At 74.3% G+C, this 49,425-nt stretch carries 38 protein-coding genes; 21 read left to right on the forward strand and 17 right to left on the reverse strand.

Annotation, left to right across the window (positions count from 1 at the left end):
• Positions 1–91: 91 nt before the first annotated feature.
• Positions 92–2,233 carry a right-handed parallel beta-helix repeat-containing protein gene (locus tag ACFVXK_RS13720; RefSeq protein WP_389611699.1) on the reverse strand — a complete coding sequence of 714 codons (2,142 nt, stop codon included), beginning with the start codon at positions 2,231–2,233 and terminating at the stop codon, positions 92–94.
• Positions 2,234–2,487: 254 nt separating this feature from the next.
• On the opposite strand from ACFVXK_RS13720, the gene hmgA reads away from it, so the two are divergent.
• On the forward strand, positions 2,488–3,801 hold the full coding sequence (gene hmgA / locus ACFVXK_RS13725; protein ID WP_389611700.1) for a homogentisate 1,2-dioxygenase: 1,314 nt from the start codon (positions 2,488–2,490) through the stop codon (positions 3,799–3,801).
• 70 nt (positions 3,802–3,871) lie between these two features.
• Positions 3,872–4,621, forward strand: a complete 750-nt coding sequence (locus tag ACFVXK_RS13730) for a GntR family transcriptional regulator (RefSeq protein ID WP_389611701.1) — start codon at positions 3,872–3,874, stop codon at positions 4,619–4,621.
• A gap of 33 nt (positions 4,622–4,654) precedes the next feature.
• Here the strand turns inward: ACFVXK_RS13730 and ACFVXK_RS13735 are convergent, their stop codons facing one another.
• Positions 4,655–4,825, reverse strand: a complete 171-nt coding sequence (locus ACFVXK_RS13735; RefSeq protein WP_389611702.1) for a hypothetical protein — start codon at positions 4,823–4,825, stop codon at positions 4,655–4,657.
• A 150-nt stretch (positions 4,826–4,975) separates the two neighbouring features.
• Here ACFVXK_RS13735 and ACFVXK_RS13740 point away from each other — a divergent pair, with 150 nt between their 5' ends.
• Positions 4,976–6,097: a type ISP restriction/modification enzyme gene (locus tag ACFVXK_RS13740; RefSeq protein ID WP_389611729.1), complete on the forward strand. Its 1,122-nt coding sequence runs from the start codon at positions 4,976–4,978 to the stop codon at positions 6,095–6,097.
• A gap of 69 nt (positions 6,098–6,166) precedes the next feature.
• Positions 6,167–7,366 (forward strand): CaiB/BaiF CoA transferase family protein, encoded by a 1,200-nt coding sequence (locus ACFVXK_RS13745; protein ID WP_389611703.1) that lies wholly within the window; start codon positions 6,167–6,169, stop codon positions 7,364–7,366.
• A gap of 143 nt (positions 7,367–7,509) precedes the next feature.
• Here ACFVXK_RS13745 and ACFVXK_RS13750 read toward each other — a convergent pair whose 3' ends face one another.
• On the reverse strand, positions 7,510–7,779 hold the full coding sequence (locus ACFVXK_RS13750; RefSeq protein ID WP_358895053.1) for a hypothetical protein: 270 nt from the start codon (positions 7,777–7,779) through the stop codon (positions 7,510–7,512).
• Between the two features lie 271 nt (positions 7,780–8,050).
• Between ACFVXK_RS13750 and ACFVXK_RS13755 the strand changes: the two genes are divergently transcribed.
• Positions 8,051–9,706, forward strand: a complete 1,656-nt coding sequence (locus tag ACFVXK_RS13755) for a serine/threonine-protein kinase (RefSeq protein ID WP_389611705.1) — start codon at positions 8,051–8,053, stop codon at positions 9,704–9,706.
• Here ACFVXK_RS13755 and ACFVXK_RS13760 read toward each other — a convergent pair.
• Complete coding sequence (locus ACFVXK_RS13760; protein ID WP_389611731.1) at positions 9,676–10,476, reverse strand: SGNH/GDSL hydrolase family protein; 801 nt, start codon at positions 10,474–10,476, stop codon at positions 9,676–9,678. The two genes, ACFVXK_RS13755 and ACFVXK_RS13760, sit on opposite strands and share 31 nt — an antisense overlap.
• A gap of 206 nt (positions 10,477–10,682) precedes the next feature.
• Between ACFVXK_RS13760 and ACFVXK_RS13765 the strand changes: the two genes are divergently transcribed.
• Positions 10,683–11,777: a DUF5925 domain-containing protein gene (locus tag ACFVXK_RS13765; RefSeq protein ID WP_389611706.1), complete on the forward strand. Its 1,095-nt coding sequence runs from the start codon at positions 10,683–10,685 to the stop codon at positions 11,775–11,777.
• Positions 11,778–11,794: 17 nt separating this feature from the next.
• Here the strand turns inward: ACFVXK_RS13765 and ACFVXK_RS13770 are convergent, their stop codons facing one another.
• Positions 11,795–12,184: a GntR family transcriptional regulator gene (locus tag ACFVXK_RS13770; RefSeq protein ID WP_389611707.1), complete on the reverse strand. Its 390-nt coding sequence runs from the start codon at positions 12,182–12,184 to the stop codon at positions 11,795–11,797.
• 55 nt (positions 12,185–12,239) lie between these two features.
• Here ACFVXK_RS13770 and ACFVXK_RS13775 point away from each other — a divergent pair, with 55 nt between their 5' ends.
• From ACFVXK_RS13775 to ACFVXK_RS13785, 3 genes are all read left to right on the forward strand, one after another.
• Positions 12,240–13,196 carry a GNAT family N-acetyltransferase gene (locus ACFVXK_RS13775; RefSeq protein ID WP_389611708.1) on the forward strand — a complete coding sequence of 319 codons (957 nt, stop codon included), beginning with the start codon at positions 12,240–12,242 and terminating at the stop codon, positions 13,194–13,196.
• A complete protein-coding gene (locus tag ACFVXK_RS13780) occupies positions 13,193–13,675 on the forward strand; it encodes a DUF402 domain-containing protein (RefSeq protein ID WP_389611709.1) in 483 nt (160 codons plus the stop codon). Before ACFVXK_RS13775 ends, ACFVXK_RS13780 begins: the two co-directional genes overlap by 4 nt.
• A 223-nt stretch (positions 13,676–13,898) precedes the next feature.
• Entirely contained in the window at positions 13,899–14,936 is a 1,038-nt protein-coding gene (locus tag ACFVXK_RS13785; protein ID WP_389611710.1) for a lytic polysaccharide monooxygenase, read from the forward strand.
• Positions 14,937–14,946: 10 nt separating this feature from the next.
• On the opposite strand, the gene ACFVXK_RS13790 is transcribed toward ACFVXK_RS13785, so the two are convergent.
• On the reverse strand, positions 14,947–15,807 hold the full coding sequence (locus tag ACFVXK_RS13790; protein WP_389611711.1) for an esterase/lipase family protein: 861 nt from the start codon (positions 15,805–15,807) through the stop codon (positions 14,947–14,949).
• A 211-nt stretch (positions 15,808–16,018) separates the two neighbouring features.
• Here ACFVXK_RS13790 and ACFVXK_RS13795 point away from each other — a divergent pair, with 211 nt between their 5' ends.
• Positions 16,019–17,134 (forward strand): hypothetical protein, encoded by a 1,116-nt coding sequence (locus ACFVXK_RS13795; RefSeq protein WP_389611712.1) that lies wholly within the window; start codon positions 16,019–16,021, stop codon positions 17,132–17,134.
• Positions 17,135–17,247: 113 nt separating this feature from the next.
• On the opposite strand, the gene ACFVXK_RS13800 is transcribed toward ACFVXK_RS13795, so the two are convergent.
• Positions 17,248–18,264, reverse strand: coding sequence for a hypothetical protein (locus ACFVXK_RS13800; protein WP_389611713.1), 1,017 nt, complete (start codon positions 18,262–18,264; stop codon positions 17,248–17,250).
• Complete coding sequence (locus tag ACFVXK_RS13805) at positions 18,261–21,893, reverse strand: DNA polymerase III subunit alpha (protein ID WP_389611714.1); 3,633 nt, start codon at positions 21,891–21,893, stop codon at positions 18,261–18,263. The genes ACFVXK_RS13800 and ACFVXK_RS13805 overlap by 4 nt, the downstream gene beginning before the upstream one ends.
• A gap of 146 nt (positions 21,894–22,039) precedes the next feature.
• On the opposite strand from ACFVXK_RS13805, the gene ACFVXK_RS13810 reads away from it, so the two are divergent.
• Positions 22,040–23,167, forward strand: a complete 1,128-nt coding sequence (locus ACFVXK_RS13810; protein WP_389611715.1) for a DUF3533 domain-containing protein — start codon at positions 22,040–22,042, stop codon at positions 23,165–23,167.
• A 71-nt stretch (positions 23,168–23,238) separates the two neighbouring features.
• Here ACFVXK_RS13810 and adhE read toward each other — a convergent pair whose 3' ends face one another.
• On the reverse strand, positions 23,239–25,845 hold the full coding sequence (gene adhE, locus ACFVXK_RS13815) for a bifunctional acetaldehyde-CoA/alcohol dehydrogenase (protein ID WP_389611716.1): 2,607 nt from the start codon (positions 25,843–25,845) through the stop codon (positions 23,239–23,241).
• A gap of 214 nt (positions 25,846–26,059) precedes the next feature.
• Between adhE and ACFVXK_RS13820 the strand changes: the two genes are divergently transcribed.
• Positions 26,060–26,962, forward strand: a complete 903-nt coding sequence (locus ACFVXK_RS13820) for an alpha/beta fold hydrolase (protein WP_389611717.1) — start codon at positions 26,060–26,062, stop codon at positions 26,960–26,962.
• Positions 26,963–26,975: 13 nt separating this feature from the next.
• Here ACFVXK_RS13820 and ACFVXK_RS13825 read toward each other — a convergent pair whose 3' ends face one another.
• Positions 26,976–27,539 (reverse strand): NADPH-dependent FMN reductase, encoded by a 564-nt coding sequence (locus tag ACFVXK_RS13825; RefSeq protein WP_389611718.1) that lies wholly within the window; start codon positions 27,537–27,539, stop codon positions 26,976–26,978.
• 243 nt (positions 27,540–27,782) lie between these two features.
• Here ACFVXK_RS13825 and fxsA point away from each other — a divergent pair, with 243 nt between their 5' ends.
• The 6 genes from fxsA to ACFVXK_RS13855 all read left to right on the forward strand — a co-directional run bounded on the left by fxsA (position 27,783) and on the right by ACFVXK_RS13855 (position 37,502).
• Positions 27,783–27,947, forward strand: a complete 165-nt coding sequence (fxsA, locus tag ACFVXK_RS13830) for an FxSxx-COOH cyclophane-containing RiPP peptide (RefSeq protein ID WP_389611719.1) — start codon at positions 27,783–27,785, stop codon at positions 27,945–27,947.
• A gap of 29 nt (positions 27,948–27,976) precedes the next feature.
• Entirely contained in the window at positions 27,977–30,235 is a 2,259-nt protein-coding gene (fxsBH, locus tag ACFVXK_RS13835) for a radical SAM/SPASM protein FxsBH, inactivated beta-hydroxylase extension form (protein WP_389611720.1), read from the forward strand.
• Between the two features lie 101 nt (positions 30,236–30,336).
• Complete coding sequence (locus tag ACFVXK_RS13840; protein WP_389611732.1) at positions 30,337–31,113, forward strand: aminoglycoside N(3)-acetyltransferase; 777 nt, start codon at positions 30,337–30,339, stop codon at positions 31,111–31,113.
• 43 nt (positions 31,114–31,156) lie between these two features.
• Complete coding sequence (locus ACFVXK_RS13845; protein WP_389611733.1) at positions 31,157–32,563, forward strand: TIR-like protein FxsC; 1,407 nt, start codon at positions 31,157–31,159, stop codon at positions 32,561–32,563.
• Positions 32,547–36,530, forward strand: coding sequence for an FxSxx-COOH system tetratricopeptide repeat protein (fxsT, locus tag ACFVXK_RS13850; RefSeq protein ID WP_389611721.1), 3,984 nt, complete (start codon positions 32,547–32,549; stop codon positions 36,528–36,530). The genes ACFVXK_RS13845 and fxsT overlap by 17 nt, the downstream gene beginning before the upstream one ends.
• Before the next feature lie 72 nt (positions 36,531–36,602).
• On the forward strand, positions 36,603–37,502 hold the full coding sequence (locus ACFVXK_RS13855; RefSeq protein WP_389611734.1) for a DUF4231 domain-containing protein: 900 nt from the start codon (positions 36,603–36,605) through the stop codon (positions 37,500–37,502).
• Between the two features lie 21 nt (positions 37,503–37,523).
• Here ACFVXK_RS13855 and ACFVXK_RS13860 read toward each other — a convergent pair whose 3' ends face one another.
• The 4 genes from ACFVXK_RS13860 to ACFVXK_RS13875 all read right to left on the reverse strand — a co-directional run bounded on the left by ACFVXK_RS13860 (position 37,524) and on the right by ACFVXK_RS13875 (position 41,454).
• Positions 37,524–38,003 carry a hypothetical protein gene (locus ACFVXK_RS13860; protein WP_389611722.1) on the reverse strand — a complete coding sequence of 160 codons (480 nt, stop codon included), beginning with the start codon at positions 38,001–38,003 and terminating at the stop codon, positions 37,524–37,526.
• A gap of 93 nt (positions 38,004–38,096) precedes the next feature.
• Positions 38,097–38,981: a S1 family peptidase gene (locus ACFVXK_RS13865; protein ID WP_389611723.1), complete on the reverse strand. Its 885-nt coding sequence runs from the start codon at positions 38,979–38,981 to the stop codon at positions 38,097–38,099.
• Between the two features lie 162 nt (positions 38,982–39,143).
• A complete protein-coding gene (locus tag ACFVXK_RS13870; protein WP_389611724.1) occupies positions 39,144–39,965 on the reverse strand; it encodes a DUF1684 domain-containing protein in 822 nt (273 codons plus the stop codon).
• A gap of 112 nt (positions 39,966–40,077) precedes the next feature.
• Positions 40,078–41,454 (reverse strand): DUF5685 family protein, encoded by a 1,377-nt coding sequence (locus ACFVXK_RS13875; RefSeq protein ID WP_389611725.1) that lies wholly within the window; start codon positions 41,452–41,454, stop codon positions 40,078–40,080.
• A gap of 285 nt (positions 41,455–41,739) precedes the next feature.
• On the opposite strand from ACFVXK_RS13875, the gene ACFVXK_RS13880 reads away from it, so the two are divergent.
• Positions 41,740–42,198, forward strand: a complete 459-nt coding sequence (locus ACFVXK_RS13880; protein WP_385523443.1) for a cell division protein SepF — start codon at positions 41,740–41,742, stop codon at positions 42,196–42,198.
• Positions 42,199–42,221: 23 nt separating this feature from the next.
• Here the strand turns inward: ACFVXK_RS13880 and ACFVXK_RS13885 are convergent, their stop codons facing one another.
• Positions 42,222–43,415, reverse strand: coding sequence for an acyl-CoA dehydrogenase family protein (locus tag ACFVXK_RS13885; protein ID WP_358895076.1), 1,194 nt, complete (start codon positions 43,413–43,415; stop codon positions 42,222–42,224).
• A 184-nt stretch (positions 43,416–43,599) separates the two neighbouring features.
• Complete coding sequence (locus ACFVXK_RS13890) at positions 43,600–45,342, reverse strand: MFS transporter (RefSeq protein ID WP_389611726.1); 1,743 nt, start codon at positions 45,340–45,342, stop codon at positions 43,600–43,602.
• A 295-nt stretch (positions 45,343–45,637) separates the two neighbouring features.
• Here ACFVXK_RS13890 and ACFVXK_RS13895 point away from each other — a divergent pair, with 295 nt between their 5' ends.
• Positions 45,638–46,774 carry a hypothetical protein gene (locus tag ACFVXK_RS13895; RefSeq protein WP_389611735.1) on the forward strand — a complete coding sequence of 379 codons (1,137 nt, stop codon included), beginning with the start codon at positions 45,638–45,640 and terminating at the stop codon, positions 46,772–46,774.
• A gap of 266 nt (positions 46,775–47,040) precedes the next feature.
• Positions 47,041–48,081 carry a phosphatase PAP2 family protein gene (locus ACFVXK_RS13900; protein WP_389611727.1) on the forward strand — a complete coding sequence of 347 codons (1,041 nt, stop codon included), beginning with the start codon at positions 47,041–47,043 and terminating at the stop codon, positions 48,079–48,081.
• 137 nt (positions 48,082–48,218) lie between these two features.
• Here the strand turns inward: ACFVXK_RS13900 and ACFVXK_RS13905 are convergent, their stop codons facing one another.
• Positions 48,219–49,268: a helix-turn-helix transcriptional regulator gene (locus ACFVXK_RS13905; RefSeq protein WP_389611728.1), complete on the reverse strand. Its 1,050-nt coding sequence runs from the start codon at positions 49,266–49,268 to the stop codon at positions 48,219–48,221.
• Positions 49,269–49,425 lie beyond the last annotated feature (157 nt).

Consider the following 49,425-nt stretch of genomic DNA (forward strand, 5'->3'; position numbering starts at 1 on the left):
GAGCTGGCCCGTCGCGGCGGGGGGGGGGTGAGCCGCCGGGACGGGGCCCGCCGCCGGTCGGCCGGGCGGGCCGGGGTCCGCGCGGTGGGGGTCATGCGGCGGTCCCGTCGGGGGACGGGGCCGGGTTCGAGGGTGCGGGCGTGGCGTCCGGGGACGTGGGGACGGGGGTGCGGTCGCCGGACGTGGGTTCGGGCGGGCTGCCGGGGTGGGTGGGGGCGGGCGGGCCGGGGCGGGCGGAGGCCACGACCGCCCACAGCACCCACACCACCGCGACCAGGCTCCGGATCCAGGCGGGGCTCAGCGGGATCCAGGGGATCATCAGCACGGCCTTGTCGAAGGCGTCGAGCAGGGTCAGGGCGCCCAGGAGCAGGGTGAGGCGGGCCAGCCAGGGCCGTTCACGGCGCAGGGCCAGACCGGCGCCGGTCCAGCACAGGCCGAGCAGGAGCAGGGCGAGGGCGGGGACGGGGGTGTGGGTCAGGGGCGTCGTGGAGCCGGCGACGTCCAGGGCCAGGCCGGCCAGGCCCAGCAGGGCGGCGGCCGTGCCCAGCCGGGAGCGCCGCAGGCGGCGGCCCCACAGGACTCCGCCGACCAGCAGCAGGACCGCCGCCACCGCGAGGGCGATCTGGGTCTCGACGCGCTCCAGGCCCCGGGCCCCGTACCAGTCGCAGCCGGCCGGGAGCCTGCGGGCCTGGACGTTGTAGTCGGCGCAGACCAGCAGCTGGGTCAGCTTGACCGGTTCGCCCACGAGCCGTGCCGAGGCGCCGCTGACCTGGCCGCGCGCGGCGCCGCACTGCGGGAGCGTGCCGGGGGTGGAGCCGTCGGGGCCGTCCTGCCAGCAGTTCCCGCGGCCCTGGCCGTCCCACCACACATCGCTGCCGTTGGGGCGGGAGGCGCCGGACCTGTCCTTGCCGAGGACGTTGCCCGCGTAACGGTTGTGGTGGGAGGTGTCGGTCTGCTTGGACCACTTCTCCTCGCCGCGGATGAAGGCCGGCACCGCGCTGAGGAAGAAGCCGGCGCGCCGGTGCCCGTAGACCCAGTTGTTCTCGTAGACGTTCCAGTTGCCGCCCGCGGTGATGATGCCGGTTCCCGGCGGCATGGAGATCTGCGGGCAGACCACCCCCTGCTCGTAGCCGCGCGCGACGGGCGGCTTGGCGCAGGTGCCGTCGGCGACGTAGTGGTAGTAGTCGGCGTTGTTGTCGTGGATCAGGTTCCGCTCGAAGCGGGCGTGGTTCTGCGGGAGGCCGGGGTGGCCGGGGAAGGCGCTGTCCATCGAGGCGCCGCCCATGTTCTGGTCGAACTCGTTGTCGTGGACGTGGACGGAGTCCCCAGCGGTGCCGGAGTAGCCGACCATGTTGTGGTGGCTGCGGCAGCCGGTGATCTCGATGGAGTAGCGGGGCACGTCGTAGCCGCGGCCGTCGTTGATGTTCGAGGCGCTGCCGGGGTAGATGCCGGAGTCGCCGTTGCCGTAGGACTCGCAGTTCTTGTAGAGCCCGTGGTCGCTGGCGAAGGTCAGGAAGCCGTACTCGTCGTTCCAGCGGGTCAGTACGTCGTCGATGACGAAGCCGTCGGCCGCGAGCACGTACAGGGAGTTGAAGGTGGTGCGCTGCGCGGTGAAGTTGCGGAAGTAGACGCCGTCGGACCCGTCGGCGCGGATGGCGTTCAGCTTCTGGTACTTGGCGTCGATGACGACGTCCGTGCGGGCAGCTCCGGTCCCCTCGATCTGCAGGTCCTTCTTGCCGAGGATCGCGACGAGGTTCTGGTTGTGGCGGCACCGCACCTGCTGCTCGTAGGACAGGATCTGGTAGCCGAGCGCCGAATCGGGGGCCTTGAGGTGTGCGCACTCCCCCTCGGGCAGGGGCAGCGAGGGCTCCTCCTCGTAGAGGCCGGGGAGGATCGCGATGTTCATGCCCGGCCGGTCGACGGCGTCCACGGCTTCCTGGAGGTGGCGGTACCCACCCGCCTGGCAGCGCTCGTAGAGGGTGAGGTTGCGCTGTCTGAGCTGCTCGGGGAAGCCCGCGGTCCGGCGTTCGAAGTCGGCCCGGTCGGTCTTGCAGACCAGCAGGTCGGGCTCGGCCGCGCGGTAGAGCGGGACCGAGCCGGAGCCGTCGGGGAGGGTGACGGGGCGCTCCTCGTGCGCGCGGGCTTCGGGCGCGGCGGCGAGGAGGGACAGGAGCGCGAGGAGGGCGGCGAGGAGCGCCGCCGGCACGGCAGGGAACCTGCGGGTCCACGACATGCGCGAGAGAGTAGAGCATTGTTCATCTTTTTGGATCCCCCCGCGCACGAACCCGGGCCCGGCCCGGATCCCGGCCCCGGAGCCCGGCTGGATCCCCGCCCGGATCCCGGCCCCGGAGCCCGCCCGGAGCCCGGCCCGGAGCCCGGCCCGCGAGCGCCCCCGGCGGCCCTGGCCGGAAAGACGGCGTTGACGTGCGCGGCACGGAATCCTACTGTCGACCATAGGATTCCTTCGACGGAGCGGGAGCAGCCCCCATGAGCGAGCAGGCCAGGAAGACGGCGCAGGCGCTGGAGTACCTCACCGGCTTCGGCAACGAGCACAGCTCGGAGGCCGTGCCCGGCGCCCTCCCGCTCGGCCGCAACTCCCCCCAGCGCGCCCCCCTCGGCCTCTACGCCGAGCAGCTCAGCGGCAGCGCCTTCACCGAGCCCCGCCGCCACAACCGCCGCTCCTGGCTCTACCGCATCCGCCCCTCCGCCGCCCACCCGGCCTTCACCCGCACCGACAACGGCGGCCTGCGCACCGGCCCCTTCACCGAGACCGTCCCGGACCCCAACCGGCTGCGCTGGAACCCGCTGCCCGACCCGGCCCCCGGCACCGACTTCCTGGCCGGCCTGTGGACCCTCGGCGGCAACGGCGACGCCACCCAGCGCACCGGCATGGCCGTCCACCTCTACTCCGCCAACGCCGACATGACCGACCGGGTGTTCAGCGACTCCGACGGCGAGCTGCTGATCGTCCCCGAGCGCGGCGGCCTGCTGCTGCGCACCGAGCTCGGCCTGCTGTCCGCCGGCCCCGGCGAGGTGGCGCTGATCCCGCGCGGCGTCCGCTTCCGCGTCGAGCTGCTGGACGGCGACGCGCGCGGCTACGTCTGCGAGAACTACGGCCAGCCCTTCGAGCTGCCGGACCTGGGCCCGATCGGCGCCAACGGCCTGGCCGCCGCCCGTGACTTCCGCGCGCCGGTCGCCGCGTACGAGGACAGCGAGCGCCCGACCGAGGTGGTCAACAAGTTCTGCGGCAACCTCTGGACCGCGACCTACGACCACTCCCCGCTCGACGTGGTCGCCTGGCACGGCACGCACGTCCCGTACGTCTACGACCTGCGGAAGTTCAACGTCATCGGCACCATCAGCTACGACCACCCCGACCCGTCCATCTTCACGGTCCTGACCTCGCCCTCCGACACCCCGGGCCTGGCGGGCGTGGACTTCGTCGTCTTCGCCCCGCGCTGGCTGGTCGGCGAGGACACCTTCCGCCCGCCGTACTTCCACCGCAACGTGATGAGCGAGTACATGGGCCTGATCGAGGGGGCCTACGACGCCAAGGCCGAGGGCTTCGTCCCCGGCGGCGGTTCGCTGCACAACATGATGTCCGCGCACGGACCCGACCGGGAGACCTTCGACAAGGCCAGCGCCGCCGAGCTGAAGCCGCAGAAGATCGACGACGGCCTGGCCTTCATGTTCGAGACCCGCTGGCCGATCACCGCCACCGCCCAGGCGGCCGGCGCCGACCACCTCCAGCGCGGATACGACGACGTCTGGGAGGGTCTCGAGCGGCACTTCCGCGCCTAGTATTCCCCTGCCCCCGCACCGCTCAGCCTGCCGCCCCGACCGGGACGCCAGCCCGTACGGAGAACCACCCGTGACCGCCTTCGCCCCCGACTCCCTGGTACTGAACCGGAAGCTTCCCCTCTGGTACCAGGTGTCCCAGTCGCTCCGCGCCTCGATACTCGGCCGCACCCCGGACGCCTCGCTGCGCCTGCCGACCGAGGAGCAGCTCGCCGAGCACTACGGGGTGAGCGTGCTGACGATGCGCCAGGCACTCAAGGAGCTCGAGGGCGAGGGACTCATCAGCCGGCACCGGCGGCGCGGCACGTTCATCGAGCCGGGCGCCCGCCGCAGCGCCCCGGTGCGGCTGCTGGGCTCGGTCGACGCGATCGTGGCCCAGCAGTCGGGCGAGGCGACGACGGTCCTCGGGCACGAGCGGACGCCGGTGTCCGGGGAGCTGCTGGAGCACTTCCCGGACCTGCCGGAGGTGGTCACCTACCGACGCCTGCGGCGCGACGGCCAGAGCGGGGAGCCGACGAACTGGGCGGAGAACGCGGTGCGCCCCGAGCTCGCCGAGGCGGTGGACCTCGCCGACCTGGAGCGCTGGCCGATGACCAAGGTGCTGCGTGACGTGGTCGGCGTGCGGATCAGCCGGATCACGGACACCGTCGAGGCGCGGCTGGCCGACCCGGAGACGGCCGAGCTGCTCCGGGTGCCGCTGCTGAGCCCGATCCTGCACTACACGGGCGTGACGTACGGGGAGGACGGGCGGGTCGTCGACGTGGCCCGGATCCGCTACCGGGGCGACCGGTTCTCCTTCACGGTCACCGTCGACGCACCCTGAGCGGACGGCCGCGCCGGCCGCGCCGGCCGCGGCCTACTTCTGCTGCTCGTTCTCCTCGGTCGCGCGCTCGCCCTCGGCCTGCGAGGGGGTGGTGCGCACCGTCCGGGCGTGGTGGCTCTGCTGGAACTGCTTCTCGTCCATGTCCTCGTCGAGCCGCTCGCCCTCGGCCTGCGAGGGGGTCGAATACTCGTCGTACTGACTCATGGCCGACTCCTCGGTCGGTACGGATGCGTACGTACGTGACGGACGCCTACATAGGGAGCGTAACGCTTCGGCCGGGACACGGCCCGGCCCCGGCCGCCCGTCGCTACCATCTGCCGGGTGAGCGAAGACGTACCCCTGCTGGACGATCTGATGCCCTGGTCCGTGAGCGGCCTGCGCCTGGGCCGCGCCTGGGTCGCGGCCCCCGATCCGGCCACGCTGCGCGCCCGCTGGACGGCCCTGACCGGGGCCGAAGGGCCGGAGCGCGAGCGGCTGTTCCGCCCGAGCCGGGCCCGTACGCCCTCCGCCGGTGCGGCCGCCCTGCCGGGGCAGCGCTCGGCCACCTCCCGCTTCGCCGACGACCCCGGCCCCTTCCCGGACCCCGTACGGGTGCTCCGCGCGCCCTTCGACGAGCAGTGGCTGCTGCCCGACCAGCGGCTGATCGACGCGGCCCGCCCCGAGCTGTGGCGGGTCCTGGACGGACAGCAGCTGTTCCTGCTGGAGCACCCGGGCCTGCTGGTCACCGCCCACCTCCCGGCCGGCCGGCTCGGCCGGATCCGCCCGCTGCACCGGCGCCCGGGTGGCGCCGAGGCGAACCTCGCGCCGGGCCTGGCGTCCCTGCTGGGCGGGCGCTACGGCGGCTGGGTCACCCCGGAGGACGTGCTCTGCTGGATCCTCGCCGCCGGCCGCCCCGGGCCCCACGGGTACGAGGTCCCGCTCACCGCCGACCCCGAGCGCTGGCGGGCCGGGCTGGACCTGGGCCACCGGCTGCTCACCGTCCAGCTGCGCGGGGCGCGCGGCGGGGAGCCGCCGCGGCTGCCCGGCGGACGGCGGCCGTACGTCCGGGCGGCGGTGACGGCCTGGCCGCGGGAGCTCGGGTACGACCCGGAGACCGAGACGCTGTCCATCGGGGACGGCGCCGTCTCCCCCGTCCCGGCCGGGGCGTGGGAGTACGAGGCGCAGGGCGTGCGGGTGCTGGACTCCTGGTTCGCCGCCCGCGGCGCGCACCGGGAGCCGGAGGCTCGGGGCCTGGAGGGGTTCGGCCCGGCCGAGTGGCCGCAGGCGTGGACCTCGGAGCTGCTCGCGCTGGTGACCACCCTGGCCCTGCTGGCCGATCTGGCACCGGAGCGGGCGGCGTTCACCCCCGGGCCGCGGCTCCCGCGGGCCGAGCTGGCGGCCGCCGGAGTGCTGCCGCCGCCCCGCTGGTCGCGCCGCCCGGCGTCGGTCCTGGACCACCAGGAGGAGGGCCCGGGGGGCCAGTTCGCCCTGCTGTGAGCCCCTGATCGCCCCGGCCGCCGCGGCGAGGGGGTGACAGACCCCGCTCCCACGCGGTAGGCAGGGCCCATGGCAGCCACCGAACCCCTCCCCCTGGCCGGTCTCACCGTCGTCGCCGTCGAGCAGGCCGTCTCCGCCCCCTTCGCCACCCGGCAGCTCGCCGATCTCGGCGCCCGGGTGATCAAGGTGGAGCGTCCCGACGGCGGTGACTTCGCCCGGGCCTACGACACCGCCGCCCGGGGGCTGGCCTCGCATTTCGTCTGGGCCAACCGGGGCAAGGAGTCCCTCGCGCTGGACCTGAAGGACCCGCGCGGGCTGGAGGTGCTGCACGCCCTGCTCGGCGGGGCCGACGTGTTCGTGCAGAACCTCGCGCAGGGCGCGGCCGCCCGGCTCGGGCTGGACGCGGCCGCGCTGTGCGCCCGCTACCCGCGGCTGGTGGCCGTGGACGTCTCCGGCTACGGCGTCGGGGGCCCGTACGCCCACAAGCGGGCCTACGACATGCTCGTGCAGTGCGAGGCGGGGCTGGTGTCGGTGACCGGGACCCCGGAGCGGCCGGTGAAGGCGGGGATCCCGGCGGCCGACATCGCGGCCGCCATGTACGCCTTCTCGGGGGTGCTGGCGGCGCTGCTGCGGCGCGGGACGACGGGACGCGGCGGGCCGGTGGAGATCTCGATGCTGGAGTCGCTGGCCGAGTGGATGGGGCATCCGCTGCACCACACGCTGCACGGCGGGGAGCAGCCGGTGCGGACGGGACTGGCGCACACGGTGATCGCGCCGTACGACGCGTACGCGACGGCCGACGGGGACCGGGTGCTGCTGTCGGTGCAGAACGACCGCGAGTGGGGCCGGCTGGCCCGGGAGGTGCTGGACCGGCCGGAGCTGGCCGCCGATCCGGCGTTCGCGACGAACGCGGCCCGTACCCGGGGGCGGGAGGAGACGGACGCGGTGGTGGCCGGGGTGCTCGGCAAGCTCTCGGCCGAGGAGGCGGTGGAGCGGCTGGAGGCGGCCGGCATCGCCTGTGCGCGGCTCAACTCGGTGGCGCAGCTGGCCGGGCACCCGCAGCTGGCGGCACGGGACCGCTGGCGGGAGGTGGGTTCACCGGCGGGCCCGCTGCGGGCCCTGCTGCCGCCGATCGGGCTGCCGGGTGGACCGGAGGCGGTGATGGGAGCGGTGCCCGCGCTCGGCGAGCACACCGACACGCTGCTGCGCGACCTGGGGATGACGGACGCGCGCATCGCGGAGCTGCGCGGGGACGGTGTGATCGCCTGAGGCCGGGGTGCGCCGGGAAGCCGGGGCGCCGGTACGTCGGTGGCTCCGGCGCTGCGTGCGCCGGAGGACGCCGGGTGAAGGGGACGGGGCCGGGGTGCAGCCGGACGGGCCGGCTGCGCTTCGGGGACGGTCGCCGGGAGCGGTCAGGCGCGACGGCTGCCGAAGAGGGTGCGCCGCAGCCTGCGCAGCGGTGCGAACAGCGCGACGCGCGCGCTCCGGCTCCGCTGGACGTGGGTGTGGTCGCGCGAGGTGAGCTCGCGCATCAGCAGGGTCGCCTCGGCCACGTCGTGGCGCGGGACGGCGGGACCGCCCAGCACGGCGAGGTGGCGGTCGAGGCGCGAGCTGGTCGCGCTGCTCCCGCAGGTGATGGCAGGCACGCGGGGCGGCCTGCTGCGCATCGTTATCTGTTCCATGTCTCTCCCCACCCGTACGAAGGCACCCGGCCCGGGCAGGGTAACCCTATCGCCTGCGCTATGTCCTCGGGTATCCCGGTGGTGTGAATTACCCCTGTGAGTACGGGTAGTTGACGATTACTCAGCGGAGTCGACCGTCACTCTCCGTACGAGGTGCGGCACTTGGGAACACGCTCGGTGAGCACCGTGCGGAGTGTCGTCACGACGGGGGCCACCGGAGCTCCACTGCGCTAACTTGGAGTGATCACCCGGTGACTCGAGGGGGAATCGCGTGAGTGCGGACGAAGGCGTGGAGTCCGGGCGTGTCATCGCCGGGCGGTACCGGCTGCTCGGTCCGCTGGGCCGCGGCGGCATGGGCGTGGTGTGGCGGGCCCGCGACGAGGTGCTGGGGCGGGAGGTCGCCGTCAAGGAGGTGCGCGCCCCCGCCGGGCTGGACGCGGCCGAGGCGGCGCGGCTGTACCGGCGGCTGGAGCGGGAGGCCTGGGCCGCCGCCCGGGTCTCGCACCGCGGGGTGGTCACCGTCTACGACGTGGCCTCCGAGGAGGGCCGGCCGTGGATCGTGATGGAGCTGGTGCGCGGGCTCTCGCTGGCGGAGGTGCTGGAGGGCGAGGGGCCGATGACCCCGCAGCGGACCGCGCACCTGGGCGAGCAGGTGCTGGCGGCGCTGCGCTCGGCGCACGACGCCGGGGTGCTGCACCGGGACGTGAAGCCCGCCAACGTGCTGGTCGCCAACGACGGGCGGGTGGTGCTGAGCGACTTCGGGATCGCGAGCCTCGCGGGCGCCGCGCCGCTCACGATGACCGGCGAGGTGCTGGGCTCCCCCGAATACCTCGCGCCGGAACGGGCGTTGGGGCACGAGCCCGGCCCGGAGTCGGACCTGTGGTCGCTCGGGGTGATGCTGTACGCCGCCGTGGAGGGGGTCTCGCCCTTCCTGCGGGACACCCCGGTGGCCACCCTGGAGGCCGTGGTGGACGCCGAGCCGCCCCCGGCGCGCCGGGCCGGGCCGCTGGAGCCCGTGCTGGAGGGGCTGCTGCGCAAGGACCCGGCCGCGCGGCTGTCCCCGGCGGAGGCCGCCCGGATGCTGCGGATCATCGGCGCGGGCGGCGCCGTACGGGACCCGGGCGGGCCGGTGTGGGATCCGGCGGCGCCGACGGTGGCGGCCGGACCGTACCAGGGGGACCGCGGGACGGTGCCGGTCCCCTCGGCGCCGCTCCCGCCGGAGCCGGAGCGGGGGAGCGGGGCCGGCGTGGTGCTGACCGTCGGCATCCTCGCGCTGCTGGCGGTACTGGCCCTGCTGGTGTGGCTGCTGGTGCGCGACACCGGGGGCGGGAGCGGGGCGGGCGGGGCCCCCGCCGCGACGCAGCGGCCCTCGCCGTCCGCGTCCGCGCCGGCCTCGCAGCCGGCCTCCCCGTCCGGGTCCGCGACCAGCGGGCCCGCGCAGAACGTCACGCTGTACGCGCACGCCCTGCGCGCCGCCTACGCGGGGAGCTGCCCGCCGCCGGCGACGGGCACGCCCTCGTTCACCGCCACCATCGAGGTGGCCGTGCTGCCCGCCGTGGTGGAGTACCGCTGGGCCAGGCTCGACGGCTCCACGTCCACGGCGCCGTGGCAGAGCATCACGTACGAGGAGGGCGGGGCCCGGACCCGTCAGCTGAACCACGACGAGCCCGTGGGGAAGGCGGCGGGCGGGAACGTGCAGGACTCGGTACGGCTCGAGGTGCGCGCGCCGCAGCTGAAGACCTCGCCCTGGATGGAGTTCTCCGTGGCGTGCGCGGAGGAGACCCCGACGGCCGGGGCCTCCTCCCCCGCTCCCCCGCGCCCCTCGGGTTCGCCCTCGGGGACGCCGGCGCCGGCACCCGGGGGGCCGACGCCGGCGGGGAGCCCGGTGACCGGCCCTCAGGCCTTGCCGCTGAACACCGGGAGGTAGCCGCCGGACTGTCCGGCTGCGGTGGGGTGGTACGACTCGCCGATGTTGGTCCAGTTGACGCTGTGCAGCCAGGCGTCTCCGGAGCAGATCTCGTGCCCGGTGAAGGCGCCGACGACCGAGGCGAAGGTGAAGCCGTGGTCGGCGGCGCGTTTGGCGATGGCCGCGTTGAGGTAGTCGGAGGCGCCGTTGATGGCGGAGCGCTCGCCCTCGGTGAGACCGGCGACGCAGCTCCCGTTCAGCTGGTAGAAGCGGGGATAGCCGAGGACGACCACCTTGGCGGAGGGCGCGCGGCCGCGGATGGCGTTGTAGACCTGGTCGAGCTGGCCGGGGAGGGTGGAGTCGACGTACGCCTTGGCCTGGTTGACGCGGTTGACACAGGTGGATTCGGACTGCAGGACGCAGGTCGTCATCACGTCGGAGAAGCCGGCGTCGTTGCCGCCGATGGTGATGCTGACCAGGTCGGTACCCGAGTTGAGCGGGCCGAGCTGACCGGAGATCACATCACCCGTACGGGCACCGGAACAGGCGGTGAAGGAGAAGGTCTGCGGGGCGTGGGCGGCGGCCCACAGGGCCGGGTAGGCGCGGGTGGTGCGCTTGCAGTTGCCGCTGGCGGAGTCGTAGTTCCCGGCGCCGACGCCGGAGGAGTACGAGTCTCCGAGGGCGACGTAGCCGAAGTCGGCCTGGGCGGAGGCCTGGCCGGCACCGAGGAGGGCGGCTCCGGCGGCGAGCAACAGGGAGGAGGTGAGGGCGGCGAAGCGCGACAGTCTCATGCTCATGTGTGCGGCTCCTTGTGGGGGTTACTCCTCAGTCCGTGGTACAAGCAGCCGGGGATGGCCGGAAGTGTTCATGCCAAGAATTTTCGGGGCGGGGTTGGCGGCCCAATCTTCACGACCGATGGGTTTGAAGAGGGAACTTGGGCACCCGATCCGGCGAAACACGGGTGCGGGAGGTCAGTTCGTGCCGGATCATGGGCGCCATGCCAGCAGACCCGCATGACGCGCTGCCGATCCGGCTCCACGTGGACGACAGTGACTCACCGTCGGACGTCGTCGACGCGCTCTTCCTCGGCCGGTTCGCGACCGGCGAGCAGCCGTACGCGCAGAGCGTCACCATCGAGCGGGTGAAGGCGGAGGCGACGCTGCTGCCCCCGCGGGCCACCGTGCTCCGCTCGGCGCGCGACACCGACCGCAGCGCCACGCTCGCCGAGGGCGAGGGCTGGACGGTCCTGGTCTCCCGCTGGAGCCGGGGCGCGGACGTCACGGTCACCGCGGTCAGCGACGAGCTCGCGCAGCGGGTGCTCGGCGAGGCCACGGACGGGGCCCAGGACGAGCCCGAACCGCAGCCGGAGAACGTCACGATGGGCTTCTGGTACGTCTCCCCGCGCCGGGGCCCGTACCGCACGACGCGGCAGATCTCGGCCGGCACGTGGGCGGAGGTGCGGCCGAACTACACGGCGCCGGTGGCGGCGGCGATGGACCGGCTGATGAAGATCACCCCGGACGACATCGCGGGCCGCCTGCTGCTGCTGCACGGGCCGCCGGGGACGGGGAAGACCTCCGCGCTGCGGACGCTGGCGCGGTCGTGGCGGGACTGGTGCCAGGTGGACTGCGTCCTGGACCCGGAGCGGCTGTTCAACGACGTGGGCTACCTGATGGACATCGCGATCGGCGAGGACGAGGGCACGGCGAAGGGTCGCTGGCGGCTGCTGCTGCTGGAGGACTGCGACGAGCTGATCCGCGGCGAGGCGCGGCACACCGCGGGGCAGGCGCTGTCGCGGCTGCTGAACCTGACGGACGGGCTGCTGGGGCAGGGCCGCAACGTGCTGGTCGGTGTCACCACCAACGAGGACCTGGAACGGCTCCACCCGGCGGTGGTCCGGCCGGGCCGCTGCCTGGCCCGCATCGAGGTCGGCCCGCTGACGCGCGGGGAGGCGGTGGAGTGGCTCGGCACGGACGAGGGGGTGTCCCGGGAGGGGGCGACCCTGGCGGAACTCTTCGCCCTCCGGCGGGGGACGGGTCCGGCGGCGGTCGTCCCGGCCCAGTCCCAGTCGGAGGCGGGCCTCTACCTCTGAGGGGGTCGCGGGCGGGGCTACTCGGCGGCGTAGCGGGCCCGGAGGGCGGCCGTGGCCGCGGCGAGGGCCTCCGCCTCCGTGAGACCCAGCCGGTGGGCCCGTTCCGCGAACGCCTGCGCGGCGAGGGCGGCCTCCCGCGAGGAACCCTCCGCCGCCGCGACGAACGTCCCGTTCCGCCCCCGCGTCTCGATCACCCCGTCCGCCTCCAGCGCCCGGTACGCCTTCGCCACGGTGTTGGCCGCCAGCCCCAGCTCCTCCGCCAGCCCCCGCACCGTCGGCAGTTTGAAGCCCGCCGGGAGCCGGCCCGACCGGGCCTGGTCCGCGATCTGCGCGCGCAGCTGTTCGTACGGGGCCGCCGAGCCGGCCGCGCCGTCGATCCTGAGCCTGAGGGGGTTGGTCGAGGTCACGGGCCGATTGTAATTCGCAGGCGCCGGTGGCCGATCCGCCCGTAACGTCGGCCCCATGAGCCTCCACACCCCGCACGTCCGCGACCTGCGCCCCGACGACCCCGCCGACGTGGAGGCCGTCGTACGGGTGCGCCGCGCCGCCCTGCCCTTCCTGGTCACCACCCCGGACGGCGTGGCCTTCGAGCTCGGGTCCGCGCACCCCGAGGCCCGCTTCCGCCTCCTGGTCGCCGAGTCCGCGGACGGCCGGGTCGTGGGCACCGCCCAGGTGGGCCTCGCCCACGACAGCCCCGAGCCCGGCCAGTCGTACGTCAACGCCTACGTCGACCCCGCCGACCGGGCCCGCGGCGCCGGCACCGCCCTGCTGCGCGCGGCGGAGGCGCACCTCACCGCGCACGGGGCCGTGGACACGTACGCCTGGGTGCTCGACGAGCCCGCGCACCGGGCGTTCGCCGAGCGGCACGGCTACCGTCCGAGCCGGTCCGCGCACTTCCTGCGCCTGGACCTGGCGGCGGCCGCCCTCCCGCCGCTCCCCGACGAGCTGCCCGCCGGGGTGGAGCTGCGCCCGGCCTCCGCCTTCGCCGACGACCCCCGGCCGCTCTACGAGGCCGACGCCGAGGCCACGGCCGACGAGCCGGGCGACGTCCCGGCCTCGCTCGACGACTACCAGGAGTGGCTGGACGGCGTCTGGCACGACCCGACCCTCGACCACGGGCTGACCTCGGTGGCCCTCGTCGACGGGGAGGTGGCCGCGTTCTCGGCCGCCCGCACCGACGGCCGCACCCGCTACGGCTCGGCGATGACCGGCACCCGGCGCGCCTTCCGCGGCCGCGGCCTGGCCAAGCTCGCCAAGACGGACTCGCTGCGGCGGGCCCGCGCGGCCGGCTACACCGAGGCCTTCACCGGCAACGACGCCGGGAACGAGCCCATGCTCGCCATCAACGCGTGGTTCGGATACCGGATCTGCGCGACCGAGACCCGTTTCACGAAGAAGGTCGGAGGACCCGCACTGTGAGCACCACCTGGACCATCACCCTCACCAAGGCCGGCCGGACCAAGATCGCCTACCCGGCGGCACAGCTGTCCGACGACGGCGACCGGATCTCGGTACGGGCCCCCTGGGCGGCCGAGGGGGTACGGGACTTCGGGTTCGTCCGCTTCGAGCCCGGCGACGTGTTCGTCGAGCACTTCTGGCGGACGCGCTGGTACGCGGTCAAGGAGGTCTGGAGCGGCGCGGGCGTCCTGAAGGGCTGGTACTGCGACGTCACCCGTCCGGCCGTGGTCCGCGAGGGCGGGATCCTCGTGGAGGACCTGGACCTCGACCTGTGGGTGTCGGCGGACGGGAAGACCGTCCTGCGGCTGGACGAGGACGAGTTCGCGCAGAGCGGCCTGACCGCGAGCGACCCCGAGGCGGCGGGCCAGGCGGTACGCGCCCTGGACGCCCTGGAGGAGCGGGCCCGCTCCGAGGAGGGCCTGGCCGCACTGCTGCGCTAGGCGTCTCTTGCGCGGAGGCGTTCCTGTGGGGGTGCTTAGGGCTTCCTTAACAGGAGCCTAAGGATCCTCTTGTGGGGCTCGAAGGCGGTCGAACGGGGTGCGCGGCGGGCTAGCTTGGCCGGGCCAGGGAGGTCGTGGTGCGGTGCCGGAACCCTTGTGGGGCGGTGGCGCGGCGGCCGGTTCCGCTGGTGCACCCCGCCCCGCGCCCGAAGGAGTTCCGCCCATGCCCGCACCCCGCCGCCGCACCGCCGCCCGTATCGCCGCCGCCGGTCTGGCCCCGCTCGCGGTGGCCGCGTACGCGGCCGTTCCGGCGGCCGCCCACGGGTCGATGACGGACCCGGTCAGCCGGGTGGCGGCCTGCTACGCGGAGGGGCCGGAGGCGCCGAAGTCGGCGGCCTGCAAGGCGGCCGTCGCGGCGAGCGGCCCGCAGGCCTTCTACGACTGGAACGCGGTGAACATCGCGAACGCCGCCGGCAAGAGCCGGTCGCTGATCCCCGACGGGCAGCTCTGCTCGGCCGGCAACCCCAAGTACAAGGGGCTGGACCTGGCCCGCGCCGACTGGCCGGCCACGCCCATGAAGGCCGGAGCGCACACCTTCCGCTACAAGGGGACCGCCCCGCACAAGGGCTCCTTCGAGCTGTACGTGACGAAGGACGGCTACGACCCGTCGAAGCCGCTGAAGTGGTCCGACCTCGAAGCCGCGCCCTTCGCGAAGGTCACCGACCCGGCCATGCAGAACGGCGACTACGTGTTCGCCGGGACCCTGCCCGGCAAGAGCGGCCGGCACCTGATCTTCAGCATCTGGCAGCGCTCGGACAGCCCCGAGGCCTTCTACACCTGCTCCGACGTGGTCTTCGGCAAGGACGGCGGCGGTGCGGCGGCCGGCGGCGGATCCGCGCAGCCCTCGCGGCCCGCTCCCGTCGAGCCGCCCAAGGCTCCGACGGACGGGCAGATCTCCGACGGCGCCGGCAAGTCCACCGTGGAGCACGGCGGCCACGGCGACAACGATCCGAAGACGAACGGCGCGGGCGCCGCCTCCCCGATCGCCGCCTCCCCGGTCGCCGCCGCGCCGGTCTCCTCCCCCTCCCCTTCCCCCGCCGCCGCCGGCGGCAAGGAGGGTACGGACCTCGCGGAGACCGGCGGGAACGGCGCCACCCCGGCGCTCGCCATCGCGGGTGCCGGGGTGGTGGCCGTGGGTGCGGCCGTGCTGTTCGCCGTGGCCCGCCGCCGGGCGACGGGCTCGGGCCGCAGCGTCCGCTAGCGGGGCGGGGTCAGTCGAAGACCGAGGCGCACGTGGTCCGTTCCGCGTGCGCCGGGTCGAGGGCGTTGACCGCCTCGTGCCAGGCGATCCGGTCGGTCAGGCCGATGGCCACGTGCTCCGAGAGGTCCAGGGGGCACAGGTCCTGCAGGACCACGTTGCGGACGTTCGGTCCGTCGAGGAAGCCGCTGCGGTACGGGGTGACCACCTCGTCGTACTTGGTCGCGATGACTGTGTAGGAGACGCCGGGGACGGTGTCTCCGCCCGCGTTGAGCTTCTGCTGGAAGGGCGATCCGACGATCTGGTCGGCCAGCCCCGGGGTCGCCGTGCTGATCAGGTCGGCCGCCCCGGGGAAGTACGGGAGCAGCTGGGTGAGTCCGGACAGGGTGGTGCCGTGGTTGTCGGGGGCGAGGCCGACGAGGGTGTTGACCTTGGCGGCGCCGCCCAGGAACTTCAGGTAGTAGCGCGGCATCATGCCGCCCTGGGAGTGGCCGACGAGGTCGGCCTTGGGTGCGCCGGTGGAGGCCAGCACCTTGTCGACGAACGTGTCGAGCTGGCCGGCCGACGTGGCGATGGGGCCGAGCCCGTTGAAGAGGGGAACGCCGGGCAGCTGGCCGTAGTCGAGGGAGTAGACGCAGTAGCCGCGGTGGACCAGGTAGGGGGCGAACCCGAGCCAGTTGTCGACGGAGTTGCCGAAGGTTCCGTGGACGAGGACGACCGGGCGGGGGTGTTCGGCCGAGGGCTTGCAGGACCAGTTGTTCCAGCCGCTGCTGGGGGCGGACGCCGCCTGCGCCGCGCCGGTGGGGGCGACGAGCGCGGCGGCGGCCAGGGTGAGGACGGCCAGCGGGCGGAGCAGGCGTCTCCAGGGCAGCATCGTGTGATCTCCTCGCGGTCAAGGGGAATGGCGTGGGGGTTCCGTCCCGTGATCCGGATCACAAAGGGAGGCTGCTGCCGCTAAATTACGGGCGAGTAGCAAGACTTGGAAGTTACGCGTCGGTAAAAACTCGCGTGTCCAGCGTGTCTCCAGTACCGCTCGGGAAGGATGGACGCCCCTGGACCGCCCCCGTCCCGAGGTGATCGCCGCCATGCACGAGGCCCCTGGAGCCGGCACCGCCCTGGCCACCCCTCCCGCGCTGGCGGCCGACCCGCTGGTCGCCGCCGTCACGGAGACCGCCGTACGGGTGCTGCGGCCCGGGGCGGAGCGCACGGCGGCCGAGGGGGTGCCGCGCACGCACCTGGACGCGCTCGCCGCCTGCGGGGCGTACGGGCTGATCGGATACGAACCGGGGCCGCTTTCCGGCCTCACGTCCCGTCAGGTGGTGCGGGAGGTCCACGAGGTGCTGGCGGCGGTGGACCCGTCGACCTGGTTCGTGTGGACCCAGCACGTCCCGCTCGCCCGGGCCCTCACCCAGGCCTCCGGTCCGGCCGGCGCCGCCCTGCGCGAGAGCCGGCTGCCGGCCCTCGTGCGCGGGGAGCTGCGCCCCACGGCGGGCTACGCGTTCCTGCGCCGCCCGCACCCGCCCGTCACCGCGGTGCGGGTGCCGGGCGGGTGGCGGCTGGCCGGGCGGATGCCGTGGGTGACGGGGTGGGGGGTGGCCGACTCCCTGTACGCGGGGGCCGTCACCGGCTCCGACGAAGCGGTCCTCGCCCTGGTCGACCTGGCCCCCGGCGCCGGGACGGAGGGGCTGAGCACCGTCGAGGAGGCCCCGCTGTGGGCGATGGGCGGGACGCACACGGCCTCCGTCGAGCTGCGCGGGGTCCTCGTGCCCGACTCCCGGGTGCTCGGGGTGGTGCCCCGGGCGGAGTGGATCCGGGCCTACGACCTGGAGAACGCCGACGCCCAGCCGGCCGTCTTCGGCCAGCTGCGCGCCACGGCGGACTTCCTGCTCCGCTCGGCCCCGTACGAGGAACTCGGCCTGCGCCTCGCCGAGAAGGCCGCCCGGCTGCGGGCCGAGGCCTACGCCCTGCGCGACGAGCTGCCGGCCGGCGAGGGGGCCGGGGCCCGGCTGTCGCTGCGGGCCGCCGCCCTGGACCTGGCCGTACGGTCGGCGGCGGCCTGCGTGGCGGTGGCCGGGGGCCGGGCGGTCCAGTACGGGCACACCGCGGGCCGGCTCTCCCGCGAGGCCCAGTTCCACCTGATCCAGGCCCAGACCACCCCGCTCCGCACGGAGACGGCCCGGCTGATGCTGGGCGATCTCTGACCCGGGCCGGGTTCCGGTCCGGGTCCCTTCGCCCGCCCGAAGTCGGCACGGGCGAGTGAGCCGAAGGGGCGCCCCGGGAGCACGGCTGCAGGCGCCCCGGAGGCGAGGGAGCCCTAAAAAAGAGCAGCCGGGCGGACCGTGCCCGGGCCGAAGCGGGCGTTGGCGCGGTCGATGGCGGCTTCCACCGTGAGGCGGGCCTCGCGGACCGGGTCCAGGGAGAGCTGGCGGGTCACGCCCTGCGCCGCCGTGAGGTCCTCGGCGCGCAGCACCATGCCGGTCAGCCGGGCCCGCTGCAGGCCCGCCGCGTCCATCAGGCGGTACGCGAGGGTGCGCAGGTCCTCGTCGTGGGCGGAGGGTTCGGTCAGCCGCCGGGAGCGCTCCCACCGGGCGCCGCCCGCGAACTGCAGGGTCAGGCACAGGGACCGGGCGGCCTGGCGGCGTCCGCGCAGCTGTGCGCCGAGCCGGACCACCAGGCCGAGCAGGGCGGCGCGGGCGTGCGGGCCGTCCAGTTCCTGGCGGGCGAAGCCGGTCCGCACGGCGGCGGAGGAGGGCAGGTCGCGCGGGGTGACCGGGCGGGGGTCGATCCCGCGGGCGCGCTCCGCGACGAGCCGCCCGGCCCGTTTGCCGAGGATCCGTTCCAGGACCCCGGACGGGACCAGGGTGAGCGCCCCGACGGTGTGCAGCCCGAAGCCGCGCAGCGCCTCGGCCTGGCGGGAGCCGAGCCCGTACAGGGACTCCACCGGCAGGTGCGCGAGGAAGCCGGGCACCCGTTCCCCGGGCACGGCGAGGATCCCGCCGGGCCCGTCGACGCGGGCGGAGGCCATGGCCGCGACCGCCCAGGTGTCGGCGACGCCGATCCGTACGTCCGTGCCCAGCCGGGCCACCGCCCGCAGCCGGACCACCTCCGCGATCCGGGCGGCGTCGGCGCCGAAGTACCGCCGGGCGCCGCGCACCTGGACCAGCGCGGCCCGCGGCGGCAGGGCCTGGACCAGCGGGGAGAACTCCCGCAGCAGCTCCAGCACCTCCCGGTAGCCCTCCCCGGTCACGGCGGGACCGCAGCGCACGTGCAGCACCCCGGCCCCGCCGGGATCGGAGGCGGGGACGGGGACGGGGGCCGGTGCCGTCGTCATCCCGCGCTCCCCGGGCTGGAGTGCCACAGCTTGCGGCCCGTCGCGGCGCGTTCGCCGGGCGGCTGGAGGTCGGCCCACGGGTTCATCTCGTAGCCGGTCGCCAGGTGGATGCGCCGGCCGCTGTCCCCGGGCCCTTCGGGCAGCGGCTGCGCCAGCCGTGCCGTGACGGCCTCCAGGCCCTCGTCCTCGCGCAGCCGCACCAGTTCCGCGAGGTCCCAGGCGGCGGCCCCGACCACGCTCAGGCTCTGCGGGCCGCGGCGCTGCACGACGCCCCGGACCAGCAGCAGGAAGGAGTGGAAGACGGTGTGCGCGCAGGCCTCCTGGCTGTCGTCGAAGAAGGCCAGGTCGACCAGGCCGGTGCCGTCGTCGAGGGTGGTGAAGACGACCCGTCTGCCGGAGCGGATCGGCGGGGTCTGGGTGGCCGCCTTGGCGCCCGCGACGAGCACGGTCCGCCCGTGCGCGGTCTCCCGCAGGCGGCGCGCCGGGACCACGCCCAGTTCGGCGAGGAAGGCGTGGTGGCCGTCCATCAGGTGGCGGGAGGCGTCCATGCCGAGGACGCCGAGCTCGGTGCTGAGCCGTTCGGCCTCGGTCAGGTCGGGCAGGCCGACGGGGGCGGTGGACCGGCCTCCGCCCAGGGGCAGTTGGGCCCCGCCCTTCGCCCCGGCGGCACGCTGGGCGCCGTGCAGCTCCGTCAAGTGCAGCAGCAGATCGCGGCGGTTGGCCCCGAAGGCGTCCAACGCACCGACCTGTGCGAGCCGTTCGGCCACCGGGCGGCCGGGGTGGGCGCGGTCCCAGAAGTCGCGCAGGGAGGCGTACGGCTGTCCGGTCTCGATGCGCAGGGCCTCGGCCTCGCTGATGCCGTGGACGTCGGACAGGGCGAGCCGCAGCCCCCAGACCCCGGGCCCCCGTCCAGCCGGATCGTCGGACACCAGTTCGATGCGGTGGGCGACCGCCGACCGGTTCACGTCCAGCGGCAGCACCGGCACGCCGCGCCGCCGGGCGTCCGCCAGCAGCAGCCGCTTGGGGTACATCCCGGGGTCGTGGGTGAGCAGCCCGGCGTAGAAGGCGGCCGGGTGGTGGGCCTTGAGCCAGGCCGACTGGTACGTGGGCACGGCGAAGGCCACCGCGTGGGCCTTGCAGAACCCGTAGCTGCCGAAGGCCTCGACGATCTCCCAGGTCCGGGCGACCACCTCCGCCGCGTAGCCGCGCCCGGCGGCCGTCGCCGCGAACCAGGCCTTGATCCGGCCCTGCGACTGCGGGTCGGAGAGCCCGCGCCGCACCCGGTCGGCCTCGTCGCGGCCGCAGCCGGTCATGACGTGCACGATCTCGATGATCTGCTCGTGGAAGACGACCACCCCGTAGGTCTCGCGCAGCGCGTCGGCGAGGTCCTCGTGCGGGAAGCGCACCGGCGCCCGCCCGTGCCGGGCCTCGATGAACGGACGCACCATGTCGGCGGCCACCGGCCCCGGCCGGAACAGCGAGATGTCGACGACCAGGTCGTGGAAGGTCGACGGCTGGAGCCGTCCGACCAGGTCGCGCTGGCCCGGGGACTCGATCTGGAAGCAGCCCAGCGTCTCGGCCGAGCGGATCAGCTCGTACGTGGGCGCGTCGCCCGGCGGGACCTGCGCGGGGTCGTCGAGGTCGAGCTCCTCCCCCGTGGCGCGCCGGACCTCGGCGACGGCGTGCGCCATCGCGGACTGCATCCGCACGCCCAGCACGTCGAGCTTGAGCAGGCCGAGGTCCTCGACGTCCTCCTTGTCGAACTGGGACATGGGGAAGCCTTCGCCGCTGGTGGGGACCACCGGGGTGCGTTCCAGGAGGGTGGCGTCGGAGAGCAGCACCCCGCACGGGTGCATGGCGGTCCCGCGCGGCAGTGCGTCCAGGGCCTCGACGAGGTCCCACATCCGGGCGTGCCCCTCCCCCAGCGCCTCCTCGCGCACGCCGCGCAGCTCGGGCAGTTCGGCCAGGGCGGCGCGGGCGTCGCGGGCGCGGATGTGCGGGAAGGCCTTGGCGAGCCGGTCGACGGCGGCCGGGTCCATGGACAGGGCGGCGCCGACGTCGCGGATGGCGTGGCGGACCCGGTAGGTCTCGGGCATGGCGACGGTGGCGACGCGTTCGGTGCCGAAGCGGGCGATGATCCGGCGGTAGACCTCCAGGCGGCGGGCGGATTCCACGTCGATGTCGATGTCGGGCAGGACGCGGCGGCGGCGGGACAGGAAGCGCTCCATGAGCAGGCCGTTGGCGACGGGGTCGGCGTGCGCGATGCCGAGGAGGTGGTTGACGAGGGAGCCCGCGCCGGAGCCGCGGGCGGCCACGCGGACGCCCATCTCCCGTACGTCGTCCACGACCTGGGCGACCGTCAGGAAGTACGAGGCGTAGCCGTGGAAGGCGATGACGTCGAGCTCCTCGTGCATCCGGTCCCAGTAGGCACGTTCGCCGGCGTAGCCGCGCAGCACCATGCCGGCACTGGCGCGGGAGGCGAGGACCCGCTGGGCGGTGCGGTGGGCGGCGCCGACGAGGCGGGGCTCGGGGAAGTGCACGGAGCCCAGACCGAGGTCGTCCTCGGGGTCCACGGCGCAGGCCTCGGCGGTCTCGCGGGTGCGGGCGAGCAGCCGGCGGGCGTCGGCGGGCCGCAGCCCGGCCGCCTGGGCGATCCGGTCGGCGGCGTCGGCCATGGCGGCGGGGCCCTTCAGCCACCGCTCGCCGCTGTCGAGGGACCCCCGGGGGTCGACGGGGACGAGCCGGCGGGCGGCGTCGAGGACGTCGGCGACGGGCCCCTGGCCGGCGTCGGCGTAGCGGACGGCGTTGGTCAGCACGGCCGGGACGCCCTGTTCGGCGGCGAAGCCGACGGTACGGGCGGCCAGGCGCAGCGAGCCGGGGCCGGTGCCGGGGCGGCCGTGGTGGACGGCCTCCAGCCGCAGGGCGTCCCCGTACCGCTCCCGCCAGGGCGCGAGCAGCCGCGCGGCCCGGTCGGGGCGCCCGGCGGCCAGCGCCCGCCCCACCTCGGACCCGGGCCCGAGCAACACGAACACCCCGCCTCCACCGAGCACCCCGAAGGGCACCAGGGCCCGTCCCTGATCTCCGGCGGGGTACCCGGCCGGGACGGCCGCGCCGGCGGGCCCGCCTGGGGCGGAGCCTCCGGCCCCGGCGAACCCGTCGAAGGCGGGCGTGCCGGAGGAGGAGCCGTTCGGGCCGGAGGCAGCGTGTGCGGCGGTGACCAGGCGGCAGAGTTCCGCCCAGCCGGTGGCGCCGTCGCGGGCCAGGAAGAGGGCGCGGGGGGCGGACTCGTCCACGAAGGCACCGCCCCGCACGGGCACCCGCCGCCGGTACGAGGCCTCGCCCGCCCGGCCGCCCGCACCGGAGCCGCCCGGCCCCGTGAGCGACCCCGCAGGGGACACCGCAGGGGACCCCGCAGGGGCCACCGCCAGGTCCACCCCGAACAGCGGCCGGATCCCGGCCGCCGCGGCCGCCTTCGCGAAGCGGACCGCCCCCGCGAGGGTGTCGCGGTCGGTCAGCGCGAGGGCGTCCATGCCCCGCTCGGCGGCGCGTTCCGCCAGCCGCTGCGGGTGTGCGGCGCCGTAGCGCACGGAGAACCCCGAAACGGTGTGCAGATGCGTGAACCCGGGCACCCGCGGCCCTCCTGCTTCCCTCGACCTTCTTGCCCTCCCCCTTCTCCACCATAGAGCAATTCGAATACCCGTGCGAAACACTTGTTCGATCATCCATTCGGCCCGCCCCTGCTGCGCCCGCCCCCCGGCGCGCGGAGCGTGGGGGCATGACCCAGCCCACCCTCCGCCCCGAGACCGACGCGGGCTCCTCCGGCGGGTTCCTCGCCGAGCTCAAGGACGCCGTGACCACCCGGGCCGCCGTGCTGGTCCTGGGGGTGCTGGCCCTCCAGCTCGCCTTCGTCACCTCCTACATCGGGGCCTTCCACCACCCGAAGCCCAGCGAGATCCCCCTGGCCGTGGCCGCCCCCGCCGAGCCGGTCGCCGCACAGGCCGCGCAGCGGCTCGGCGCCCTGCCCGGAAAGCCGCTCGCCCCCCGGGCGGTCGCCGACGAGGCGACGGCGCTCGCACGGATCAGGAACCGGGAGGTGGACGGCGCGCTGATCGTCGACCCGGCCCGCCCGAACGACCGGCTGCTGGTGGCGAGCGGTGCCGGGGCCTCCCTCTCCCAGGCCCTGGAGCAGGTCGTCGGCCTGGCCGAGAAGGCGCAGGGCCGCGGGCTGACCGTCGTGGACGTGGCCCCCGCCGACCGGGGCGACAGCCGCGGCCTGAGCTCCTTCTACCTGGTGGTCGGCTGGTGCGTGGGCGGCTACCTGTGCGCCGCGATCCTCGCCATCAGCGCCGGGGCCCGGCCGGCGAACGTCCACCGCGGCGTCATCCGGCTCGGCGTGCTCCTGCTGTACGCGCTCGCCGCCGGACTGCTCGGCACGGTCATCGCGGGCCCGGTGCTGGGCGCACTGCCGGGCTCGATCACGGCCCTGTGGGGGCTGGGGACCCTGGTGGTCTTCGCGGTCGGCGCGCTCACCCTGGCCCTCCAGGGGCTGGCGGGGGTGGTCGGCATCGGCCTGGCGATCCTGCTGGTCGTGGTGTTCGGCAACCCGAGCGCGGGCGGCGCCTACCCGTACCCGCTGCTGCCGCCGTTCTGGCGGGCGATCGGCCCGGCCATGCCGCCGGGCGCGGGCACGTTCGCCGCGCGGTCCCTCGCCTACTTCCGGGGCAACGGCGCGGCCGGCCCGATGCTCGTCCTGTCCGCCTGGGCGGTGGCCGGGGCCGCCGTCACCCTGGCCTGCGCGAGGGCCCGCCGCGGCCGGCCGGGCGCCGCGGTGGGCAGTGGCCTGCCCGACGACGCGCCCTCCGTGCCCCGCTTCGCGGGCGGTGGCGGGACGGAGCCCGGCTGACCGCCCCCGCCACGACGGCGAAGGCCCGCCCGGGCGCACCCGGGCGGGCCTTCCTCACGGTCTCCGCGCGGTCACTCCGCCCCGGCACCGCCGTGGTAGGCCAGGAGCATCAGCCGGCGCATGTCGTCGATCATCGGCATCCGCGGGTTGGCGGGGGCGCACTGGTCGGCGTAGGCGTTCACGACCTGCTGCGGGAGGGCCTCGGTGAAGGCCCGCTCGTCCACTCCGGCCTCCGCGAAGGAGCCGGGGATGCCGCACCGGGCGCGCAGGTCCTCCACGGCCCGGGCGTAGGACTCCACGCCCTCCTCCGGGGTGGCGGCGGGCAGCCCCAGCAGCCTGGCGAGCTCCTGGTAGCGCTCGGGGGCCCGGTAGACCTCCGCCTTCGGCCAGGGGGTGGCCTTGTGGGTGACGGTGCCGTTGTACCGGATGACGTGCGGCAGGAGCAGGGCGTTGGTGCGGCCGTGGGCGAGGTGGAAGGTGTTGCCCAGGGTGTGGGCCATCGCGTGGACCAGTCCGAGGAAGGCGTTGGCGAAGGCCATACCCGCCACGGTGGACGCGTTGTGCATCTTCTCCCGGGCCTCGGGGTCCCGCGCCCCGTGCTTGACGCACCGTTCCAGGTTCTCGAAGACGAGCCGGACCGCCTGGAGGCAGAGACCGTCGGTGTAGTCGTTGGAGTACGCCGAGACGTAGGCCTCGGTGGCGTGGGTGAGGGCGTCGAAGCCGGAGTCGGCGGTCACGGCGGGCGGCAGCCCCATCGGCAGGACCGGGTCGACGATGGCCACGTCCGGGGTCAGCGCGTAGTCGGCGAGGGGGTACTTCTGCGCGGCGGCCGGGTCGGAGATGACGGCGAACGGGGTGACCTCGGAGCCGGTTCCGCTGGTGGTCGGGATGGCGACCAGCCGGGCCTTCTCGCCGAGCCTGGGGAAGGTGTAGGCGCGCTTGCGGATGTCGAAGAACTTCTCCTTGGTGTCCGCGAACTCGACCTCGGGCCGCTCGTACATCAGCCACATGATCTTCGCCGCGTCCATCGGGGAGCCGCCGCCCAGCGCGATGATCGTGTCGGGGCGGAACTCGCGCATCAGCGCGGCGCCGGCGCGGACGGTGGACAGTTCGGGGTTGGGCTCGACGCCGTCGATGACCTGGACGGTGACCGGCTGCGCGCGGGAGGCGAGGATCTCGGTGACCTTGCGCACGAAGCCGAGGTCGACGATGGTCCGGTCGGTGACGATCGTGACCCGGCTGACGCCCTCCATCTCGGCGAGGTAGCGGATGGAGCCCCGTTCGAAGTAGATCTTCGGGGGGACCTTGAACCACTGCATGTCGGTGTTGCGCCGTCCGATCCGCTTGATGTTGAGCAGGTTGACCGCGCCGACGTTGCCCGAGACCGAGTTGTGGCCGTAGGAGCCGCAGCCGAGGGTCAGCGAGGGCAGGAAGGCGTTGTAGACGTCGCCGATGCCGCCGAAGGTGGACGGGGAGTTGGCGATGACGCGGACGGCCTTGACCCGGCGGCCGAACTCCTCGACGAGCGCCTCGTCCTCGGCGTGGACGGCGGCCGAGTGGCCCAGGCCGTGGAACTCGACCATCCGCGCCGCCAGTTCGATGCCGTGCCCGGTGTCCTCGGCCTTGAGCGCGGCCAGGATCGGGGAGAGCTTCTCGCGGGTCAGCGGTTCGGCCTCGCCGACCTCGTGGCATTCGGCGAGCAGGACGGAGGTGCCCTCGGGGACCTCGAAGCCGGCCCGCTCCGCGATCCACCGGGCGGACTTGCCGACGACCTCCGCGTTCAGCTTGGCGCCGGCGCAGCCGGTCCCGTGGGCGGTGGCGCCGAAGACGTACTCCTCCAGCTTGGTCTTCTCCGCGTCCGACAGGACGTGCGCGCCGAGCCGTTCGAACTCCGCGACGCCCTCCTCGTAGATCTCGGCGTCGAGGATGACGGCCTGCTCGGAGGCGCAGATCATGCCGTTGTCGAAGGTCTTGGAGAGCACGATGTCGTGGACGGCGCGGGCCAGCTTCGCGCTCTTGTGGACGTAGGCGGGGACGTTGCCGGCGCCGACGCCCAGGGCGGGCTTCCCGCACGAGTAGGCGGCCTTGACCATGGCGTTGCCGCCGGTGGCGAGGATCGTGGAGACGCCCGGGTGGTTCATGAGGGCGGCGGTGGCCTCCATCGAGGGCTCCTCGATCCACTGCACGCAGTCCTCGGGCGCGCCCGCCGCGACGGCGGCGTCGCGGACGATCCGCGCGGCCTCGGCGGAGCAGTGCTGCGCGGAGGGGTGGAAGGCGAAGACGACGGGGTTGCGGGTCTTCAGGGCGATCAGCGCCTTGAAGACCGTCGTCGAGGTCGGATTGGTCACCGGGGTCATCGCGCAGACGACGCCGACGGGTTCGGCGATCTCCGTGATGCCGTTCAGCTCGTCGCGGCGGACGACCCCGGCGGTCTTCAGCCCGCGCATCGAGTTCACGACGTGCTCGCAGGCGAAGAGGTTCTTGACGGCCTTGTCCTCGAAGAGGCCGCGGCCGGTCTCCTCGACGGCCAGCCGGGCCAGCTCCCCGTGCGCGGCGAGGGCGGCCAGCGAGGCCTTCTTGACGATGTGGTCGACCTGCTCCTGGTCGAAGGTCTCGAAGCGGGCGAGCGCCTCCAGCGCCGCCCGGACCAGCCCGTCCACCCTTTCGTTGGCCTGCATGGCACGAACTCCTTCTTCTCGGCCCTTTCCGGCACTTCCATTCGACACCCGGAAGCGGAAGGGAAAGCTCCGAAAAAGCCCCTGACAGGCAGGCCGAAGGTCCCGCTTGTGAAAACTTTCACGAGGATTCCCGCGAGATCGCGCCCTATCGCAACCACCGCCCCGGGAGCACAATCACCCTGACTGCTCGCGCCTGACGTGAGGGAGGGAGCGCGTGCGCGAAGAGGTGCGCACCGCTGACGGACGCGTCCTGACGGCGGAACACTGGGGCGACCCGGACGGAAAACCCGTGTTCCTGCTCCACGGCATGCCCGGCAGCCGGCTCGGCCCGGCCCCCCGGGGCATGGTCCTCTACCAGCGGCGGGTCCGGCTCATCGCCTACGACCGGCCCGGCTACGGCGGCTCCGACCGCCATCCGGGGCGCACCGTGGCCGACGTGGCCCAGGACGTGGCCGCCGTCGCCGACGCCCTCGGCGTGGACAGCTTCGCCGTCGCCGGCCGCTCGGGCGGCGCCCCCGGGGCCCTGGCCTGCGCCGCACTGCTGCCGGAGCGGGTGACGCGCACGGCGGCCCTGGTCCCCATCGCACCCCGGGACGCGGAGGACCTGGACTGGTTCGCGGGGATGGCCGCCTCGAACGTACGGGAGTACACCACCGCCGCCGACGACCCCGAGGAGCTCACGGCCCGGCTGATCCCGCGCGCCAGCGGTATCGCCCGCGACCCCGGACGGCTGCTGGACGAGCTGCGGCGGGAGCTGACCGCCAGCGACCGGATGATCGTCTCGGACGCCGGCCTGCGGTCGATGCTGCTGCGCAACTACCGCGAAGGGGTGCGCACTTCGGCGTACGGATGGATCGACGACATGCTCGCCGCCAGCAGCCCGTGGGGGTTCGACCCCGCCGACATCCGCTGCCCCGTGCTGATCTGGCACGGGGAGCTCGACGTGTTCTCCCCCGTGGGCCACGCCCGCTGGCTGGGGCGCCGCATCCCCGGCGCCACCACCACCATCGACCCGGACGCCGCGCACTTCGCGGCCCTGCGCGCGCTGCCCGACGTCCTCACCTGGCTGCTGCGCGAACTGCCCGCTCCCTCGGTCGGGGAACAGCAGCCGGCCTGAGGGCCCGAAGGACCTAAGGGGTCTCCCGCGCCGCCCCGGCGAGCAGGGCCAGGAGCTCGGCCAGGCGGGCGCGGACGGCCGGGTCGGCCACGGTCCCGTCGGCGCCGACCGTCCCCCGGTCCACCGGGATCCGTACGCAGGCGGCGTCGACCACGGCCGCGCCGGTGTAGCCGAGGACCGTGCGCAGCGTGGCCTCGGCGCCCCCGCCCCGGCCCGGGGCGGCCGCGTTCACCCAGGCCACGGGCTTGTCGGAGATCTCGGTGCCGCCCACCGTCCAGTCGAGCAGGTTCTTGAACGAACCCGGCAGGGTGCCCGCGTACTCCGGGGCGCAGACCAGCAGTGCCGCCGCCCCGGCGATCGCCTCCCGCAGCGCGGCGACCGGCGCGGGCAGCGGTTCGGCGTCGTCGTCGGGGTTGAAGTGCGGGAGGTCCGCGAGGCCTTCGTAGCGGACGGCGTCCACCGCCGCCCCCTCGTGGGCCACGGCTTCGGCGGTGCGCAGCACGGCCTCGTTGACGGAGCCGGCGCGCAGGCTCCCGGAGAGGAGCAGGATGACGGGAAGTGCGGGTGACGTGGGCATCCGTCCACGCTACCGACCGGGCCGGAGCACCCTCCCGGCACCCCCGGAGAACTGGATCTTGCCGTGCGGCGAACGGCCGAATACGGCACCTCGATTATTCCCCCACTCTTTCTATAGAACGCTTGACCAGGCGTCATGTCTCGGTTGCCAATGGGGTGCGGACGAGTAAAGTCCGAGCCAGACCCCGGCGGCGCGCCGGAGTCATTCCCTCCCATTCCCTATGGCCTCCCCGAGGACGGTGCCATGAACACTTCCGCCACCCCGCCGACCAGCGCGGACAAGGACCGCCGGGTCCCCCTCGACAAGATCGACGTCCGCAGTGCGTCCGTCGCCGCGGCCCTCGGCCGGGTACTGCCGTCGGAATCCGGCCGTCACGCGCAGGCACCGATCTTCAACTCTGCGCTCTGACAATGCAGTACGCGCTCTAGACTGGTGGAATGACCGGCCTGATCGCATTTCGCGAGATCGTCCTGAAGGTTCACAGCAGATGCGATCTTGCGTGTGATCATTGCTATGTCTACGAACACGCTGATCAGAGCTGGCGAGCCCGGCCGAAAGTGATCTCCCCCGGGGTCATTTCCCGGACCGCGTCGCGGCTCGCCGAACATGCCCGTGACCATGCACTCCCCTCCGTCACGGTGATCTTCCACGGAGGGGAACCCCTGCTGGCGGGCCCGGACCGACTCCGCCTCGCGTGCGAGGAGTTCACCCGCGCGCTCGCCGGGACGGCCGCCCTCGACCTGCGGATCCACACGAACGGGCTCCGGCTGGACCGCCGTTACCTGGACCTCTTCGCCGAGTACGGCGTCCGGGTCGGCGTCTCCCTCGACGGGGACCGCGCGGCCAACGACCGCCACCGGCGCTTCGCCGACGGCCGCTCCAGCCACCCGCTGGTCCTGGCGGCCCTCGACCTGCTGCGCTCGGAGCCCTACCGCCACCTCTACCAGGGCCTGTTGTGCACGGTGGACGTGGCCAACGACCCGGTCGACGTGCTCGACGCCCTGGTCGCGCTGGAGCCGCCCCGGGTGGACTTCCTGCTCCCCCACGCCACCTGGCAGACCCCTCCGCCCCGGCCCGGCGGTGCGCCCGACGCGTACGCCCGCTGGCTGCTGCGGGCCTTCGACCGCTGGGAGCGGCTGGGGCGGCCGGTGCCCGTCCGCCTCTTCGAGTCCCTGCTGTCCACCCTGCGCGGCGGGCCCAGCCTGACGGAGTCCCTGGGGCTGGCCCCGACCGACCTGGTCGTCGTCGAGACCGACGGGACGCTGGAGCAGGTCGACTCCCTCAAGAGCGCCTTCGAGGGGGCCGCCGCCACCGGGTTCGACGTCTTCGACCACCCCTTCGACCTGGTCGCGGCCCACCCGGGCGTACGGGCCCGGCAGCTGGGGCTCGCGGGCGTCAGCGACACGTGCCGGCGGTGCCCTGTCGTACGTTCGTGCGGCGGCGGCCTCTACACCCACCGCTACCGGGAGGACGGCCCCGCCGGAGCGGGCTTCGACAACCCCTCCGTCTACTGCTCCGACCTGCGGGAACTGGTGGAGGGGGTGGAGGGCCGGACGGCCGCCCGGGAGACCGCGCCGGAGCTGGCCGACCCGGCCGAGCTCGCCCGTTCCCAGGAGGAGCTGACCCGCGCCCTGCTGGCCCGGTTGCACGGCGAGCTGGCCGCCGACCCGGACTGGGCGCGGGCCTGGGAGCTGCTGACCGGGGTCGAGGGGGCGGACCCGGGCGCGCTGGACGCCGTACTGGGGCACCCGTTCACCCGGACCTGGGTGCTGGAGGCCCTGGACGCCGCCCGCGAGGGCCGTCTCGACGCCCCGGGCGCCGCCCGCAGGCTGGCCGCGCTGGCGGCGGCCGCCGTCCTGCGCGGGGGACTGGAGCCGGCGGCCGAAGTGGCGTACCGGGACGGCGAGGTGTACCTCCCGACGCTGGGCCTGCTGCGGCTCGGGGAGCCCGGTACCGAGGGCCGGGCCGCGCTGCACGCCACCGGCGAGGGCTACGCGGTGGTCCGGGCGGGCCGCACCGAACACCGCTTCGGCCCGGCGGCGGGCGACGCGCGCTGGCTGCCCGTACGGACCTGGCGGCCGGGGCCGGACCGGCCGCCGGTGGCACTGGAGGACCTGGACCCGTACCGCAACTGCTTCGCCCGCCCGCCCCGGCTGCGGCTCGGCGCCGGCGAGGCCGACGCCTGGCGGCGGCGGCTCGACGCGGCCTGGGCCCTGCTGCACCGCACGGTCCCCGAGTTCGCCCGGGCGGCCGCGGCCGGGCTGAGCACCCTGACCCCCCTGGCCGGCGGCCCCCGGGCGCAGGGCTGGGGCGAGGCCGGGCGGCACGGGCCGGGTGCGCTCGGGATCCCGTACGCGGCCGGGGTGCGGGAGACCGCGCTGGCCCTGCTGACCGGGCGGCGGCGGGCCCGGCTGCGGGCGCTGACCGAGGTGGCGGACCTGTACGCGCTGGACGGGGCCTGGCAGCACCCGTCGCCCTGGCGGACCCGCCCGGTGCCGGTGTCGCGGCTGCTGGCCGACGTGCACGAGCGGGTGGCGGTGGAGGCGTACCGGCGGGCCACGACCACCCAGGAACCGGGCGGCGCGGAGCGGATCCACCGGGCCCTGGACCACCTGTCGGAGGCGGCCGAGCTGACGGTGACCGGCAAGCGGCTGGTGGAGGAACTGCGCTGGGAACTGAAGGCGGTGGACGCGTGACCTCCCCCCTCCCGCGCGGGAACTCCGCGCCCCGGGTCCCGCGTTCCTTATCCGGACCCACCGCGGAGCACGAGCCGCCCGCCCCCCCGGGCGCCCTCGCCCTGGCCGTGCAGCTGCGGCTGCTCGGCGTACGCCCCCGCCGGCGGCTGCTGGTGCACGCCGCGCTCGGCGGCACCGGCCTGCATCCGCAGACGCTGCGCGAGGCCCTGACCGGGGTGCTGGGACCCCGCGGCACCCTGGTGGTCCCGGCCTTCACGGCGGAGAACTCCCTCACCTCCTCCGCCCACCTGGCCCGGATCTCGGGGCTCGACGCGGAGGCGGTGGCGGCCTTCCGCGCGCGGATGCCCGCCTTCGACCCGGAGCGCACCCCCAGCCAGGGCATGGGCGCCCTCGCCGAGGCGGTCCGGACCGCGCCGGGCGCCGCCCGCAGCGGCCACCCGCAGACCTCCTTCGCCGCGCTCGGCGCGGACGCGCACCGGATCTGCGCGGAACACCGGCTGGAATGCCATCTCGGCGAGGATTCCCCCCTGGGGAAACTGTGCTGGGAGGGAGGACAGGTTCTCATGATCAATGTGGGATTCGCCTCCTGCACCGCTTTCCACCTCGCGGAGTACCGAATTCCGAAGCCCCCCTTGCGCATGTACGACTGTGTGGTGAAGGTGAACCTTCCGGGCGGGCGGCGGGCGAAGGGGCACGAGGGGGAGTGGACCAGGTACGAGGACGTCGCCCTGGACGACGGTGATTTCACGGAGATCGGCCGGGCATTCCCGGAATCGCTCCTGCGCCGGGGAAAGGTGGGCGGGGCGCCCGCCGTCCTCTTCTCGATCACGGACGCCGTCGATCACGCCCAGACCTGGATGACCGAAAACAGACGCTGATTGACTGAACGAGGAGGGGATGTGGCGAAGGAGCTCCGGAATGATGTTCCTTCGCTCGCATCTTCGGGACGGGGGTCGTGTGCCCGCATCAGTGCAGCCGTATTTTTTTCTCAGTTACGCGCATACGCCGAGGTTCGGGCCGGGAGGACCCGACCCGGACATGTGGGTGGAGCGGCTCTACCGCGATCTCTGCAACCACATCATGGCGCTGACCAGCCTGCCCGCCGGCTCCGAGGTCGGCTTCATGGACCGGGAGATACGCAGCGGCGAGGGCTGGTCGGAACGGCTCGGGGCGGCGCTCGCCACCTGCCGGGTCTTCGTCCCCCTGTTCTCGCCGCGCTACTTCGCCAGCCAGATGTGCGGCAAGGAGTGGTTCGCCTTCGCGCAGCGCGCCATCCAGGTGGGCGCCGCCAGCGACGAGAAGACCGAGGCCATCGTCCCCGCCCTGTGGGTGCCGGTGCCTCCCGCACAACTCCCGCTCCCGGCTGAGCGGTTGCAGTTCAACCACAGCACCTTCGGCGAGCGCTACGTCACCGACGGGCTGTACGGCCTGATCAAACTGCGCGGCTACGCGGAGCAGTACGAGCACGCCGTGTACGAACTGGCCCGCCACATCGTCGGGGTGGCCGAGACCGTCCGCCTGAAGCCGGTCCGCCCGCTGGACTACCGGGTGGTGCCCAGCGCCTTCGGCCCGGTCGGCGGCCGCCACGGCGGCAGCCCCTCCGCCCGCACCCTCCACGTGACGGTGGCCGCCGCCTCCCGGCACGACCTGCCCGAGGGCCGCAGCCCCGAGTACTACGGGGAGAACGCCCTGGAGTGGAACCCGTACCACCCCGCCTCCCGGCGGCCGGTGGCCTACGTGGCCGAGGAACTCGTCAAGAACCTCAACTACCAGACCACCCTGTCCTCCTTCGACGACGAGGCGGGCCACTTCGACAGCAAGCAGCCGCCCACCCGGCCCGAGATCCTGATCGTCGACCGCTGGGCGGTGGAGGACGAGCACCGCCGCCAGCGCCTGGCCGCCTTCGACCAGGAGCACCGCCCGTGGATCAACGTGGTGGTGCCGTGGAACCGCTACGACCACCAGAGCCGGGCCAAGGAGGACGAGCTGGCCCGGCGGCTGGAGGAGACCCTGCCGGTCAAGATGAGCCAGGGCCGGGCCGCCTGCCGGGCCGCCGCCAACGGCGTGGCCAGCATGGAGACCCTCGGGCAGATCCTCCCGCAGGTGGTCGAGGCGGCCGCCCAGCAGTTCCTCAGACACGCCCAGGCGTACCCGCCGGCCGGGCACACCCCCACCGAACGCCGGCGCCTGGTCGGGCCGATGGGGATGAGCGACCCGCCGCCGGCCCCCTTCCCGCCCACCGCGCACCCGTACGGGCCGGGCGGGAACGACTCAGCCGACGACAGCACCGACACCGACCGGGGGGACGCGGATGACAGCCAGTCGTGACAGCCGAGACGGACGCATCGTCACCTTCTACTCGTACAAGGGCGGGACCGGCCGCACGATGGCGCTGGCCAACACCGCCTGGATCCTCGCCTCCAACGGCAAGCGGGTGCTCGCCGTGGACTGGGACCTGGAGGCCCCCGGCCTGCACCGCTTCTTCCACCCCTTCCTGGACCCCTCCACGCTCGGGGCCACCACCGGGGTCATCGACCTGATCAGCGAGTACGCCTGGGCCGCCACCAGCCCGGTACCGCGCCCGGCCGACTGGCACAAGGACTACGCGCGGATACAGCCGCACGCCGTCTCGCTCACCCCGGAGAACCTGGGCTGGGACTTCCCCGACGGCGGCACCCTCGACTTCGTCTCGGCGGGTCGGCAGAACCGCGAGTACTCGGCGACGGTGTCCACCTTCGACTGGGACAACTTCTACGACCGGCTCGGCGGCGGCCTCTTCTTCGACGCCCTGCGGGCCGACATGAAGCGCAACTACGACTACGTGCTGATCGACAGCCGCACCGGCCTCTCCGACATCGCCGACATCTGCACCGTCCACCTCCCCGACGTCCTGGTCGACTGCTTCACCCTCTCCGACCAGTCCATCGACGGCGCCGCCTCCGTCGCCCGGCAGATCGACGAGCGGTTCAACGACCGGGGGATCAGGATCTACCCGGTGCCGATGCGCATCGACGAGGGCGAGAAGGAGAAGGCCGACGCGGGCCGGGCGCTGGCCCGGATCAAGTTCGACCGGTTCCCCGGCGGGCTCGTCGGCGACGAACTGACCGCCTACTGGGGCGCGGTGGAGATCCCGTACCGCCCGTACTACGCCTACGAGGAGACCCTGGCCACCTTCGGCGACGAGGCCGGGCTCACCAACTCGCTGCTCTCCGCCTTCGAGCGGCTGACGACGGTGGTGACCGAGGGCGATGTCACCTCCATGCCGGTGATCACCGAAGAGGTCCGGCTGCGGATCCGGGACGCCTTCACCCGCCGCCGCCCGGCCCTGCCCGCCGACCTGTTCCTCTCCTACGTCGCCGAGAACCGGATGTGGGCCGACTGGATCGAGTCGGTGCTCACCCGGGCCGGCTTCCGGGTCGTGCCCAAGGACGTCTCCGCCGAACGCCCTCCGGCCCCCCAGGGCGGCGGCGACACCCTGGGCGGCGGGACGGGCATCAGCCTCGACACCGCCGGGCGCACGGTGGTGCTGCTCTCCAGCGCCTACCTGAAGTCGGCCCGCGCCGTGGACGTGTGGAACCGGGCCGCCGCCGAGGACCCCACCGGGGGCCGGCGCCACCTGGTGCCGCTGCGGGTGGGCGACGTGCGCCTGGCCACGCCCTACATCGACCGCAACCCGGTGGACCTGTTCCGGCTCGACGAGGTGCACGCCACCGCCGCCCTGCTGCGGGCGGTGGAACGGCCGATGGCCCTCGCCGAAACCGTCGCCGGCGCCTCCCAGCCCGGCCCCCGCTTCCCGGGGACCGTCCCCAAGATCTGGAACGCGCCGCCCCGCAACCCCGGGTTCACCGGCCGCAGCATCGTGCTGGAGCGGATGCGCGACCAGCTCGGCGGGGGCATGGCCGTGGTGCTGCCGCAGCCCCAGACCCTGTACGGACTCGGCGGCGTCGGCAAGACGCAGGTGGCGCTGGAGTACGTGCACCGGTTCATGGCCGACTACGACCTGGTGTGGTGGATCTCCTCGGAGCAGACCGACGACGTGGTCGCGGCCCTCGCCGAACTCGCCGTACGGCTGGGCGCGCAGACCGGCGAGGACATGGCGGCCGCCTCCCAGGAGGCCATCGACCTGCTGCGCCGGGGGGTGCCGACCTCGCGCTGGCTGCTGGTCTTCGACAACGCCGACGATCCCGAGACCCTCAAGCGGTTCTTCCCGCCGGGCGGTCCGGGGCACGTGCTGGTGACCTCCCGCAACCAGTCCTGGTCCCAGTACGGGGACGCGCTGCCGGTGGACGTGTTCCTGCGCGAGGAGTCCGTCGAGCACCTCCAGCGCCGGGCCCCCGGGCTCACCAAGGACGACGCCGAGCAGGTGGCCGTCGCGGTGGGCGACCTGCCGCTGGCCGTGGAGCAGGCCGGGGCCTGGATCGCGGAGACGGCCACGCCCGTGTCCGCGTACCTGGAGCAGCTCGCGGAGCAGACCGCGCGGGTGCTGGGCCTGAACCAGCCGGCGGGGTACCCGCAGCCGGTGGCCGCGACCTGGAACGTGTCCATCGAGCGGCTCCAGTCCCGCTCCCCCGCCGCCGTGCGGCTGCTCCAGCTGTGCGCCTTCTTCGCGCCCGAGCCGATCTCCGCGAACCTGCTCTACAGCAAGGAGATGATCGACGCGCTCAAGCCGTACGACGCCTCCCTCCAGGAGAAGCTGGTACTGGGCCGGGTGATCCGGGAGATCGGCCGGTTCGCGATGGCCAAGGTGGACCAGGTCAGCAACAGCATCCAGGTGCACCGGCTGGTGCAGGCCGTGATCCGGGCGCAACTGTCGGAGGAGGAGCAGCGCGAGGCCCGGCACGCGGTGCACCGGATCCTGGCGGGGGCCCGCCCGGACGACGACGAGCCGATAGACAACCCGGCGACCTGGCCGAGGTTCAACACGATCTGGCCGCACCTGAACCCGTCGGAGGCGCGGTTCTGCAAGGAGCCGGAGACCCGCCGGCTGCTGATCGACCGGGTGCGCTACCTGTGGAAGCGCGGTGACTTCAAGGCCGCGTACACCCTGGGCGAGGAGCTGCGCGAGGCGTGGCGGGAGATGCTCGGCAGCGACGACCTGCAGTACCTGTACCTGCGCTTCCACCTGTCGAACATCCTGCGCTCGCAGGGCCGGTTCGTGGAGGCCAAGGAGCTGGACGAGGTCACGCTGGAGCGGCAGCGGGAGGCGCTGGGCCCCTCGCACCCGCACACGTACATGACCACCAGCGGTCTGGCGATGGACCTGGGCGCGCTCGGCCGGTACGGCGAGGCGATGGAGCTGGCGACGGCGGCGCACGAGGGCTTCGGGCAGATCTTCCACGAGGCGCACCCGCGCACCCTGGCGGCGGCGAACAACCTGGCGCTGAACCTGCGCATGGTGGGGCAGTACTCCCGGGCCAGGGAGATCGACCAGGAGGTCTTCGACCGGCGCACGGAGGTGCTGGGCCCGGACCACCCGTACACGCTGTCCTCGGCCCAGAACCTGGCCCGTGACCTGCGCGAGGTGGGCCGGTACGACGATTCGGTGCAGCTGCTGGGGCGGACGTACGAGATCTACAAGCGGACGCTGGGCCGGGCCTTCCCGGGCACCCTGTCGGCGGCGAAGAACCTGGCGGTGTCGCTGCGCCGGGCCGGGGAGCTGGAGGACGCGCTGCGGCTGACGACGGCGACGCGCAACCGGTACCGGGCCAAGTACACCTCGGTCAACCCGGACCTGCTGGCCTGCGAACTGAACCTGGCCTCGGACCTGTTCGCGACCGGTGATCCGGGCGCGGCGCGGGAGCTGGCGCAGGAGGTGGTGGACGAGTACATGAAGGTGCCGGGCGAGAAGCACCCGTACACCCTGGCGGCGCTGAACAACCTGGCGGTGTTCCACTGGGGGACGGGCGCGGCGGAGACGGCGGAGCCGCTGCTGCGGCAGACGATCCGCAGCATGCGCGAGGTGCTGGGCGACAACCATCCGCACACCATCTTCGCGCACCTGAACCTGGCCAACGCCCGGGCGGACCTCGGTGATCCGGAGGGCGCCCTGGAGCTGGAGCGGGAGGCGGTGGTGCGGCTGCGCGGGGCACTCGGGGCGCACCATCCGGAGACCCTGGCGAGCTCGTCGAACATGGCGGTGAGCCTGGACATGACGGGCCGCAAGGAGGAGGCGGCGCGGGTGCGGGCGGAGGCGGTGTCCGAGCTGGCGCGGCTGCTCGGGGAGGACCACGGTCTGACCCGGTACGCGCGGGACGAGCGGCGGGTCCACCGGGACCTGGAGCCGCTGGCGGTGTGATCCGACGAGGGCGGCGGGACTTTCGGGTCCCGCCGCCCGGGAGCGAGCGCAGGGGGCGCCGTGACCGACAGCATGACCTTCAGGGGCGAGGACCTGCCGGCCCTCTTCCACCACACCGATCAGGCGGCGGTCTCCCGGCAGCGGGAGTCCGTCCAGGCCACGCGGGCGCAGCTGGTGCTGCTGGTCGTGGCCGCGGGGGCGGCGGCCCTTCCGGCGGGGCCCGCGGCGGGCGGGCTGCACCTGTTCGCGGCGCTGAGCGCGCTGGCGTACGCGGGGGTGCTGGCCGTGGGGGTGCGGGCGACGCGGCGGCGGGCCCGTCCGCAGTGGCAGCTCAACCGGAGCGCGGCCGAGTTCATCAAGTCGCTGGCGTGGCGGTACGCCGTGCACGGGGCGCCGTTCGGCAGTGAGGTCGCCGGGGTGGAGGGGGTGTACCGGGAGCGGCTGGAGAAGGGGCTGGACGAGCTGCGCAAGATGGGCTGGCGGGATCCGCGGGCGGAGGGTCTGGTGCCGGAGGGGGCGGAGGTCACGGGGGCGATGCAGCGGCTGCGGGGGCTGGGGTACCAGGTGCGCCGGGAGACGTACGTCCGGGACCGGCTGATCGAGCAGCGGACCTGGTACCAGCGCCGGGCGGAGGGCTCGCGGCGGGCGACGGCACTGTGGTCGTGGACGATCGTGCTGCTGACCTGTCTGGGGCTGGTGTTCGCGCTGTCCGGGGCGTTCGGGTCGGGTCCGGGTGCCACGGCGGCGGCGGGGGTGGCGAGTGCGGCCGCGGCGGCGGCGATCGCCTGGAACGAGGTGCGCCGCCACCATCCGCTGATCGAGGCGCACACGCTGATCGAGCAGGACCTGTCGGCGATGATGGTGGTGATGCAGACGACGATCACGGAGTCGCAGTGGCCGTCGGCGGTGTACGAGACGGAGCGGTACGTGTCGCCGCAGCACACCGACTGGCTGGCCCGGCACAGCAGTTGAGCCGGAGGCCGGGGGCGCGGTTCAGTCGCGGGCCGCGCCTTCGGGCCAGATGACGGTGACGGGTTTGCCGAGGGCCCGGGCGTAGGCGACGATCTCGCCGGTGCCGCCGTGTCCGCGGGCCGGGAGGCCGTCCCAGACGGCGACGAGCCGGTCGCAGGCGTCGGCGATGTAGGTGCCGGCGGCGTAGTAGGCCTCGTCGGTGGAGCGGGGGAAGGCCATCACGACCTCCTGGGTGGCCCGCTGCCTGAGGCGGCGGTAGGCGGCGAGGCCGCCGCCGTCCCGGAAGGTGTCCTCGTAGTCCCCGCTGGGGATGACGACGGTCAGTTCCGCGCCGTATTCGAGGGCGATGGCGGCGAACATCTGGTCGGCCCCGTCGGCGAGGCTGGAGAGGGCCTCCAGTGGCCCCGGGTGCCCGCCGAGCACGGCCCGCAGGCCCGCCTCGACCTGCGGGAGGCAGGCGTCGGGGATCGACCGGTGCCCCGTCACGCCGATCCGCTTCATCCGAGATCCTCCCCCCGTGGACGCCCTGGACATCCTCCCAGAAGGCGGGAGGACGTCCAGGGGGCCTGCGCCGGGGCGGGGGCTCGTGTGCCGTCAGTAGACGCTGACGCCGTAGGCGCTCAGGGCCTCGGTGACGGGCTGGAAGAAGGTGGTGCCGCCGGAGGAGCAGTTGCCGCTGCCGCCTGAGGTGAGGCCGACGGCGCGGCTGCCGGAGTACAGGGGGCCGCCGCTGTCGCCGGGTTCGGCGCAGACGTTGGTCTTGATCATGCCGTAGACGACGTCGCCGTTGCCGTAGTTGACGGTGGCGTTGAGGCCGGTGACGGAGCCGCTGTGGATGCCGGTGGTGGAGCCGCGGCGGGTGACGGCCATGCCGTTGGTGGCGTCGACGGCGGTGGTGATGTCCTGGCTGCCGACGGTGCCGGGCGGGACGGGGCTGTTGCTGGCGTACTTGATGAGGCCGTAGTCGTTGGTGGGGAAGCTGGAGCCCACGGTGGTGCCGATGGTGGTGGTGTGGGAGGTGCTGGTCCACCAGGTGCCCGCGCCGTCGGTGCAGTGGCCGGCCGTCAGGACGTAGTAGTTGCTGCCGCTGCGGACGTTGAAGCCGAGGGAGCAGCGCCAGCTGGTGGCGTAGATGGCGTCGCCGCCGGAGAGCAGCTTCCTGATCTTCCCTGGGGTGCGTTCGATGCGCAGGGCGGCGGCGTCGGCTCCGGCCTCCTGGCGGATTCTGGCCAGGTCGGCCTGGGTGACGGTGGAGTCGGCGGTGACCACGAGGGTCCCGGTGGCGGGGTCGGTGTGCCAGGCGGTGCCGGCGACGTCGGCGCGCAGCACGGAGGCTCCGGCGGCGGCGAGCCGGGCGGCGCTGAAGCCGGTGTCGGCGGGATCGGCGCTGGCGGCGGCGGGGGCGGCGATCGCGGCGACGGCGGCGAGACCGGTGGCCACGGCGAGCAGCCGGAGTCGGGTGGTGCTGTTGGTCCTCACTTCACGTCCTCCCGGAGGGGGTCTGGGGCCCGGCGGGTCGTGGGGGTGCACGGGCCCTTGAGCGGCGGGGGGAGGGCGCGGCGGGCGCGCGGCCGTCGGCCGAACGTTTCGCCGTGCCCCTGACAAGTCCGCCGGATGACGCTGAACGGGAGTGTCCTGGCGTCAGTTACCGGCGGCAAGGGCGCCTTTCAGCCGTCGCTCTCCTGCGGCGACCGCGAACGGCAGGGTGTTCCCGCGGGGCGGGAACGGGCAGACGAAGTGGTCGGCGAAGGCGCAGGGCGGCAGCAGGGCCCGGTTGAGGTCGACGGTGATGCCCCCGTCCGGATCCGGGGTGCCGGGCCGCAGGAAGCGGAACCGGTAGCTGGACTCGCCGCTGGTGGCGTCGGCGAAGACGGCCCAGAGGCTGCCGTCGCCCCCGTCGACGGCCACCTGGAGGCGGTGGACGGCGCCGGCGTGCTCGAAGACCAGCTCGCCGCCGAGGCCGAGCCCGCGGGCGCGCCCGTCGGCGTTCTCGACCTGGACGCTCCGCTGCTCGCCGTAGGGGCGGAACCGGCCCGGCAGCGCGAAGGCCGGATCGTAGGGGGTGGCCTCGATGCCCCGGAAGGCGCGCCGGGCGGCGGAGCCGGGGTCGTAGGTGCGCACGGCCCACTCCCCCTCGCGCCGGATCACCACCAGGCGGAGGGCGCCCGCGGCCAGCCGGGAGCCGTCCGGCCGGCCCGCGTCGGCGTCCAGCAGCGCCTCCCCGTCGAGGGGCTTGCCGTCGAGTGCGAGGCCGTCCTCGGGGCAAGCGCTCACCAGCACGCCGTCGGCGGTGGCGCGCCAGCGTCCCGGAACGGCCGGAATTCGACCTTCCAGGTCCTCCGGCACCGACTCGGAGATCCAGTGCGTACCGGTCAGCGAGAGGGGTCCGTAGGGGGCGGAGACGGTGGCCACGCGCTGCTCGTGCCACCGCCGCCAGGCCGTGGTCGCTTCGTCGTCGCTCATGCCGCTCAGCCCTTCCCGGCGGACCGGGGCGGGAATCCCCCCGTACGCCGTACGGGCCTGTGGATCCCGGGAACTGACGTGGACTCAGCCGGTTCCCGGGTCCCTCGGGGCCTCAGTTGCAGCCGCAGTCGCAGCCGTCGCAGCAGCAGCCGTCACAGTTGCAGCAGTCACAGCCGTCGCAGCCGCAGCCGTCGCAGTTGCAGCAGTCGCAGTCGCAGTCGTCGCACCAGGCGTCGCGCTTCTTGCGGGACCAGGGGCCCTCGTAGTCGGTGCAGCAGATCTGGCAGGTGCAGAACAGCCCGATGGCCACCGCGCAGCCGTGCAGCAGACCCCGGCGCGGCTTCTGCGGCGGCAGTCCACCGCCCCCGTGGCCGCCACCGTGGCCGCCACCGCCGCCGGGACCGCCGGGGCCCATCGGGGGCGGCATGCCCGGCCCGCCGGGGGCGTACTGCGGCGCGCCGCCGTAGGGGTTCTGGCCGTACGGGGCGCCGCCGTAGGGGCCGGCCTGGCCGTGGCCGCCCTGGGCGTACGGGTCGTGGCCCTGCGGGGGGTAGCCCTGCTGTGGGTAGCCCTGCGGGGGCTGCCCGTAGCCCTGCCCTGCGGAGTTCGCGGCGGCGTGGCCGTGCCCGCAGGAGGTGGTGCCGAAGGCCCGGTCCACCGAGGTGCGCAGCTCGTGCACCAGCAGCCGGTGGGCCAGCCCCGCGTCGGCGAACTCCACCTCGCGCATCGCCAGCTTGATCCCGTGCAGCGCGTCGTCGCACAGCCGGCGGGCCTCGGCGCGGGAGGTCCCGGTGGCCGTGAGCGGGTTCCAGGCGCCCGCGGCGGCGTCGGCGGTCTGGTCCTCGACGGCGTCCAGCAGGTGCGCGAGCCGCCCGAAGTAGCGGCCCGCCTCGGCCAGGGGCGCGGCGTTGCCTGGCCGTCCCGCCAGGACCGCGGTATGCGCGAAGGCGGCCGCGGTCGCGGTCTCCGTCGGCTCGGTGACCACCAGCACGGGCGTGCCGGGGCCCGCCAGGCTCTCGATGCCGCCCTGCCGGTCCACGGCGTCGACCAGCACGGCCGTGTCGAAGCCGAGCGCGGCACCGGTCCGGGCGCCGGCCCGGTCCCAGCCCCGCGCCACGCGGCGGGCGGCGGCGGCCATCGGGGCCCGGGCCAACAGGCCGTCCCGGTCGGCCACGTGGTCGCGCACCTTCGCGGAGGCGAGCACCAGCGACACGGCGGCCGCGAGCCGGGCCCCCTCGCCGTTGGCGACCGGGGCGGTGCGCATGCCGCGCAGCGGGCAGGGTCCCGCGGTGCGCCGCGCGCCGGGCAGCGGACCCGACTGAGCCTCCGTCAGAACGGAGACGAGGAGCCCGTCGTAGTTCGTGACGATCCGGGCGAACTGCCCGTGGTCACCCCGAAGTGCCAGGCACAGCCCGCAGAGATGGGCCATCCACTCCGTCTTGAACCGGTCGCCGAGCCGGTGCGTACAAGGTCTGACGATGCCGAACAAACCGCTTCCCCCGTGTGTCATCCGCGTGTTTCCGGGGCATCGTATCCAGCCAACTCGTTCACCCGTACGCCCCAGCGCCTCACCCGGACGGCAGCGGCGGTCGTATTTTCACTCAGTCAGCAGCGGCAGCGGCGTGGAACCTCGCCGGTGCAACGGATGTTCTGCACCAGTCCCGTCACGAAACCCCTGCGCGGCGGCTATCCACTTGGCGCGTTGTCAGCATGATGGACGACCATAGGGGCAGCGGAGCACAGGACAGACTGGCCACGGTGAAAGGAGGCGTCCATGGGTTCGGTACGCAAGGCGAGCGCCTGGTTGGGTCTCGTGGAGGACAGCGACGACGAGCGGTACTACGACGACGACTACGCGGAAGCGGTGGACGGCCGGCAGGGCTCGGTCGCCGGGCCCGGCGACCAGTGGGTCACCGACCCCCGGGTGCGCGTGGCCTCGGAGTCGGCGGTCGAGCGGGGCCGGCGCATCGCGACGGTGACCCCGGACGGGTTCCGCGACGCGCGCGGCATCGGCGAACTCTTCCGCGAGGGCGTCCCGGTGATCGTCAACCTCTCCTCCATGGACCCGACCGACGCCAAGCGCGTCGTCGACTTCGCGGCGGGCCTGACCTTCGGGCTGCGCGGCTCCATCGAGCGGGTGGCGACCAGGGTCTTCCTCCTGACCCCGGCCGACACCCAGATCGTCAGCGGCGAGGCGGGCGGCCGCTCCCGCGACTTCTTCAACCAGAGCTGAGCGAGGCCGCCACCGGCACCGGCCTACCGGAAGGCGTCGAGCCCGGTGAGCGCCTTGCCCAGCACCAGCTGGTGCATCTCCACGGTGCCCTCGTAGGTGAGCACCGACTCCAGGTTGGTGGCGTGCCGCATGACGGGGTACTCCAGGGAGATCCCGTTGGCCCCGAGGACGGTCCGCGCGGTACGGCAGATGTCGATGGCCTCGCGGACGTTGTTGAGCTTGCCGAAGCTGATCTGCTCCGGCCGCAGGGTCCCCGCGTCCATGCGGCGGCCCAGGTGGTGGGCGAGCAGGATGCCCTTGTGGAGTTCCAGCGCCATGTCGGCCAGCTTGGCCTGGGTGAGCTGGAAGCCGCCGATCGGCCGGCCGAACTGCTCCCGCGTCCGCGCGTAGTCGAGCGCGGCCTCGAAACTGGCGCGCGCCGCGCCCATGGACCCCCAGACGATCCCGTACCGCGCGTGGCTGAGGCAGCCCAGCGGGCCCTTGAGCCCGGTGACCCCCGGCAGCACCGCGTCCGCGGGCAGCCGTACGTCGTCCATCACCAGCTCGCTGGTCACCGAGGCGCGCAGCGACCACTTGTGCTTGATCTCCGGGGCGGAGAAGCCCGGCGTGTCGGTGGGGACGGCGAAGCCGCGGATCCCCTCGTCCGTCTGCGCCCAGACGACGGCGACGGAGGCCACCGAGCCGTTGGTGATCCACATCTTGCGGCCGTTCAGGATCCAGTCGGAGCCCTCGCGCTTGGCGTGGGTGCGCATCGCGGCCGGGTCGGAGCCGACGTCGGGCTCGGTCAGCCCGAAGCAGCCGATCAGCTCGCCGGCCGCCATGCCCGGCAGCCAGCGCTGCTTCTGCTCCTCGGAGCCGTACTTCCAGATCGCGTACATCGCGAGGGAGCCCTGGACGGAGACCAGGGAGCGGATCCCGGAGTCGGCGGCCTCCAGCTCCAGGCAGGCCAGGCCGTACTGCACGGCGCTCGCGCCCGCGCAGCCGTAGCCGGTCAGGGACATGCCGAGGGCTCCGATGGAGCCGAGCTCGCGGGCCAGCTCGCGGATGCCGGGCAGTTCGCCGTCCTCGTACCACTGGGCGATGTGCGGCAGGACCCGGTCGGCGGCCCAGGTGCGGACGGTGTCGCGGACGGCGAGGTCCTCGGGGCTGAGGAGTTCGTCGAGCCCGAGCGGATCGGTGGGGACGAACGGGTTCTTCGGCGCGGACGACGCGGACAAGAGGGGCCTCCCGGCAGGCACGTGGGGCGAAACCTAGCGGTGCAAGTTTGTCCCCGCGCCCGCCCCGGGTCCACCCCCGACCCCCGCCGCCTTCCCGGTCAGGCGGGGTCCCCGGGCCGCGCGGGCACCGGACCGCCGGGCCCCCTGGGCCGCGCGGGCGGGGCTCAGGCCGCGCGGCCGGGGCTCAGGCCGGGCGGCCGGGGCTGCTGCCGACGGCCGGGTCCCGCTCCGGCGCGGCGGGGCCGGGGATCAGCTTCCCGGGAGCCCCGGTCGCGGCGGCCGACCCCTTCGGCTGCGCGGGCAGCCGGACGGCGCCCCGCGCCTCGGTGTCGGCTTCGCCCCCGGCAGGGGAACCGCAGGCGGCCGGGTCGGCGTTGTCCATGGTGCGCGGCAGCTTGAGCGCCATCACCGCGCCCGCCAGCAGCAGGCCCGCGCTGACCACCAGGGTCACGTGGAGCCCGTGCACGAAGGAGTGCCGGGCGGCCTCCGCCAGGGAGCGACCCGCCGGACCGCCGAGGTGGGCGGCGATCTGGTAGGCCTCGCCGAGGGAGTTCGCGGCCCCCGCCGAATCCTGGGCCGGCACCCCGGGCACGCCGAGCAGGCCGGGCCGGTAGGCGGCGTTCATCACGCTGCCGAGCAGGGCGATGCCCATGCCCGCGCCGAGCTGGTAGGAGGTCTCGCCTATGGAGGCGGCGCCTCCGGCGGCCTCCACCGGGGCCTCGCTGAGCATGGACTCGTACGCCGCGAAGAGGGTGGTCTGGAGGCCGAAGCCCAGCAGGACGAATCCGACGGTCAGCAGGGCGGGCCGGTCGTGCTGGCCCATCAGCGTCAGCAGCAGCACCGCGCCGGCGGTCAGCACGAAGCCCAGCGAGACCATCGCGCGCGGGCCGACCCGCTGGAGGGTGTACGAGCCGGTGGCCCCGGCCGCCATGGCGGCGAAGGTCAGCGGCAGCAGCCGCAGGCCGGTCTCCAGCGGGCTCAGGTGCAGCACCAGCTGGAGGTACTGGACGGCGATCAGCTCCAGGCCGACCAGGGCCAGCATGGCGAGCACGATGCAGCCCACCGAGGTGGAGAAGGCCGCCCGGGAGAACATCCGCATGTCGATCAGCGGGTGCTCGCGCCGCTTCTGCCGGCGTACGAAGAGGACGAGCAGTACCGCACCGAGGACCAGCGGGACCAGCGCCTGCGGGTCGGCGAGCTGGCGTTCGGCGCCGATCCGCTTGACCCCGAGGACCACGCCGAGCACGCCGCCGGCGGCCATCAGCGCGCCCAGCACGTCCCAGGGTCCGTCGGCCGCCCCCCGGGACTCGGGCAGCAGCCAGCGGCCCAGCGGCAGGATCAGCGCCATGAGCGGGATGTTGATGAGGAAGACGGAGCCCCACCAGAAGTGCTGGACGAGGAACCCGCCCAGGACCGGTCCGCTGGCGGCGCCGATCGCGGCGACGGCGGTCCAGATGCCGATGGCCAGGGCCCGTTCGCGCCGGTCGGGGAAGACCTGGCGCAGGATCGACAGCGTGGCGGGCATGATCATCGCCCCGCCGACGCCGAGCAGGGCGCGGGCGCCGATCAGCACCTGGGCGTCACCGGCGAGGGCGGCGATGGCGGAGGCCACGCCGAAGAGGGTGTAGCCGAGGAGCAGGATCCGGCGGCGGCCGACCCGGTCGCCGAGGGTGCCGAAGAGGATCAGCAGCGCGGCGCACACCAGCGGGTAGGCGTCGACGATCCACAGCAGTTCCTGGGAGCCGGGGCGCAGGTCCTCGGTGACGGCGGGGACGGCGACGTGCAGGATCGTCGCGTCGAGCGCGACGAGCACCAGGCTGACGCAGAGGACCGCGAGGACGACCCAGCGGTTGGCGCCGCCGGAGGCCTCGGTGATCCGCTGCCGCAGGGAGGGCTTCCTGTCGCCGGCCGTGTTCGTCCCCGACATCCATGTACCTCCCAGGTGATCCCTCGCACTCGGCGGACCAGCGTCGTGTGGCGCCGCGGGGTGGTGCCCTGTGCGGCGTCCTACGGGGTCCGGCATCGACACGCGAGTGAAGGGTCAGCGTACGCGAGTTCGTGTGGCCGGCACGTGGTCAAGCTCTCATCCCGGCGGCGGCCCCGTTGTGGTGTGCACCACTCGCCCCGCCCCTCCTTCCCCCTGCGTACACGCCCGGTCACGGCCCGTGGTTCTGGTTCCGGGCCAGGTGGCCGGTCCGTTGATACTCGTGTCCGTGACAACTGTGCCCGCCTCCGACGCTCCTCCCAAGGACCCCGGCCCCGGCCCGCGCCGGGCCGCCCCCGCGCTCGCCGCGTTCGCCGCGGTCCGGCAGCTCGGGCTGGCCGTGCTCGCGGTGTGGTCCGCCGCGGCCGGCAGCAGCCCGCACACGCTGCTGTCGGCGCGCTGGGACTCCCTCTGGTACGCGCGGATCGCGGCGCAGGGATACGGGTACGAGGTGGTCCTGCCGAACGGGGCCGTCCATTCCAACCTGGCGTTCTTCCCGCTGCTGCCGTGGCTGGAGCGGCTGGTGGCGGCGCCCACCGGGCTCTCGTACGGGTCGGCGGGCCTGGTGGTCTCGGCGGTGGCGGGGCTCGCCGCGGCCTGGGGGATCTTCGCCGTCGCCGATCTGCTCCACGGGCGGCGGGCCGGCGTGCTGGCGGTGGCGCTGTGGGCGGCGCTGCCGGTGGGGATCGTCCAGTCGATGGCGTACAGCGAGTCGCTGTTCACGGCCCTGGCCGCCTGGGCCCTGTACGCGGCGCTGCGCGGGCGCTGGCTCGCGGCGGGCCTGCTCGCGGCGGGGGCGGGGCTGACCCGCCCGGTCGGGGCGGCGGTGGTCGCGGCGGTGTGGGTGGCGGCCGCCTTGGCGTGGCGGCGCGGGGAGCGTTCGTGGCGGATGGCGGCCGGGGTGCTGCTGGCCCCGGCGGGGGCGGCGGCGTACGCGCTGTGGGTGGGGGCCCGGACCGGTGGGGGGCTGACGGGCTACCTGGACGTGCAGGCGGGCTGGGGCAACGGCTTCGACGGGGGCTGGGCCTTCGCCCGGTTCATCGGGGCGCGGCTGGCCTCGTCCGCCTTCCTCGCCGGGGTGGGCCTGATCGCCGGGGTGCTGCTGGTGCTGTGGCTGTACGCGCTGTGCGTGCGCCGCCGGCTGCCGGCCGCGCTGCTCGTCTACTGCGGGATCGTGGTGGCGCTGGCGCTGTGCGCCTCGGGGTACTTCGGCTCCAAGCCCCGGCTGCTGCTGCCGGCGTTCCCGCTGGTGCTGCCGCCGGCGCTGGCGCTGGCCCGCCGGTCCGGCCGGCGGGCGGCGGCGGTCGTCGGGGTGCTCGCCCTGGTCTCGGCGGTCTACGGGGCGTTCTGGCTGAACGGCTCGGGGCCGCCGTGAGCCCGGCCCGCCACCACCGCGCATGATCACGGAATGGACCATTCCAATCCATGATTGCGCAAAGGAATTGAGCTGCGGCGATAAACCCCCCGTAAGCGCGCGGACAATTGGCGGGGCAGCACTCCGGGAGTCGAATCCGGGGAGTTCCAACCGGGGGCGGAATAACGGCAATTAAGTCCGGCGTGAGACGCACTCCACATCACATGGTCATCACAAAGCGCGCGATTCGCGCGGGCCGCGCTTCGACGCGCGGTAACGTCGATTGAGTGCGTACCGACCAATTGCTGTCCCGTCTGGAGCCGGTGTTCGCCCGGCTGGACAGGGAACCAGAGCGACCGGCTCATCTGCAGACCCCGCAGATGAGCCGGCACCGCGTCGTGCTCCTCTGCGCGACCCTCGCCTTCTACCTGGCGATCGTCGTGGCCGTGCTCACGACCTCCTGGCTCGTCCGCCTGGACTGGCAGATCATGTTCTTCCGGCCGTACGAGCAGTGGCCGCAGATCCACGCCTTCCTCGACTACCTGGTCGTCCTCGGCCAGCGCGGACCCACGGCGGTGATGGTCGCGGCCTGGCTCGGCTGGCGCTCGTGGCGCCAGCACACCCTCCGCCCGCTGATCGCCCTCGGCGTGGCCCTGTTGCTGCTGAACATCACCGTGGGCTCCGTGAAGCTGGGCCTCGGCCGGCTCGGCCCGCACTACGCCACCCAGATCGGCTCCGCCGAGCTCTTCGCGGGCGGCGATATATTCCCTTCCGGCCACACCGCCAACGCCGTCGTGACCTGGGGAATCCTGGCCTACCTGGCCTCCACCACGGTCACCCGCCGGGTGCTGTCCATCCTCTCCGGGGTGCTGTCGCTGAGCGTCGGGGCCACCACGGTCTACCTCGGCACCCACTGGGTGAGCGACGTCCTGCTCGGCTGGACCGCGGGCCTGCTGATCATGCTGGCGCTGCCCTGGTTCGAGCCGCTCATCGCCCGCTCCGAGGCCTACGTCTTCGAGGTGCGCGAGCAGTGGCGCCGCCGGCTGGAGGAGGGCCGGCTCTCCGAGCCCGTCGCCGCCGCGCTCACCCCGCTGCTGTCGGCGGGCGGCAAGTGGCGGCCCCGGCCGCCCGAGGCCGCGCCCGTCGCCGCCGCGCAGGCGCCCGCCGGGCACTCCCCCGCGCTGCGGCCCGCCGCGCACGCCCACCCGGTGTCCCGGCCGCACCTGATCCGCTCCGAGCGCACCCCGGTCACCCCGGCCGGAAGCCGCCGCCCGGCGCACACCGAGCGGGCCGCCGCCCGCAGCGCCCGCCCCGCCACCGGCGGCTGACGCACCCCGCGGGACGGTACGCACACCCCCACCCCGCACCCCGACGGCGGGCCGGTTCGACGAACCGGCCCGCCGTTCATATGTCCGGACCGTCAGCCGCGCGCCCAGAGGTTCCTCCGTACCGGGTCACGCTTGTGTCACGGGTTGTCGACGGCCGCGGCCGCCCCCTCGGCGATTGCGCCGCCGGAATTCAAATCCCCGCGGCGGAAATTCCCGTGCTCTCCGGCGCCTTCCAACGCACGCGTGAGAAGGTCCCGCAGAGCGGCGATCCGGTCGGCCAGCGCGGGGGGCTCCACGACCTCGAACTCACAGCCGAGCATCATGACGTGAATCACCAGAACGTCGAGGTTCACCGCCCCCGTCCGCAGCAGGCAGCTCTCCGCGTCGAGCGGCTCCAGCACCCCGTCGGCGGGCCCCACGATCCCCGCCGCCGCCTCGGCCGGCACCCGCAGCCGCACCACCGCCCGGACGGCGTAGGCCCGTCCCGAGACCCCCTCGGAGACGTACGCCGCGAGGTCCTCGGCGGGGGGCGGGCGCGGCGTGAACCGCGGGCCGTGCGGGGGGCGGGGCTCGATCCGGTCGGCGCGGAAGGTCCGCCAGTCCTCCCGGTCGAGGTCCCAGGCGACGAGGTACCAGCGCCGCTCGGTGCACACGAGCCGGTGCGGCTCGACGCTGCGGCGGCTCACGGTCCCGGCGTGGTCCCGGTACCCGAAGCGCAGCCGCTCGCCGTCCCGGCAGACGGCGGCGAGCTCCGTGAGGACCGCGGGGTCCACGGTGTCGCGGCCGGGCCCGCGGAGCATGGGGACGGTGAACTCGTTGAGCGCGGAGACCCGTCCGCGCAGCCGGCCCGGCAGCACCTGCTCCAGCTTGGCGAGGGCCCGGACCGAGGCCTCCCCGATCCCCTCGACCCCGTTCCCGGCGGCGGTCCGCAGCCCGACGGCGACCGCGACGGCCTCGTCGTCGTCGAGCAGCAGCGGGGGCAACTGGGCCCCCGCCCCCAGCTGGTACCCGCCGCCGGTGCCGGGGGTGGCGTTCACGGGGTAGCCGAGCCCCCGCAACCGGTCGACGTCACGCCGCACGGTGCGGGGCGTGACCCCGAGCCGGTCGGCGAGGTCGGCGCCGGTCCACTCGCGGTGGGCCTGGAGGAGGGAGAGCAGCCGGAGCAGCCGCGCGGAGGTCTCTAGCACCGCCCCAGTGTGCCCCCCGCCCCTCCTTCACGCACCGCTCGCCCTTCGCCCGTCCCCTGGGGGCTCCGCGCCTCAATCGCCGGCGGGGGGGAGTTAAAACCCGCCCGCGGTTTGAGCGCGGGCGCGGCGGGCCGTGGAGTGGGGCGCAAACGGGGTG

Source organism: Streptomyces sp. NPDC058157, from assembly GCF_042884105.1.
GTDB lineage: Bacteria > Actinomycetota > Actinomycetes > Streptomycetales > Streptomycetaceae > Streptomyces.

Bases quoted from the DNA above. Each gene is read 5' to 3' on its own strand.
- ACFVXK_RS13740 (WP_389611729.1), top strand. From the start codon at position 4,976: ATGCCCTGGTCCGTGAGCGGCCTGCGCCTGGGCCGCGCCTGGGTCGCG.
- ACFVXK_RS13870 (WP_389611724.1), bottom strand. From the start codon at position 39,965: ATGAGCGACGACGAAGCGACCACGGCCTGGCGGCGGTGGCACGAGCAG.
- ACFVXK_RS13845 (WP_389611733.1), top strand. From the start codon at position 31,157: ATGTTCCTTCGCTCGCATCTTCGGGACGGGGGTCGTGTGCCCGCATCA.
- ACFVXK_RS13825 (WP_389611718.1), bottom strand. From the start codon at position 27,539: ATGCCCACGTCACCCGCACTTCCCGTCATCCTGCTCCTCTCCGGGAGC.
- ACFVXK_RS13745 (WP_389611703.1), top strand. From the start codon at position 6,167: ATGGCAGCCACCGAACCCCTCCCCCTGGCCGGTCTCACCGTCGTCGCC.
- fxsA (WP_389611719.1), top strand. From the start codon at position 27,783: ATGAACACTTCCGCCACCCCGCCGACCAGCGCGGACAAGGACCGCCGG.
- adhE (WP_389611716.1), bottom strand. From the start codon at position 25,845: ATGCAGGCCAACGAAAGGGTGGACGGGCTGGTCCGGGCGGCGCTGGAG.
- ACFVXK_RS13760 (WP_389611731.1), bottom strand. From the start codon at position 10,476: ATGAGACTGTCGCGCTTCGCCGCCCTCACCTCCTCCCTGTTGCTCGCC.
- ACFVXK_RS13810 (WP_389611715.1), top strand. From the start codon at position 22,040: ATGACCCAGCCCACCCTCCGCCCCGAGACCGACGCGGGCTCCTCCGGC.
- fxsBH (WP_389611720.1), top strand. From the start codon at position 27,977: ATGACCGGCCTGATCGCATTTCGCGAGATCGTCCTGAAGGTTCACAGC.
- ACFVXK_RS13890 (WP_389611726.1), bottom strand. From the start codon at position 45,342: ATGTCGGGGACGAACACGGCCGGCGACAGGAAGCCCTCCCTGCGGCAG.
- ACFVXK_RS13880 (WP_385523443.1), top strand. From the start codon at position 41,740: ATGGGTTCGGTACGCAAGGCGAGCGCCTGGTTGGGTCTCGTGGAGGAC.
- ACFVXK_RS13790 (WP_389611711.1), bottom strand. From the start codon at position 15,807: ATGCTGCCCTGGAGACGCCTGCTCCGCCCGCTGGCCGTCCTCACCCTG.
- ACFVXK_RS13860 (WP_389611722.1), bottom strand. From the start codon at position 38,003: ATGAAGCGGATCGGCGTGACGGGGCACCGGTCGATCCCCGACGCCTGC.
- hmgA (WP_389611700.1), top strand. From the start codon at position 2,488: ATGAGCGAGCAGGCCAGGAAGACGGCGCAGGCGCTGGAGTACCTCACC.
- ACFVXK_RS13735 (WP_389611702.1), bottom strand. From the start codon at position 4,825: ATGAGTCAGTACGACGAGTATTCGACCCCCTCGCAGGCCGAGGGCGAG.
- ACFVXK_RS13785 (WP_389611710.1), top strand. From the start codon at position 13,899: ATGCCCGCACCCCGCCGCCGCACCGCCGCCCGTATCGCCGCCGCCGGT.
- ACFVXK_RS13765 (WP_389611706.1), top strand. From the start codon at position 10,683: ATGCCAGCAGACCCGCATGACGCGCTGCCGATCCGGCTCCACGTGGAC.
- fxsT (WP_389611721.1), top strand. From the start codon at position 32,547: ATGACAGCCAGTCGTGACAGCCGAGACGGACGCATCGTCACCTTCTAC.
- ACFVXK_RS13775 (WP_389611708.1), top strand. From the start codon at position 12,240: ATGAGCCTCCACACCCCGCACGTCCGCGACCTGCGCCCCGACGACCCC.
- ACFVXK_RS13720 (WP_389611699.1), bottom strand. From the start codon at position 2,233: ATGTCGTGGACCCGCAGGTTCCCTGCCGTGCCGGCGGCGCTCCTCGCC.
- ACFVXK_RS13800 (WP_389611713.1), bottom strand. From the start codon at position 18,264: ATGACGACGGCACCGGCCCCCGTCCCCGTCCCCGCCTCCGATCCCGGC.
- ACFVXK_RS13855 (WP_389611734.1), top strand. From the start codon at position 36,603: ATGACCTTCAGGGGCGAGGACCTGCCGGCCCTCTTCCACCACACCGAT.
- ACFVXK_RS13750 (WP_358895053.1), bottom strand. From the start codon at position 7,779: ATGGAACAGATAACGATGCGCAGCAGGCCGCCCCGCGTGCCTGCCATC.
- ACFVXK_RS13795 (WP_389611712.1), top strand. From the start codon at position 16,019: ATGCACGAGGCCCCTGGAGCCGGCACCGCCCTGGCCACCCCTCCCGCG.